The organism is Nocardioides sp. W7 (assembly GCF_022919075.1).
Taxonomy (GTDB): Bacteria; Actinomycetota; Actinomycetes; order Propionibacteriales; family Nocardioidaceae; genus Nocardioides.
The window spans coordinates 56,022-110,239 of the sequence record NZ_CP095078.1 but is presented as its reverse complement, the minus strand read 5'-3'; the positions used below and the strand labels follow the sequence as shown (position 1 = coordinate 110,239).

Genomic DNA, 54,218 nt, shown 5'->3' with positions numbered 1-54,218 from the left:
AAGTAGCGGGTCCGGCGGCCGACGTTGGTGATCGTGCGTCGGACGACGTCCTGGCCCTGGTGGAGCACGGCCGACGGCGTGTTCAGCCGGAGCTGCCGGCCGTTCAGCCAGCGCCGGTAGTCGGCGGGCTCGACCTGGTAGGCCAGCCCGGGCCGCAGCGCCACCTCGGGCCGGGCGCGCCCGGCACCTGAGCGCAGCACCGAGCCGCCGGCGGCCCGGCCAGCGGTCGTGACCAGCGCGGAGCGGACGGTCGAGGCGGACCAGTCGGGGTGGCGCGCGAGCAGCAGCGCGGCCGCCCCGGCGACCCGCGCGCTCGCGACCGACGTGCCGGAGGCGAGGTCCCAGCGTGACGAGCGGACCCGGTCCGGGACGGCGCCGAGCTGGCCGGTGGCGGGCGCGACGACGTCGGGCTTGACCAGTGACGCCGTCGGGTCGCCCGACCGGGACCAGCTCACGACCCGGCTCCGGCCGGAGCTCGCGCCGAGCGGCCGGAGGGTGACCGCGCCGGTGGGATGCCGCTCGACCCAGCGGCGTACGACGCGTCCGTCGCGGGCGTCGAGGTGCACCGTCGGGACGCTGTGCAGGTCGGCGTCGCGTGAGTCGCGTCCGGTGTTGACCAGCACCATCCCGATCCCGTCGGCGCGCAGGACGGCCGCGGACTTGTCGACCCGGCCGACCTGGCCGCGCTCGCAGAGCACGATCCGGCCGGCGACCCTCCCGGCGTCGAGGCTCCCGGGCACGCAGGCCCGAGCGGCGGTCCGCGAGGCGCCGCGCGCGGGAACGTCGGCGCCGAGGACCAGCCGGGCGGGTCCGGCCGAGCGGGTGGACAGCATCGCGCCGTCGAGTCGCGGGCCGTCGGCGAGCCGGACCGTGCCCCGGGGCGCGGTGCCCGTGCTGCCCCCGACGGTCGTCACCCACGGCGACGGGTGCGCGGCGTAGCGGCTCGCTCCCTGGTTGCCGGCAGCCGCCACGACGGCCACGCCGGCCTCGGCCGCGCCGAGCAGCGCCCGCTCGACGGTGTCGATGTCGGCCGGTCCGCCCACGGAGAGGTTGAGTACGTCGACGCCGTCGGCCGTGGCCCGGTCGATCGCGGTCACCAGGTCGGCGGCCGCACAGCCGTCCGCACGCGGGTCGGGCGCGGTCCAGCAGGCCTTGTAGACCGCGAGCCGGGCGTCCGGGGCCATCCCGGAGAACCGGCCGAGGGTCCCGGACTCGGTCCGCACCCGTACGCCGGCGTTGCCGGCGGCGATCGAGGCGAGCAGGGTCCCGTGGCCGTCGTCGTCGCGGGCCGACAGCTGTTCGGAGCTGCGGGTCCGGTCGACACCGAAGCCCTCCACGAACCAGCGCGCGCCCACCACCTTCTCCGTGCAGGCCGAGGCGGCCCAGCCCTCGCCGGTCTGGCAGGTGCCGGCGAAGCCCGTCGGTGCCCGGTCCAGGCGGGGCGTGCTCGCGAACAGCGGGTGGTCGGCGTCGAGGCCGGTGTCGACCATCCCGATCACCACGCCGGAGCCGCCGCGGCTGCGACCGGACCCGGCCAGGTCGGCGGCGAGCTCGGACGCGGCCGTGCCGGCCAGGGGCCGGATGTCGTTGCGCTCCACCGACACGACCCCCGGCTCGGCCTCGATCAGCCGGACCTGGTCGTCGGTGAGCTCCACGGCGAAGCCGTTCAGGGCGGTGGTCCACCGGTACACCGGCGAGCCCGCGCCCGCCACGCCCAGGAGGGTGTCCTGCTGGACCGTCAGCTGCAGGCGGTCGAGCGCGGCGGGGAGCCCTCGCGGCCGGCCGGCGACGCCGGGGGAGTCGAGCGTGACGAGATAGAGATCGTTCGCCGGCTCAGCGGCAGCCGCAGCGGTCGCGGGCGGTGCGGCGAGGGCGAGCGGGGCGGCGACCAGGGCGGCGGCGAGCGCGCCGAGCAGCGGCGTACGACGTACGCCGATCCTGCGTCCGTGCCTGCGTCCCACCACGCTCTCCCGTCCGTCTCATGAGTGAGCAACCGTCCCAGAAACGCCCAGCGTGACAGGGCGGGGGGCACGGTGCCAAACATGTCCCTGCCGGCGGATAGCCTGCGGGTATGTCCACCCCGGTCGCCGCAGCCTCCCTGGTGGTCGGATTCGACCTCGACATGACCCTCATCGACACGGTGCCCGGGTTCGGCTCGGTGCTCCGCGCCCTGGGCGGCGAGCTGGGCGTCGAGTTCCCGGTCGAGGAGATGACGGCCAAGCTCGGGCCGCCGCTCGACCTGCTACTGGCGCCGTACCTCCCGGCCGCCGCGATCGCCGCGGCCGGCGACCGGTTCCGGGTGCTCTACCCCGACCACGCCATCGTCTCGGTGCCGGCGCTCGCCGGTGCCCACGAGGCGATCGCGGCCGTGCGCCGTCATCGTGGGCGGGTCCTCGTGGTGACCGGCAAGTTCCCCGACAACGCCCGCCTGCACCTCGACCACGTCGGCTTCGACGTCGACCACCTGGAGGGCTGGGTCTGGGGCGTCGGCAAGGCCGACGTGCTGGTGCGCGAGGGGGCGTCGATCTACGTCGGCGACCACGTCCACGACGTCGAGGGGGCGCTCGCCGCCGGGGCGCTGAGCGTGTCGGTGCTGACCGGCGGCTGCACCCGCGAGGAGCTGCTCGAGGCCGGCACCCACGTCGTCCTCGACTCGCTGCTGGACTTCCCGGCCTGGCTCGACGAGCACCTGCTCACCGTCCGGCTCGCCGCCTTGGAGGCCGACCTGCGCGAGCGCGGCTCGGTGCTGGTCGCCTACAGCGGCGGCGCGGACAGCGCCCTGTTGCTCGCCGCGGCGGTCCGTGCGCTCGGTGCCGACCGGGTCGCCGCCGCGACCGGCTACTCCCACTCGCTTCCCCAGGCCGAGCGCGACCCGGCCCGGGCCTTCGCCGAGTCGCTCGGGGTCCGGGTGCTCACGCCCGAGACCCGGGAGCTGGAGCGGGAGGGCTACCGCGCCAACGGCGCCGACCGCTGCTTCTTCTGCAAGGCCGAGCTGCTCGACGTGCTGGTGCCGCTCGCGGGCGAGCTGGGCCTGGCGCACGTCGCCACCGGCACCAACGCCGACGACGCGGTGGCCGGCTTCCGCCCCGGCATCCGCGCGGCCGCCGAGCGCGGCGCGATCGCCCCGCTGCGCGACGCCGGGCTGACCAAGGCCCAGGTGCGCGCGGCCTCCCGCCGCTGGGGGCTCCCGACCTGGGACAAGCCCGCGGCGGCCTGCCTGTCGTCCCGGGTGGCCTACGGCATCGAGGTGACCCCCTTCCGACTCGGGCGGGTGGAGCGGGCCGAGAGCGGCGTGCGCGCCGCGCTGGCCGGCGTATCCCTGCAGAACCTGCGGGTCCGCGACCTCGGCGAGCGGGGCTCGGTCGAGGTCGACGCCGCGCTGCTGCCGCTGCCGGCCGGCCTCGAGGAGGCGGCCCTGGCTGCGGTCCGCGACGCCGGCTTCCCCGACGCCACGCTGGACGCACGTGGATTCCGGTCGGGATCGATGAACGAGTCGCTATAGGCTCTGCCGTCCGCAGCAGGCGATTCCGATCGGAAGAGGTCATACCCGTGCCCACTGGCAAGGTGAAGTGGTTCGACGCCGACAAGGGTTTCGGCTTCCTGTCGCAGGACGGCGGAGCAGACGTCTACGTCCGCAGCGAGGCCCTGCCCGAGGGCACCACGAACCTCAAGGCCGGCACCCGCGTCGAGTTCGGGATCGCCCAGGGCCGGCGCGGGGAGCAGGCGCTGCAGGTCCGGGTCCTCGACGCGCCTGCCTCGGTCTCGCGCGCGCAGTCGCAGGCGCGGCGCAAGAAGCCCGAGGACATGGCCACCATCGTCGAGGACCTGATCCGGCTGCTCGACAACGTCGGTGAGGCCTACCGCCACGGCCGGCACCCCGACGCCAAGGCGGCCGCGCCGACGGCCAAGCTGCTGCGCGCGCTCGCCGACGAGCTGGAGATCTAGCTCCCGGCTCACTCCCGCTGAGGGGTACGACCCGGCCGGTTCTGCGCCTGCTTGACCAGCACGAACGCCGCCCACGCCGCCAGGACCGAGAACGCGACGGCCATCCCGAGCCGGGCCGGGTCGAGCGGCATCACGATGCCGACGAACCCGCCCAGCACCCAGGCCAGCTGGAGGGTGGTGTCGCTGCGCGCGAACGCGCTGGCCTGCACCCGCTCGGGGATGTCGCGCTGGATGGTCGAGTCCAGGCAGAACTTCGCGAGCGTCTGGGCGGCACCCGCCGTGAGCCCGAGCAGGGCCAGGGTCAGCACGCCGTAGAACAGCGCGGCCAGCAGCGCGGCCGCCGCGTCGAGGAGCAGCACGAGCACCACCGTCACCGACGGGTTGATCTTCTTCAGCATGGCCGCGCACGCGACGCCGATCGCGTTGCCGGCGCCGGCGGCACCCACCACCACGCCGATCAGGAGCTCGGCGGAGAGGTCGCTGGGGGGTGGGTTCTCCCGCAGCAGGAACGCCATGAACATCAGCAGGAAGCCCGACAGGAACCGCGGTCCGCAGTTGGCCCGCAGCGCGAACGCCACCGCCGGGGGGATCCGGGTGCGCGGTCGGCGACCGGGCCGGCCGTCGTCGACGGCCTCGTCGCGGAACGCGAGCGTGCCCTCGCCGACCGAGGAGTCGATGGCCTGGGGCAGCCGGATCGCGCAGACCGTCGCGACGGCGAAGAGCAGGAAGGCGTAGCGCAGCGACCACTCCGGGCCGACCAGCGAGGCCAGCCCCGCGAACGGTGCCGAGACCGAGGCTCCGGCCAGTCCGGCGACCGACACCCGCCCGTTGGCCTTGACCAGGGTGAAGTCCTTCGGCAGGAGGCGGGGTACGGCGGCCGCACGGGTCACGCCGTACGCCTTCGAGGAGACCAGGACGCCGAGCGCCGCCGCGAACAGCCACGGCGAGGTGCCCCCGCTGATGCCGCCGGCCAGCGCCCAGCACAGGAACGCCCGGATCGCCTGGGTGGCGCCGATCGCCCAGCGCCGGCCGTGGCTGAACCGGTCGAGGAACGGCCCGATCAGCGGCGCCACGATCGCGAAGGGCAACATCGTCAGGCCGAGGAAGAGTGCGACCTGGCCGCGGGCCTCGCCCGACGGGACCTGGAAGAACAGGCTCCCGGCCAGCGAGATCGCGACCGCCGCGTCGCCGGCGGTGTTGAAGAAGTGCAGGTAGATCAGTCGGTTCAGGCCGGACTGCTCGGCGCCCTGGGCGCCGGCGGCGCGTCTGGCGTTGCGGCCGACCGCACGACCCATCCGCCCGGTCATCCGACCGGCACCGGCCATCCCGCGAGCCGTGGCGCGGGCACCGGTGCCGAGCCCGCGGCCGACGGCCCGGGCCTTCTGCGGCCGGCCGGCCGGGCCGCGGGCACCGGGGTGCGGGTCTCGCCAGCGCTGCTCGTCGGCATCGGGGCGCTGCGACGTCATGCGCCCATCCTGCCCTGATGGTCCCCCCGAACTGACAGCGCCGCGGCCGATGGGTCATGATGCCGCGGTGACCACGACGCTGCGCGCCAAGCCCGACTCCGCCGCCCTGGCGGCGGTCGACGAGGCCCGAGACGCCCTGCTGCTGGAGGCGGAGCCGACCGACGTCGGCGACCATCTCGGCCACGTCGTCGAGGGCGAGCGGGTCGTCACCCACCTGTTCGCCTGCACCCGCCCCGGCTACGTCGGGTGGCGCTGGTCGGTGACCGTCGCCCGTGCGTCACGGCAGAAGCAGGTCACCGTCGACGAGGTCGTGCTGATCCCGGGCGACGAGTCGATCGTCGCGCCCGAGTGGGTGCCCTACCGCGAGCGGATCCAGCCCGGCGACATGTCGGTCGGAGACCTGCTTCCGGTCGACGACGACGACCCGCGGCTGGTCCCGACGTACTCCTTCGGCGACGACCCGCTCGACACCGACGAGAAGGCGCAGATCCGCATGGTCGCCCAGGACCTCGGCCTCGGCCGGGTCCGCACGCTGTCCCCGACGGGCCGCGACCTCGCCGCCCAGCGGTGGTACGACGGCGACGCCGGACCGGCCGCACCGATCGCCCAGTCGGCCCCCGACCACTGCCACAGCTGCGGCTTCCTGGTCCGGATCGCCGGGCCGCTGGCCGAGTCCTTCGGCGTGTGCGCCAACGGCGACGCCAACGACGACGGCCGCGTGGTCGCCTTCGAGCACGGCTGCGGCGCCCACTCCGAGGTTCGGCTGGCCAAGAAGCACGAGCCCCAGCCGCTGCCCGACCACGTCATCGACACGGTCAGCCTCGACGAGCTCGAGCGCTTCTAGGGCTGCGCCGGCGGCGAGGTCTCCGCGGCCTCGGTCCGGGTACGCCGGCGCCGCCGGCAGTACTCGTAGCCGAAGAGACCCAGCCCGAAGCCCGCCAGGCAGGTCCACAGCCACCAGGTGCGGCCGGTCTCCTCCAGCTCGCCGTAGAACGGCAGCAGGGCCACGAACGCGACGGCCCACGCGATCGAGCCGACGAGCACGGTCCGGACGCCGTCGACGTCGAGCGGCTCGACGTCGGCCACCAGGTAGGTGCGGCTGCCGATCTCGTGCTGCATCGGCTGCTCGTCGCGGAACTCCACGGGGGCAGGTTAGCCGGGCAACGGGCGGCGCTGACATGCTGGTGCATCGTGACCCGGGTTCTCGACAGCTACTTCCAGATCGGCCAGCGTGGCTCCACCGTCGGGCAGGAGGTCCGCGGCGGCGTCGTCACCTTCCTGACGATGTCCTACATCATCGTGCTGAACCCGCTGATCCTCGGCTACGTCCCCGACTCGGAGGGCAACTTCCTCGCCGGCGGCACCGGCCAGGGCACCAACCTGCCGGCCATCGCGGCCGGCACCGCGCTGGTCGCGGGCCTCCTGACGATCCTGATGGGCGCGGTCGCGAACTTCCCGCTCGCCCTGGCGACCGGCCTCGGCCTGAACGCGTTCGTCGCCGTGGCCATCGCCTCGCAGTCCACCTGGGCGGACGCGATGGGCCTGGTGGTCCTGGAGGGCATCGCGATCCTGATCCTGGTGCTGACCGGCTTCCGTACGGCGGTCTTCCACGCCGTGCCCCGCCAGCTGAAGGTCGCGATCTCGGTCGGGATCGGTCTGTTCATCGCCTTGATCGGCTTCGTCGACGCCGGCTTCGTGAGCCGCATCCCCGACGCCGCCCAGACCACCGTGCCGGTCCAGCTCGGGCAGACCGGTCAGCTCTCCGGCTGGCCCGTGCTGGTCTTCGCGTTCGGCCTGGCCCTGCTCATCGCGCTGTGGGTACGCCGCGTCCGCGGCGCCATCCTGCTCGCGATCCTGGGCACCACCGTGGTCGCCGTGGTCGTCGACGCGATCCTCGACCTGGGCCGACGCAACGCCGACAACCCGGGCGGGTGGGCGCTGAGCGTCCCGCACCTCGACGGATTCGTCGACGTGCCCGACTTCGGCACCCTGGGCGAGTTCTCGCTGTTCGGCGCCTTCGAGTCGATCGGGGTCCTGGCCGCGCTGCTGCTGGTCTTCTCGCTGATGCTCGCGGACTTCTTCGACACCATGGGCACGATGACGGCCATCGGGGCCGAGGCGGGCCTCAACGACGAGGACGGCGTACCGCCTCACGCCGAGCGGATCCTCGTCGTCGACTCGGTCGCGGCGATCGCCGGTGGCCTCGCCGGCGTCTCCTCGAACACGTCGTACGTCGAGTCCGCCTCGGGCGTCGGGGAGGGGGCCCGCACCGGGCTCGCCTCGGTCGTGACCGGCCTGCTGTTCCTGCTCGCGACGTTCTTCACGCCGATCGTGCGGATGATCCCGTCGGAGGCGGCGGTGCCCGCCCTGGTGCTGGTCGGCTTCCTGATGATGCAGCAGGTCACCGAGATCAACTGGTCCGACGTCGAGATCGCGTTGCCGGCGTTCCTCACGATCGTGCTGATGCCGTTCACCTACTCCATCAGCGTCGGCATCGGCGCCGGCTTCCTGGCCTTCCTGCTCATCAAGGTCGTGGTGGGCAAGGCCCGCGAGATCCACCCGCTGATGGCCGTGGTCGGCCTGCTGTTCGTCATCTACTTCGCGATCGACCCGATCACCGACTGGCTCACCTGATCGGCTGACCCTGGTCTAGTCGTCACCCTCGCCCGCCGGGTCCGGTAGGCCGAAATTCCGAGTATCGCCATCGCCGGGCCCCCGGACTTCCTACGATTCGCGGAGTCTGGTCGGGGGGCCGGGCGGAACGAGGCGTGAGGAGCTCGGCGATGAGCGGGCCGAAGGGGTACTCGTACACCGTCGTGTCGCAGGCCGAACTCGACCGGCGCGAGCAGGCGGCGATCCGGGCTCGCTGTCGGCGACTCCAGGAGAGCATCGGGGAGCTGACTGCGCAGGTCGCGGCGTTGGCCCACACCCAGGCGGACGAGCAGCACCGGGTCGCGGCCGAGCCGGGCGCGGACCTGGCGGCCGACCGTGACCGCGAGCGGCTGCTCCTGGCCGAGCGGGATCGGATCGCGGACGTTCTCGGGCGGGCCCGCGAGGCCCGGGTGGCCGCCCACCTGCGCGATCAGCTGTCGCGTGTCGACGTCTCGATCGACCTGGATCTCTCCGGCCTCGGCCGGTCGGAGTCCGCGGAGAGCCCGGCGGAGCTGCGCCGGAGCAGCATCGACGCGGTGTCCGCACTCGTGGCCACGGTGATGGACGACGACGCCCGCGCCGGGTTCGCCCGGCGTGCGGCGGCGCTGCTCGGCGCATCCGGGCCGCGCGCCCGGGGGCTGCTCTCGGCCCTCCAGTCCGACGTACAGCGCCAGGCCAGGGAACAGGAGCGCGACCTCGAGCGCCGGCGGCGCCACGAGGCGGTGGTGCTCTCCTCCGCCGAGCTGCCCGACGACCTCGCGGCCCGGGTCGCCTCGGCCGCGGACCGGACGCCGGCCGCCGAGGTCGACGCCCTCGAGCAGGTGCTCGTCGTGGCGCGGGCCGAGCACGCCCGGCGCCTGGACCGGGACTTCGTCCACCAGCAGACCCGCGCCGCGCTCGAGTCCTTCGGCTACCAGGTGACGGCGAGCACCGCCGACGGCCCGGCGGGGTTGACGACGCTGCTGGCGACGACGGGCCGGATCGGCACCGACCACGCGCTGCAGGTCCGGCTGCTCCCCGGGGACGGACGGTTCGTCACGAACGTCGTGGCGCTCCGAGAGGCGTCTGCCGAGGCCGACCGGGCGGCGGAGGACGCCACCTGCCACGACGTCCGGCAGCTGGAGGAGGCGCTGAGCCGAGCCGGCGCGGCCACCCGTCGAGACCACGAGCGACAGCCCGGAGAGGTGCCCGTGGCACGCCTGGACGACGCCGCGGCCCAGCGCGCGCGCCGGCGTACCCGGGCGGCGGGCCGGGAGCGGTCGACGTGACGGGCGGTACGACGGCCGGCCGCGTGGCCGGCTACCCGCTGTGGCTGCGGGATCTCGACGCGACCCTGCCGGTCACCGCGCAGTACGTCCTGCACGGCAACATCCGCGACCGCCACCTGCTGCCGCCCCGGGCCGGGAGCGACGCCCCGCACCCGCGCCTGATGGACACCGTCGGCGCGATCTGGGCCTGTCTCGAGCAGAGCGACTTCGACCTGCTCCTGCACCACTCGCCGATGACGGGCCTGACGGCGCGTCCGGCGAGCCCCGAGAGCGACGCGGCAGCCCGGCGGCTGCTCGACGGAAGCGGGGTGTCGGCAGGCGGCCCCGCGTCGTACGCACAGCTCGCCGAGGTCGTGAGACGGGTCGCCGGCTCGCGTGACGTGCGCTGCGCCCTCGTCGTCGACTACGTCGCGCAGAACCGTCCGACCGGCGAGCCGCCGGAGGACGACCTCCACCAGCTCATGCTCATCTCGCTCGGCCAGGTCCACGGAGGTGTCGGCCACGTCCGGCCCGGGGCGCGACGCGGCGCGATCTACAACCCGGTCCTGTGGCTGGTCGACCTGCCGGGCGACCTCCCGTCCTGGATGGTGTCCGGCAGCGACGGCATCCGGCAGATCGCGCTCCCGCTGCCCGACCTCGACAGCCGGCTGGCCGCGGCCCGGGCACTGGCGCCCGCGATGCCTCAGTCCCGGGCCGCGGCGGGCGCGGAGCCGGGCGACCCGGTCGCGCAGGCGGCGCTCTCCCAGCGCTTCGCGGAGACGACCGAGGGCATGACGCTGCGCGGCATGATGGAGGTCGTCAGCCTGGCCACCGACGCCGCACCGGCCGTCGGCGGTGGGCAGCCGCCCCCCATCGAGGCCTCCGTGCAGGCCTATCGGCTCGGGCTTCTGGAGAACCCCTGGCAGCGACCCGAGCTGCGCCGCCGGATCGCCGAGGGCGAGGCCCGGCTCAACGGCCGGGTCAAGGGACAGCCGCAGGCGGTGCGGCACGCCGTGGACATCCTCGTCCGGTCGTCGATGGGCCTGACCGCCGCCCACCGCACCGGACCCGGCGGCGGTCCTCGCGGCGTCCTCTTCTTCGCCGGCCCGACGGGCGTCGGCAAGACCGAGCTCGCCAAGGCCATCACCACCCTCGTCTTCGGTGACGAGCGTGCCTACATCCGCTTCGACATGAGCGAGTTCTCCGCCGAGGGCTCCGACGCCCGGCTCATCGGGTCGCCGCCCGGGTACGTCGGCCACGGCTCGGGCGGCGAGTTGACCAACGGGGTGCGCAGCCGGCCGTTCTCCCTCGTGCTGTTCGACGAGATCGAGAAGGCCCACCCGCGGATCCTCGACAAGTTCCTCCAGATCCTCAGCGACGGCCGGCTGACCGACGGCAGCGGCGGCACGGTCCACTTCTCGGAGACGATCATCGTGTTCACGAGCAACCTGGGCGTGCGCGACGTCGACCCGGCGGCGACCGGCCCCGCCTTCGAGAGCGCGGTGAAGGAGAACGTCGAGCGCGAGTTCCGCGAGCGGCTCAACCGCCCCGAGCTGCTCGGCCGCATCGGCGACAACGTCGTCGTCTTCGACTACCTCACCCGGGAGGTGGCGCACGAGATCCTCGCCAGCGTGCTCCCGCGGGTCCAGGAGCGCGTGCTCGCGCAGCACGGCGTCGTCCTCGAGCTCGCGCCGGAGGTGCGCGGACGTCTCTTCGATGTCTGCACCGAGGACCTGAGCCTGGGCGGGCGCGGGGTGCTGGACGCCCTGGAGAAGGCTCTCGTCAACCCGCTCGCGCGGGCCCTCATCGGTCGCGATGCCGTCGCCGGCTCGACGGTCGTGGCCGTCGACGTGGACGAAGCCGGCGAGGTCAGGTTCTCGTGAGCGGGTCCGGGAGGAGCTGATGGCCTACCACCGCTGCGCCGGCGAGGTCACCGGCGCCGAGATCTTCTGCCCGCACTGCTCGACCCCGATCCTCGAGGGTGACCTGAGCGACCTCCCTCCGGGCAGCGAGCCGGACGAGGCGACGGAGCCGGTGCCGACCTCGGTCGTCGAGGCCGCCCCGGAGCCGGACCCGGACCGTGGGCCGGTCGGCGCCCACGTGCCGTGCCCGACGTGCGGCAGCGTCGAGGCGGCCGTTCCGCGAGCGTGCAGCTTCTGCGGCGCCGAGGTCGCCGCGGACGTCGACACGGAGGTCACCCGCCCTCCCGCCGCCGGTGCGGTCGTGGTCGAGCTCCCGGGCGGCGCCTCGGTGACCCTGACCGGCGAGTCGCTCGAGCTCGGCCGGGCCTCGCCGGACCCACGGGTGGCGGACGCGCTCGCGGCGTACGACAACGTGTCGCGGCGGCACGCCCACGTGCGGTCCGACGGGACCGGGGTCGAGATCGAGGACCTCGGGGCGAGCAACGGCACGTACGTCGACGGGGAGCGGCTCGCGCCGCACCAGCCCCGTCGTCTCACCGGGTCCTTCGTGGTCCGTCTCGGATCGAACGTCCACCTGACCGTCCGAGTCACCCCGTGACCCCCGGCGAGGAGAGCCCATGAGCGAGCCCCAGCCCACCCGACGCGAGGACGTCCCGCCGGGGCCCGGGCCCACCCGTCAGGAACGGGGCGTCCCGCCGACCCGGCACGAGGACGCGGCGCCACCGACCCGGCACGAGGGCGGCGCGACGGCGGTCCGGAGCCGCCGTCTGCGGCTGCCCGACGTCATCGCCGAGCAGTACGAGCACCAGTGGGACCTGCCGCCCACGGGCGCCCAGGCCGACGTCGCGGTGTGTCGCGACCGGGAGACCGGGGCCGTGGTCGCCGTCAAGCTCTACCGCATCGACGCGGACCGCCTCGACCAGCGGGCCATCCTCGCCCTCCGCGACCACCCCGTGCCGCACGTGATGCCGGTGCTGGCCTTCGAGAGCCGCGCCGGGGCGACCTGGGAGGTGCAGGAGTACCTCCCCGCCGGCAGCCTCGACAACCTCGTGCAAGCACACGGCGGTCGCCTGCCGACGGCCCACGTCCACACGGTGGTCCGCCAGCTGCACGCCGCCCTGACGGGCGTCCACGCGCTCGACGTCGTCCACCGGGACCTGAAGGCCCAGAACGTCCTGCTCCGCTCGGCCGACCCGATCGAGTGCGTCCTCGCCGACTTCGGCCTGGCCAGCGGCCTGGCGCTGTCGCAGGACATCCGGTCCGTCGCCGGGACCTGGGCCTACATGCCGCCGGAGGCGCACAACAACATCGTCACCAGAGCCGGCGACTGGTGGGCGCTGGGCGTCGTGGCACACGAGATCGCCACGGGTCGGAGCCCGTTCGCCGACGAGCAGGGTCAGTGGCTGCCCGAGCACCAGCTCAAGGCGGTCATCTACGACGGCAGCTACGAGCTGACCCCCACGGGCGACGGCCGCCTCGACCTGCTGATCACGGGGCTGATGACCCACGACCGCGAGCAGCGCTGGGGCTCCGACGAGGTCGCCGAGTGGCTCGGCGGGGGTACGCCGGCGGTGGCGACCAGGACCCGGCGTGCCGGCGGGGCGGCCCGGCGGCCGTTCCCGTTCGCCGGATCGATGTACGACGCGCCCGCCGCGCTCGCCGCCGCGATGCGCGAGCACTGGCGGGAGGCCGGCGACATGCTGGCCGGCGTCAAGGCCACCGAGCTGCGGACCTGGCTCGAGCGGGCCGGGCACGAACAGGTGGCCGAGACCTACCTGACCGCGCCGATCAACCCCGACCGGTCCTCCGTGGGCCTCCAGGCCGCGCTCGACCCGGCGCAGCCGCCGGTCTTCCAGGGCCGGGCCCTCGACGGTGACGCCCTCCGGCGGGCGATCCGGGACACCCTGGACGGCGACGCCGACGCCGCGACCTGGGTGAGCCGGCTGCGCCGGTCCCGGGTGCTGTCGGTGTGGGCGGCCGAGGTCGAGGTCCCGCCCGCGCTGGCGCTCGTGGACGACCTGCTCGGGACCTGGTGGGCGGAGGCGGACCGGGTCCTCGCGGGCCTGCCCGCCCAGGCGTCCGAGGACGTCGGGAGCGCCCGGCCGGCCACCGAGGCGCGGCTGCTCCTCGCGGCCGTCGACCCGGCGCGGCGCGACGCGCTCGCCACCGACGCCCGGGCCGCCGCCGCACTCGAACCGGTCCCGGGCTGGGTCGCCGGCGTCGCGGGAGCGGTCCCCGGCGCGGGCCCGGGGACGCAGGCGGTCGCCGCCACGCTGATCCCGGCGGCACACGCCCGCGAGGTGCTGCGCCTGGAGGAGGTGCGACGACGCGAGGCGGAGGCCGACCGGGCCCGGCGCGACGCCGAGCGGGCCGAGCAGCGGGCCACCCGGCGTCGCCGGATGCGGGCCGAGGCGCGTCGTACCGGCCCCTTCGCCGTCCTCGCGATGGCGGCGGCGGCCGGCACCACCGTCGGGGTCAGCCTGGCCGGCGTGCCGGATGCTCGCGTCGACCTCGCCCTGGACGTCGTCCTGGACGCGCTGCCGCGGATCGCCACGGTCGGCGTGCTCTCCGCCCTCGTCGCCACCGCGGTCAGCATCGGGTGGCACGCCCTCTTCCCGGAGCCCCGCTCGCGGCTGACCTATGCGATCGTGCCGCTGGCGATCGTCTGGGCCCTGGTCGACGTGGCGACCGGTACGGCGGCCTCGGAGCCGTGGACGGACGAGCTGGCGAAGGTCGCGATCACGGGAGCGATGGCCGGCTGGATCGGCCGCCTGCTCGACCTCGGAGTGGATCGGGTCGTCGCGGCGCGGGTGGGCCCGGAGACCTCGACCGGCGCGGCGACGATGCCGGCCGGCGTACGGCGGGGGATGGGCCGGCGCCTGGTGGGCGTGGAGCGCGCCGGCTGGCCGATGCGGATCGGGATCGGGGCCTGGCTGAGTGCCGTCGTGATCAAGGCGGCGTACTTCAACGACGAGATCGCCGCGGCCCACCCGGCCGTGGCGGACTGGCCGACGCTGACCTCGGCCTTCGCGGACCTGCCGCCGTGGTACCAGGACGGTGTCATCGCCTACCTGGACGCGATGGAGCCGGTGCACGCCTTCCTGCGCGACTCGGCTCCCATGTCGTCGGTCGCGACGCTGTGCGCCGTGCTGCCGGCGCTGCTGCTCGCGGGCGGCCCCCAGCTCCGCGAGCTCAGCCCCCGGGCGCTCCAGTGGGCGTGGGTCGTCCTCGCGCTCGCCGGGCTGCTGTCGGCGTCGTACCACCTGGTGGAGCTCTCCGCGGTCGTCTTCGGGGCCGGGATGGCGGTCGGCGCGGTGCTCCTCGCGATCCTGGCCGTCGTCGCCGGGTTCGCCCTCCTCGTCGGTCTGCTCAACGGATGAACCTCCGGGTCACGGCCGCGACCCACCGGGGCCTCGTCCGGAGCGAGAACCAGGACGCCGTCGTCGTCGACGGCTGGGTGGCGCAGGTGTCGGGCACCCTCGCCACGCGCGACCTCACGGTCGACGCGGGACCGGCGGTCGTCGCCGTCCTGGACGGGATGGGCGGGCACGCCGGTGGCGCGCTCGCCGCCGTGGTGGGGGCGCACGCCCTGGTCTCGGCGTGCTCGTCCCTGCCCGTCCCGCCCTCGGAGGCCGACGTCGCGGCGCTCCTGGGGCGCGCGAACGAGTCCGTCTGCGCGGCCGCGCAGGGCGAGCTGGCCGACCTGGGCGCGACGGTCGCCGCCGTCGTGCTGACGCCCGAGTCCATCGACGTCGTCAACGCCGGCGACTGCCGGGTCTACCGGCTCGACCCGCCGTACCTCGGCCAGCTGACCGTCGACGACCGGGTGCCCTCGCCGCAGGATCCGTCCCGGAGCCTCGTCTCGCAGTCCCTGGGGCGCCACGGCCGGGGGAGCGTGACTCCTCACGTCGTCCGGCTCGACCCCCGGGTCCCGCAGGTCCTGCTCCTGTGCAGCGACGGGCTCCACGACGTCGTGGACCACGCCGTGGTCGCCGACCAGTTCGCCGTCGACGGTGTCGACGCGCGCGCCGTGGTACAGGTGCTGCTCCGGGCGGCCCTCACCGCGGGCGCCCCCGACAACGTGTCCGTGGTGATCGTCGAGATCGGGCCGGACCCGCGATGAGCGAGATCCTGACGGCCGTGCTCGTGCTCGTGGCGCTCGCGGGCGTCTACGCGCTCCTGCTCGGCAGGATGCCGGGGCGGGTCGGCCGCCCGCCGCGGGGGTTTCTCACCCGGCAGGGCGACCCGAGCGGCACCCCGCTGGGTACGGCGGCGCTCGCCGGCCTGGCGATCGGGGGCGCCCTGGTCCTGCTCAACCCGGCGGCCGACACCGGGACCGGCGCCCTGGTGGGCCTCGTCGTGGGGCTGCTGGTCAGCAGACCGGCCTTCCTGCCGGTGGTCCTGCCGCTGTTCGGCTGGACCGGGGTGGTCCTGGCCCTGGTCGGGCTGGTCCGGTTCGTCGTTGGCACCGACCCGGCGGGCGACGACCTGCGGGTCACCTACCGGGCCGCGCTGGCCGGGCTGCTCCTGGCGGCGTTCGCGCTGGGCCTCCTGGTCCACGGGCTCCGCGCGGCGGTGGGCAGACGGGGCCTCGCGCTCCTCGCCGTCGTCGACCTGGTCACGATGCTCGCCCACCCCGGCAACCGGGACACGCTGGCCCTCGACCCCGTCGGGCACCTCACGTACCTGGCCGTCGCCGGCGGCTTCGCCTTCCTGGTCGGGCTGCTCGCCTCCGAGTTCGTCCTCGGCGCCCTCGCGCTCGCGCTCGCCACCGTGACCCTGGCGGCCGACGCCGTGGCCGGGGACGCGCGCTCGGCGTGGGTCGGCCTGGTCGCCGCAGGCGTCGCGGTCGCCGTACTGCTGACCGTGGGCCGCCTCCTCGGCGGCCGGTTGCTCCGGACCTGAGACCGGACGTCAGGCCCGGCGACGGGGGCGTACGGCGATCCCGCGCGCCGCCAGGTCCTCCTCCAGCCGCTCCAGCGCCCCGGGCTCGGGGATCCCGACGACACTCAGACCGGTGTCGTCGACGCGGATCTCGATCCGGCCGGGAGCGCCACCCTCCGCCTCGCGGGTGCCGACCGCCCCGCTCAGGTGCAGGAGGCGCTGGTTGCGCGAGCCGCGGTAGCCCACCCCGCCGGCCCGGTCTTGGTCGAACGGCCCGTCGACGAGGACGTCGACCAGCTCCAGCATGGCGAGCACGTCGGGGTCGGCCTCGGCGACGAGGTCCTCCAGGACGCGCCCGGTGTAGACCCAGGTGGTGCGGCCCCTGCGGCGGGCCTCACCCAGGAGTACGGCGACGGCCGCCGGCTGCTCGGTCGGCTCGCCGCCGCTGACCGTCAGGTCGGCCGTGTTGTCGTCCAGTAGCTCCGCGGCGAGCCGGCGCGGATCCACCTCCCGGCCGCCGTGGCGGCCCCAGGTCTCGGGGACCATGCAGCCCGCGCACCCGATCCGGCACCCCTGCACCCACACCACGCTCCGGTGTCCGGGGCCCAGGACGTCCACGATGTCGCGGGCGGTGTCGGAGACCATCAGCAGGCCCTCGGCCGCGGCTGCGTCCGGCGTGTCGGCCACCGCGTCCCCCATCCGTCCTGCCCGGCCCGGGGCCGCTCCCCGTGCGCGGGACCAGCATCGCGCCCGGATCGGGTGGCGTCCCGGTTTTCGATCGGGTCGCGGGACCACCGCCGGAATACTTAGCAAAGGTAATGACTTATGCTAACGATATGCCCACCGTCGAGAAGGTCGTTCGCACCGACGCCGGACTCGCCTCCGAGCTTCGGATGTCCGTCATGCGTCTGCGCCGCCGACTGTCCAGCGAGGTCGACCCCACCAACGAGCTGAGCATGACCGCGATGGCCGTCCTCGCGGCGCTCCACCGCTACGGCGAGCTGTCGGTCGGCGACCTCGCCGGTCGCGAGCGGGTCAAGGCGCCGAGCATGACCCGCACCGTGAAGTGCCTCGAGGAGGGCGGGCACGTCGCGCGCCGTCCGCACGAGACCGACGGCCGGCAGGTGCTGGTCGCCCTCTCCGACAAGGGCCGCGCCGTCCTGCTCGCCAACCGTCGTCGCCGCGACGAGTGGCTCGCCCGCCGGCTGCGCGACCTGACCCCTGACGAGCGCGACGTGCTGCGCCGCGCCGCCCCGATCCTCGAACGCCTCGCCCAGGAGGACTGACACCCGTTTTGAGCCCCACCTTCCGCTCGCTCCACAACGCCAACTACCGCCGCTACGCAGCCGGCGCCGTGGTGTCGAACACCGGCACCTGGATGCAGCGCGTCGCGCAGGACTGGCTGGTCCTCCAGCTCGCCGTCAACGGCGGCACCGCGGTCGGCATCACCACCGGCCTGCAGTTCCTGCCGGCCCTGCTCCTCTCTCCCCTCGCCGGCGTCGTCGCCGACCGGGTGTCCAAGCGCAAGCTGCTGCAGGTCACCCAGGTGATGATGGCCGTCCCGGCCTTCGTGCTCGGCGTGCTCGCCGTCACCGGGGTCGCCGAGGTCTGGCACGTCTACGTGCTCGCCTTCGTCTTCGGCGTCGGCACCGCTTTCGACGCCCCCGCGCGCCAGTCCTTCGTCAGCGAGATCGTCTCGCCCGAGGACCTCACCAACGCGGTGGGCCTCAACTCCGCGTCGTTCAACGCCGCCCGGATCGTCGGCCCGGCCATCGCGGGCGTGCTGATCGCCGCCCTGGGCGGCGGTGCCCAGGCCACCGGCTGGGTGATCGTCGTCAACGCGATCAGCTACCTCGCCCCGATTCTCGCCCTGCGGGGCATGGACGCCTCCCGGCTCGCGTCGGTCGAGCCGACCCGACCGGCCCGCGGCATGGTGCGCGAGGGGCTGCGCTACGTCCGCAGTCGCCGTGACCTGGTGCTCGTGCTGGTCATCGTGTTCATCGTCGGCACGTTCGGGCTGAACTTCCAGATGACCTCCGCGCTGATGGCGACCGAGGTCTTCGACAAGGGCGCGACCGAGTACGGCCTGCTCGGCACCTTCATGGCGGTCGGCTCGCTGACCGGCGCCCTGCTCGCCGCCCGGCGTCCCACGATCCGGCTCCGGCTGGTCGTCGCGGCGGCGCTCGCGTTCGGGGCCGCCGAGGTGGTCGCGGGCCTGCTGCCGACGTACGTCTCGTTCGCCCTCTGGATGCCCGTGCTCGGGCTCTCCGCGCTGACCATGATCACCGCGGCCAACACCTTGATGCAGGTCTCGACCGCACCCGCGCTGCGCGGTCGGGTGATGGCGCTCTACCTGATGATCTTCATGGGCGGCACGCCCGTGGGAGCGCCGGTCGTCGGCTGGGTGGGGGAGACGTTCGGGGCCCGCTGGACCCTGGTCGGCGGTGGCCTGATCACCCTGGTCGGCGTCGCCCTGGCGACGATCGTCTTCCTCGCCCGCGAACGGGGACGTCAGCGCGTTTTGACCCCTGTCGGGGCGGCCGGTAGCCTCTTTCCTCGTGTCTGGGACGACCAGGCTGTTGTGCGTGCTCGGAGGTAGTCGCGGGACCTGACCGCGACTTCGCAGCACGCGAAGCCGGTGCCACTGAACCATGGTGGCAGCCGAGCGCCGGGCGACACGCCCGACCTCGGGGGCGAGCACGGCCGGTTGGTTCGCACCACCCGGACACAGAGCAGTTCGATCGTGTGCGGCACCGTGCCGGGCACTGAGAGTCACAAAGAAGGGGAACCGCCAGGTGCCCACGATTAACCAGCTGGTCCGCAAGGGCCGCCAGGACAAGGTGTCCAAGAACAAGACGCCTGCCCTTAAGGGTTCGCCCCAGCGCCGCGGGGTCTGCACCCGCGTCTACACCACCACCCCGAAGAAGCCGAACTCCGCCCTCCGCAAGGTCGCCCGCGTGCGCCTGAGCAGCGGCGTCGAGGTCACGGCCTACATCCCGGGTGTCGGTCACAACCTTCAGGAGCACTCCATCGTGCTCGTTCGCGGCGGCCGGGTGAAGGACCTCCCCGGTGTCCGCTACAAGATCATCCGCGGCACGCTCGACACCCAGGGTGTCAAGAACCGCAAGCAGGCGCGCAGCCTGTACGGCGCCAAGAAGGAGAAGAGCTGATATGCCTCGCAAGGGCCCCGCTCCGAAGCGACCGATCGACATGGACCCCGTCTACGGGTCCCAGCTCGTCAGCCAGCTCGTCTCCAAGGTGCTGCAGGACGGCAAGAAGCAGGTTGCTCAGCGCATCGTCTACACCGCGCTCGAGGGCTGCCGCGAGAAGACCGGCACCGACCCGGTCGTCACGCTGAAGCGTGCGCTCGACAACGTGAAGCCGGCCATCGAGGTCAAGTCCCGCCGCGTCGGCGGTGCGACCTACCAGGTCCCGATCGAGGTCAAGGGCACGCGCGGCACCACGCTCGCGCTGCGCTGGCTCGTCGGCTACGCGGCCGACCGTCGTGAGAAGACCATGCACGAGCGCCTGATGAACGAGATCCTCGACGCCTCCAACGGCCTCGGTGCCGCTGTGAAGAAGCGCGAGGACACCCACAAGATGGCCGAGTCCAACAAGGCCTTCGCGCACTACCGCTGGTGACCCCGGTGGGAGCTGGTCACCAGCTCCCACCTGCACCGGACTTCCTACTTTCTAAGGAACCCACAGACAGTGGCTGTCGACATCACCACGGACCTCAACAAGGTCCGCAACATCGGCATCATGGCGCACATCGACGCCGGCAAGACCACCACCACCGAGCGCATCCTCTTCTACACCGGCATCACCTACAAGATCGGTGAGGTCCACGAGGGCGCGGCCACGATGGACTGGATGGAGCAGGAGCAGGAGCGCGGCATCACCATCACGTCCGCCGCGACGACCTGCTGGTGGAAGGACCACCAGATCAACATCATCGACACCCCGGGACACGTGGACTTCACGGCCGAGGTCGAGCGCTCGCTGCGCGTCCTCGACGGTGCCGTCGCGGTGTTCGACGGTGTCGCCGGCGTCGAGCCGCAGACGATGACGGTGTGGCGACAGGCCAACAAGTACTCCGTGCCCCGGATGTGCTTCGTCAACAAGCTCGACCGCACGGGTGCCGACTTCTTCCGTTGCGTCGACATGATGGTCGATCGCCTCAACAGCACCCCGCTGGTGCTGCAGCTCCCGATCGGTGCCGAGAGCGACTTCATCGGCGTCGTCGACCTGGTCGGCATGCGCGCGCTGGTCTGGCGCGGCGAGACCACCATCGGCGAGGACTACGTCGTCGAGGAGATCCCGGCCGAGCTGGCCGAGCAGGCCGCCGAGTACCGCGAGAAGCTGCTCGAGACGCTGTCGGACGCCGACGACGTCATCATGGAGAAGTTCCTCGACGAGGGCGAGTTCACCGTCGAGGAGCTGGAGGCCGCGATCCGTCGCGCCACCCTCGCCGACAAGCTCAACCCGGTCCTGTGCGGCACCGCGTTCAAGAACAAGGGCGTCCAGCCCCTGCTCGACGCGGTCGTCAAGTACCTGCCCTCGCCGCTCGACATCGACGCGATCATCGGTCACTCGGTCAAGGACGAGACGGTGGAGATCAAGCGCCTCCCGTCCGACGACGAGCCGTTCTCCGGTCTGGCCTACAAGATCGCCACGGACCCGCACCTCGGCAAGCTGATCTACGTCCGCGTCTACTCCGGCAAGCTGGAGGCCGGCTCGACCGTGGTCAACTCGGTCAACGGCCGCAAAGAGCGGATCGGCAAGGTCTACCAGATGCACGCGAACAAGCGTGAGGAGATCGCGTCGGTCGGCGCCGGCCAGATCGTGGCCGTCATGGGTCTGAAGGACACCAAGACGGGTCACACGCTGAGCGACCCGCAGAACCAGGTGATCCTGGAGTCGATGACGTTCCCGGCCCCGGTGATCGAGGTCGCGATCGAGCCCAAGACGAAGAGCGACCAGGAGAAGCTCGGCACCGCGATCCAGCGGCTCTCCGACGAGGACCCGACCTTCACGGTGAAGGCTGACGAGGAGACTGGTCAGACCATCATCGCGGGCATGGGCGAGCTCCACCTGGAGATCCTCGTGGACCGGATGAAGCGCGAGTTCCGGGTCGAGGCGACCGTCGGCAAGCCGCAGGTCGCCTACCGCGAGACCCTCCGCAAGGAGGTCACCAAGCACAGCTACACCCACAAGAAGCAGACCGGTGGGTCGGGCCAGTTCGCGAAGGTCGTCGTCTCGCTCGGCCCCAACATCGACCCGGAGACCGGCGTCGGTGCGGGCTACGAGTTCGTCAACGCCGTGTCCGGTGGTCGCGTGCCGAAGGAGTACATCCCCTCGGTCGACCAGGGTGGCCAGGACGCCATGGAGTTCGGCGTGCTCGCCGGCTACCCGATGGTCGACGTGAAGTTCACGCTCGAGGACGGCGCCTACCACGACGTCGACTCGTCCGAGCTCGCGTTCAAGATCGCCGGCAACCAGGCCTTCAAGGAGGCCGCACGCATGGCCAAGCCGGTGCTGCTGGAGCCGATGTTCGCCGTGGAGGTGACGACCCCCGAGTCGTTCCTCGGCACGGTCATCGGCGACATCAACAGCCGTCGCGGCCAGATCCGCGCGCAGGAGGAGCGGCACGGCGACATCGTCGTCAACGCCCTCGTGCCGCTGTCCGAGATGTTCGGGTACGTTGGCGACCTGAGGTCCAAGACCTCCGGTCAGGCGTCGTACTCGATGGAGTTCGACTCGTACGCCGAGGTTCCCACGAACATCGCCGACGAGATCATCAAGAAGGTTCGCGGCGAGTAGCCCACCCGGGCCTACCCAGCACGAACCCTCGGCACCACCCAGTCAGTACGAGTCAGCAACACACCAACCAGGAGGAGCCCCAGTGGCTAAGGCGAAGTTCGAGCGGACCAAGCCGCACGTCAACATCGGCACCATCGGTCACATCGACCACGGTAAGACGACGCTCACCGCGGCGATCACCAAGGTGCTGCACGACAAGTACCCGAATCTCAACGCCGCGTCGGCGTTCGATGAGATCGACAAGGCTCCCGAGGAGCGTCAGCGCGGCATCACGATCTCGATCGCGCACGTCGAGTACCAGACCGAGGCGCGCCACTACGCGCACGTCGACTGCCCGGGTCACGCCGACTACATCAAGAACATGATCACCGGTGCGGCGCAGATGGACGGCGCGATCCTGGTCGTGGCGGCCACCGACGGTCCGATGCCGCAGACGCGTGAGCACGTGCTGCTCGCCCGCCAGGTCGGCGTGCCCGCCCTGGTCGTGGCGCTCAACAAGTGCGACATGGTCGACGACGAGGAGCTCATCGAGCTCGTCGAGATGGAGGTGCGCGAGCTCCTCTCCGAGTACGAGTTCGATGGCGACGACATCCCGGTCGTGCGCGTTGCCGCCTTCCCGGCGCTGCAGGGCGACGCCAAGTGGGGCGAGTCGATCATCGAGCTGATGAACGCGGTCGACGAGTCGATCCCGACCCCCGAGCGTGAGACGGACAAGCCGTTCCTCATGCCCGTCGAGGACGTCTTCACGATCACCGGTCGTGGCACCGTCATCACCGGTCGCATCGAGCGCGGCATCGTCAAGGTGAACGAGGAGGTCGAGATCATCGGCATCCGCGAGAAGTCGCAGAAGTCGACGGTCACCGGCGTCGAGATGTTCCGCAAGCTCCTCGACGAGGGCCAGGCCGGCGAGAACGTCGGGCTGCTCCTGCGTGGCACCAAGCGCGAGGACATCGAGCGCGGCATGGTCGTCATCAAGCCGGGCACGTCCACCCCGCACACCAACTTCGAGGCCTCGGTCTACATCCTCTCGAAGGAGGAGGGCGGCCGCCACACGCCGTTCTTCAACAACTACCGCCCGCAGTTCTACTTCCGTACCACGGACGTGACGGGCGTCGTGACCCTTCCCGAGGGCACCGAGATGGTCATGCCCGGTGACAACACCGAGATGTCCGTCGAGCTGATCCAGCCCATCGCCATGGACGACGGCCTGCGGTTCGCGATCCGTGAAGGTGGCCGCACCGTCGGCGCCGGTCGGGTCACCAAGATCACCAAGTGATCTAGCAGCACTCAGCCGAGAGGCCCCGCTCCCGTTGGGAGCGGGGCCTCTTGCATTTCCTCCTCGGCGTGCAGACGGGCCGGGCGGTCGCGGTCGATCATGGTGGAAACGGAGCTGTGAGGAAGGATGGACGTCATGCACGAGCACGGCGTCCGTCCCGCCCGACCGCACCACCGCCTGACCGAGGACGGTCGTCGGGTACGAGAGGTGCTGAGCTACTCGCGGCGTGGTGCCCGGTTCACGCCCAACCAGGCGGAGTCGTGGGCTGCGCACCAGGAGAAGTGGGTCATCCCCGACGCGGCCGTCGATGCGTCCGACTTCGCGTGGGCCGACTGGTTCGGCCGCGAGGCGCCGCTGATCGTCGAGATCGGCTCCGGGATCGGCGAGGCCACGGCGGCGCTGGCGGCCACCCGGCCGTCGTACGACGTGCTCGCCTTCGAGGTGTGGCTGCCCGGCGTCGCCGACACCCTGTGGCGGCTCGACGAGACCGGGGCCGGCAACGTGCGGCTCTGTGGCGTGGACGCCGTCTGGTCGCTGGAGCACCTGATGGGGGAGCGGAGCGTCAGCGAGCTGTGGACGTTCTTCCCCGACCCCTGGCACAAGAAGAAGCACCGCAAGCGACGCCTCGTCGACGCCGACTTCGCCCGGCTGGTCGCGAGCCGGCTGGTGCCCGGCGGAGCCTGGCGGCTCGCGACGGACTGGGCCGACTACGCCGAGCAGATGCGCGAGGTCCTCGACGCCGAGCCCGGTCTCGAGGGCGGCGTGGTCGAGCGCTGGGCCGAGCGGCCGGTCACGAGGTTCGAGCGCAAGGGCGTCGACGCCGGCCGCGCGATCACCGACCTGGTCTACCGGGCCGTCGAGGGCTGATCCCCGGCGTACCGCGTCGGGAGCCTCTCAACCATTCGGCCGGCAGAGGTGTCTTCTCCTCTCGTGAGCACCAGGGAGGTCCGATGAGCGAGCTCGGGTTCGACGAGTTCATGGCGGCGCGCTGGGCGCCGCTCTACCGCACGGCGTACCTGCTGACCGGCGATCGTCACCAGGCGGAGGATCTGCTCCAGGACGTGCTCGCACGCACCTGCGTGCGCTGGTCCTCGATCCGTGACAAGGCCGCGGCCGACGCCTACGTCCGCCAGGGGATGGTCCGGCAGATGACGCGGCAGTGGCCGAAGCGTCGCCGGGAGGTGCCGACCGAGGAGCTGCCCGAGGTCCCGTACGCCGGCGGGCTCGATGTCCGCGCCGAGCACCTGGACCTGTGGGCCGAGGTACGTCGGCTGCCGCCGCGGATGCGGGCCACGCTCGTGCTCCGCTACGTCGAGGACCTGACCGCCGAGGCCACCGCCCGCGAGCTCGGCTGCTCCGTCGGGTCGGTGAAGAGCCAGACCCACCACGCACTCAAGCGGCTGCGCGCCGCGCTGCCCGACCACCAGCCCGTCTTCCTGTCCACCGAGGAGTTGTCATGAGCGAGATCGACACCGAGATCCGGACCGCCCTGACCGAGGTCCGCGACGCCGTCGAGGCGCCGCCCGTCGACCGGGTCGCACTCCAGGTCCGGGTGCGCGCCGAGCGTCGCCGTCGTACGACGGGCCGCGCCGCGGCCGGTCTGCTCGGCGTCGCGGCGGCGAGCGTCGCGGTCGTCGGCCTGGCCGCCGTGCTCCGGGACACGTCCCCGCCGACCACCGACGTCGCCGCCCGGCCGCTCGCGAACCCCCAGCACCTGGTCGGAATGGTCGTCGAGGGCAAGCTCGTGGTGGGCGGACCCGACGGCTTCGACGCGACGGAGGTGCCGGCGCGCAACGTGCTCGGCGACCTCACTGATCTCATCGTGCTCACCGACCCGACCGGCGCCCTGGTCGGCGTCCCCGTCGACGGCGGGCGGGCCGGTGAGCCCGAGCGACTCATCCCCGGGGTGGTCGACTACGCATGGCTCGACTCCTCGGGCGTGCTGCGCGCGCAGCGCGCCGACGGTGCGGTGGTCCGCGGCACGCTGCGGGACGGCTGGGAGACCGACCTCGCGCCGACCGGCAACCTCTACCTGGTCGACGGGCGCACCCGCGTCGAGTCGGACGAGGACGGCCTGTCGCTGCGGCGCGAGCAGGAGGTGCTGCGCCGGATCCCCGGCGGGGGTGGCGTGACGGACGGGTCCCTGGCCCCGGGAACGCTGGCGGTGGAGACGGTCCGCGGAGTCCGCTTCTACGACGCCACCACCGGTCGTCGAACGGCCGCCGTCGCGAGCTCGGACGGTGGCAGCGGACGGCTGTCGCCGGACGGCAGTCGCTACGCGCGGGTGGCCGACGGCGTCCTCACGCTCGTCGACCCCCGCACCGGGGAGGTCGAGAGCGTCGAGGGGCCGTCGTCGTACAACGGCAACGTGGCCTGGACCTCGGCGGACACGTTCGTGGTGGTCTCCCGCGGACAGGGAGGCAACAGCCTGTGGGAGTGCGGGACGGGGAGCCGCGCCTGCCGTGAGCTGTACCGCGATCCGAGCGGCACCCTGAAGCTGCACTCCTGAGACATCCTGCCGGCCGTCGTCGCCCCACGGCCGAGCCCGGGCGCCCCGCCCTCGGACCGCGCCCGGTGCCTGGCCGCGATCGGGCGGACGGCGGTCGCGCGGAGCCACACGAGGCCCTCTGGTCCCACCGATGGTGCGGAACTCGCGCTGGTGTCGCGAAGCTTCATGACAGAGGAACGAGATTCTCCGCCTGGGCGGAGAATCTGTCGCCGCGCCACATCACCGACCCGCAGCCCTCACCGACGCCGCGTGAGCCGGCGGCGCAGCTCGGCCTCGCGCGCCAGCCGGGCGCTGTCGCGCTCGCGACGGGCCGCGACGACCGCGGCGAGGAAGGCCTCCGGCGGGGTGCCCGGGGGCGGGGCCGGGGCGACGTACGCCGCGACCCGGCCGGCCAGGTCGAGGCCGATCCGCTGGCGCGAGGCGGGGTCGAGCTGGGGGAGCCGGGAGAGGTACTGCCGCACCGCCAGCGCGAGCCCGGTCGGCAGCGACGCCAGGTCCGCCGTCCGGGCCCAGCCGGCCAGCGGCGGCGGCATCATCGGGGGCGCGGCGAGCTGCAGCCGGACCCGCTCGCGCACGACGTACGTGCCCGCGGCGTAGTCGCCGAGCCGCTTGCCGCGCGAGCTGACGAGGGCGGAGATGAACGCCGGGGCGCCGGTGAAGGCCCAGATCTCGACGATCCCGATCAGCGCCCGCACGAACGCGTGCTGGGCGGAGATCGGCCCGGCGTCGTCGCGGACCGTGCGCAGCCCGAGTGCGAGCTTGCCGACCGAGCGGCCGCGGGTGAGGGTCTCGATCGCCGTCGGCCAGACCAGGAAGGTCACCACCAGGGTGCCGATCACGGCGATGTGGAAGATCGCGCCGTCCGTCTGCAGGGCGGCCACCAGGAACAGCAGCAGGACCACGACCAGCAGCACCAGCGTGAGGCAGACGTCGATGAAACCCGACAGCATCCGCACCCCGAGACCGGCCGGTGGCAGGTCGAGCGCGACGGCCTCGCCGGTGACGAGGTCGTCGGTGGTGAGGGTCGCGAACTCCGGGGCGGACATCGCGGTCAGTCTAGGGTTCAGGCGTGGACCTCGACGCGTACGTGCTCGCGCACTCCGCGGACTGGCTGCGCCTGGAGGCCCTCGTTCGTCGGGGCCGGCTGTCGGGGGCCGAGAGTGACGAGCTGGTCGAGCTCTACCAGCGGGTCGCGACCCACCTGTCCGTGGTGCGTACCTCGGCGCCGGACGGCGCGCTGATCGCCTACCTCTCCTCGATCCTCGCGAAGGCCCGGTACCGCACGGTCGGCACCCGGGTGGGGTCCTGGCGCGGGGTCGCGCGGTTCTTCACCGACCGCTTCCCGGCCGCGCTGTACCGGTTGCGGTGGTGGTGGCTGGGCTGCCTGGCCGCCAACGTCGTGGTCATCGCGGTGATGATGCTGTGGCTGCTCGAGCACCCCGCCGTCGAGCAGAGCCTGCTGTCGCCGAGCGAGGTCGACCAGCTCGTCAACGAGGACTTCGAGGGCTACTACAGCGAGTACGCCGCCAGCCACTTCGCCGCCCAGGTGTGGATCAACAACGCCTGGGTGACCGCTCTGTGCCTGGCCCTGGGGATCCTCGGGCTCCCGGTCGTCTACCTGCTGTTCAACAACATCGCCAACCTCGCCATCATCGGCTCGGTCATGCACCGCCACGACCACGGCCAGCATTTCTGGGGTCTGCTGCTGCCGCACGGGCTGCTGGAGCTGACGGCCGTGTTCGTGGCCGGCGGAGTGGGCCTGAGGTTGTTCTGGTCCTGGGTCGAGCCCGGCGGGCTCACCCGCGCCCAGTCGATCGCCCGCGAGGGGCGGACGGCCGGCACGGTGGCCCTCGGCCTGGTGGCGGTGCTGTTCGTGAGCGGGCTGATCGAGGGCTTCGTGACGCCGTCCGGGCTGCCCACCTGGGGCCGGCTGGCCATCGGCGTGCTCGCCGAGCTGCTGTTCCTCGCCTACGTCTTCGTCCTCGGCCGCCGCGCGGTCCTGCGCGGCAGCACCGGTGACGTCGACGCCGCTCTGCTCGAGGACCGGGTCGCGATGCAGAGCTGAGACGGACTTCTCGGCCCACACGTCGGACAGCAACCCCTACAACAGCCCTCGCGCCTTCAGCGACAGGTAGTGATCGGCCAGCGCGGGCGGCAGCTTGTCGGCGTCGGCGTCGACCACCTCGACGCCCAGGGTGCGGAGCAGGTCGGCGGTGGCGCGCCGGCGGCGCAGGGCCTGCTCGGCCGCGGCGGCGCCGTACACCTCGTCGAGAGAGGTATGACGACCCGCGAGCTCCTCCAGCTCGGGGTCGCGCACCGAGGCGACCACCACCCGGTGGTGGCGGGTCAGGGTGGGCAGCACGGGCAGCAGCCCCTCCTCGACGGCGGCGGGCTCGAGCGGGGTGAGCAGCACGACCAGGGCGCGCTGGCGTCCGAGGGCGGTCACGGCGCCCGCGAGCGAGGCCCAGTCCGCCTCGGCGATCACCGGGTCGAGGTCGGCCATCACGTCCTGGAGGCGGGCGGCGACGTCGCGGGAGCCGGTCGAGCGGAGCCGCGCGCGCACCCGCCGGTCCCCGGCGACGAAGTCGACCCGGTCGCCCGCGCGGGCCGCGAGCGCGGCGAGCAGCAGGGTGGCGTCCATGGCGGAGTCGAGACGGGGCACGTCGGCGACCCGGCCGGCCGAGGTCCGCGAGGTGTCGAGGACCAGCACGACCCGGCGGTCCCGCTCGGGCTGCCAGGTGCGGACGACGACGTTGCGGTTGCGGGCCGAGGCGCGCCAGTCGATGGAGCGGACGTCGTCGCCGCGGACGTACTCGCGCAGCGAGTCGAACTCGGTGCCCTGCCCGCGCACCCGGACCGAGGCGCGACCGTCCAGCTCGCGCAGCCGGGCCAGCCGCGAGGGCAGGTGTCGCCGGGAGGGGAAGGCGGGCAGGGCCCGCACGTGGCCGGGCACCTCGACGGTCGCCTGCCGCGAGGCCAGCCCGAGCGGGCCGCGGGTGCGGACGGTCACCCCGAGAGCGCGCAGGTCGCCGCGCCGGCGGGGGAGCAGCGGGGTGCGCAGCACGGTGCTCTCGCCCGGGCCGAGCGTGACCCGGTGCCGGTTGCCGCTCGCCCCGGCCGTCGGCTGCCAGGCGTCGCGGACCAGGGCCCGGACCCGGCGGGTTGCCGCCGAGGTGACCCGCAGCTGTGACTCCGCGGGCTCGCCCGTGCGTACGGCGCCCGTGGGACGGCGCTCGAACCGCAGCCGAGCCGGTGACGGGGCGAGCAGCACGTCGAGGGCGGCGACCAGGGCGACCGCGGCGAACCAGAGCCACACCGTGCTGGTGGCGGGTCGCAGCACCACCGGGACCAGGCCCAGCAGCAGGAGCAGCGGCACGCGGCCGGAGATGGCCACGCGCTAGCGGGGGACCGGGACGGAGCCGAGCGCGGAGGCCAGGACCTGGGCGACGTCGACCCCTTCGAGCTCCGCCTCGGGGCGCAGCGCGAGCCGGTGCACGAGGGTGGCGTGCGCGAGCGCCTTGACGTCGTCGGGGGTCACGAAGTCGCGGCCGGTCAGCCAGGCCCAGGCCCGGGCGGCGCGCAGTAGCGCCGTCGCACCGCGCGGGCTCACGCCGAGGCTGAGCGACGGCGACGCGCGGGTCGCGCGGGCGATGTCGACGATGTAGCCGGCGACCTCCGGCGAGACCTGCACGCGGCGTACGGCGGCTTGGCCCGCGGCGATGTCGTCCGGGCCCGCGACGGCCGTGACCCCGGCCGCCGCGACGTCGCGCGGATCGAAGCCCTCCGCGTGCCGGCGCAGGATCTCCAGCTCCTCGGACCGCTGCGGGATCGGCAGCACGACCTTCAGCAGGAACCGGTCCAGCTGCGCCTCGGGCAGCGGGTAGGTGCCTTCGTACTCGACCGGGTTCTGGGTGGCCGCGACCAGGAACGGGCGCGGGAGCCGGTGGGAGACGCCGTCGACGGAGACCTGGCCCTCCTCCATCGCCTCCAGCAGCGCCGACTGGGTCTTCGGCGGGGTCCGGTTGATCTCGTCGGCGATCAGCAGGTTGGTGAAGACCGGGCCGCCCCGGAAGCTGAGCTCGCCGGCGTGGGAGTCGATGACCATCGACCCGGTGATGTCGCCGGGCATCAGGTCGGGGGTGAACTGCACCCGCCGGGTGTCGACGTCGAGCGAGCTCGCCAGGCTGCGCACCAGCAGCGTCTTGGCGGTGCCCGGGACGCCCTCCATCAGCACGTGGCCACCGCACAGCAGCGCGACGAGCAGCCCCGACACCGCCGCGTCCTGGCCCACGACGGCCTTCGCGACCTCGGTCCGGACGGCGACGAGCCGCTCGCGGACCCGGGCGTCGTCGATCGGACCGGCGGGGGTCTCGGTCATGTGCTCGGTCATTGCAGAGGCACCTCTTCTTCGAGTGCGGCCAGCGTCGTGGCCAGGGTGATCAGGTCCTTGTCGTGCGCCGGCGCCGCGGCGGCGGGGGAGAGCAGGGCGTGCACCTCGTGCTCGGGTCTGCCGGTGCGGGCCGAGACGGCGCGCACCAGCTCCTCGAGAGGTACGCCGGCCCCGAGGGCCAGCCGCTCGGCCAGCCGGTCCTGCGACGCGGCCCGCAGCGCTGCCGCGGCGTGCCCCCGGTCGCCGCTGCGGCGGTAGAGGCGGCCCTGGCTGCGGGTGGTCTCGGCCGCGGTGACGACGACCGGCAGCGGTTCGACGGAGAGCGGGCCGAGCCGACGGCCGCGCCACAGCATCATGGCCCCGAGGACGAGGACCAGCAGCACCAGCCCGGGCCGGATCCAGCGGGGGACCAGCGTCGCGGCGCTGACGCCGTCGTCGCCGGTCAGGTCGGTGAGGTCGGGGACGTACCAGACCAGCCGCTCGTCCTGCCCGAGCAGCCGCAGCGCGAGCGCGGCGTTGTCGCCCCGGAGCACCTGGTCGTTGGTCAGCGCCTCGTCGGCGCCCAGCAGCACCAGGTTGCGCGGGCCGTCGACCAGCAGCGCACCGCCCGGTCCGGCGAAGCAACCCTTGCCGGGGTACTCCAGCGCGCGGTCGACGACGATCCTCAGGTCCTGCACCAGCGGATCGGAGCAGCCTGCGTCCCGGCCGTCCCCGAGGTCCACCGACGAAGGCGGCGCGGTGATCCCGAACGCCTCGGCCGTGCCCGGCGACCCGCCGGCGACGACGATCCGGGTCGCGGCCGAGCCGTGGTCGAGGAGTCGGGCGACGGTCGAGGTGCCGAGCAGTTCGGGCCGGGCGACGAGCACCGTGGCCCCGGCGACCACCACGTCCTCCAGGGCGTCGGCCCCACGCGCGACGCTGAGCTCGACCCCCTCGTCGGCCAGCACCCGCGCCACGGCCCGGGCGCCCTCCGGCCCGGGGTTGTCGGGGTCCAGCGGCTCGACCGTCCGGGCCCGCCCCTGGAGCAGGACCACGAGGGCGACGGCGATCAGCAGGCCGACGGCGATCACCAGGGTCGACCGGTGTCGTCGACCGGCCGCGAGGAGGGTGCTCACCGGACGCCCACCAGCTCGTCGTCGAGGGCGAGTACGCCGGCCGCCTGCTCGCGGGTGGCCGCTCGCTCGCCGTACCGGACGAGATCGAAGAGGAGCGCGCACGCAGCGACCCGGTCGCGCAGCCCGGGGTGGTCGGCCGCCAGCGCGGCGGCGACCTCGTGCGCGGTCGCGCCGGGCCGGTCCTCGAGGCGGCCACGCTCGACCTGCGCGACGGTGAGGGCCCGGAAGCCCTCGACGACAGCGTCCTCGTAGCGCTCCTCGGCCAGGGCGGCCCGGGCCCGCTGCCGGAGCTCGGCCGCGGTGACGACCTCCTCGGTGAGGACGCCGCCCGCCTCCGGAGCCCGCGGCACGGACCGGAACCGCGAGAGCAGCATCCCGATGCCGACCACGAGTACCACCGCGACGAGGATCGCGGCGGCGGCGCTGAGCGGCGCGATGCCCTCGGCGGCGCCGAGGGTGCGGTCCAGCCACCGCCCGACCCAGGTGGCGAAGCGCCCGAGCACGTCCTGGTCGTGGTACTCCGGTTTCAGCAGCTCCCGGCGCACCCGGGAGCGGGCGTCGTCGGGGGAGGGGACCAGGGGCGGGTCCGCGAGCCATGCCGGGAGCAGCGGGCTCACGACTCGATGATCCCTGCCCTCGTCAGCAGCTCGACGTCGAAGGCCTCCTTGCGCATCCGCAGGTCGATGTACTGCAGGGCCGTGACCGCGGCCACGAACGGGGTGACGAAGGCCGACGCGACGATGGTGCCGAGACCGGTCATGGCCTCCAGCCCCAGCACCCCGGCCGACCCGTCCACGAAGGACACGAGAACCTCGCCGGCGATGGCGAAGGGCACGCTCAACAGCGACGCCGCCACCAACTGCAGCAGCAGGGTGAGCAGCGCGATCCCGAAGGTGCGCCAGAAGGCCCGGCGGGTCAGCCCGTAGCCGCGACGGATCGCGCCGAGGACGCCGACGTCCTCCAGCATCAGGACGGGCACCGGCAGGTAGTACACCCGCACCCAGAACCAGCACAGTCCGGCCACGAACAGCGGCACCGTCACCAGGCCGAAGACGACGCCGACGAGCAGGTCGTCGATCACCACGATGACGACCGCGAACAGGACGACGTACGCCGCGACCAGCAGCATGGTGAGCAGCCCGAGCAGCAGGGTGAGGCCGATCAGCCGCCAGCGCTTCCCGTGCGTGGCCCGCCACGCCTCCCCGATCGCGAGCCGCCGTCCGACCGCCGCGGCCATCACGACGTGGACGACCATCCCGGAGACCAGCAGGGTGCCGAGGAACTGCAGCAGCGTGGGCAGGACGAGGGTGGAGAACAGCGCGGCCCCGCCGCCGAAGACGTCGCTCACCGAGAGGCTGTCGCTCTCGGAGAAGTCGGCGGTCTGGGTGAACTCCGCGCCGAGCGCCAGCAGCCCGGCGACCGTCAGCAGGGTCAGCACCGTGCTGGCCGCCGTGACCAGCACGGCCACGCCCGCGGTGGCCTTCGGGTTGTAGCGGATGATCCGGAACGCGCCGTCGTACAGGTCGCCGAGGCCGAGCGGGCGCAGCGGGATCGCGCCCGGTTTGTGCGCCGCGCCGAGCATGCCGGGCGCCGGCCCGGGGAAGGGCTGGTACGCCGGCGGCTGCTGCCACCCGGGCGGCGGCTGCTGCCACCCCGGTGGCGGCGGTGACGGCGACGGCGGCGGAGACCCCGGCGGGGGATAGCCCTCGTAGCCCGACATCTGCTCTCCCGTCCCGCTCAGATCCCGCCCCGGCGCGCCCATCCTGTCAGGCGGGCCCGATCCCGGGGTCAGCGCCGCGACAGGTGGTCGGGCAGCACGCAGGCCTCATCGAGACCGAGCACCCGGTTGAGCCGGCCGAAGGCGATCCACGACCCGAGGCACATCGACAGCTCGACGATCTCGGGGTCGGTGTAGGCGGCCTTCATCCGGGTCCAGAAGTCGTCATCGAGTCCGTGGTGGTCGAGCGCGTACCGCTCGGCGTACTCGGCGGCGAGCCGGGCCCGTTCGTCGAGGGCGGGGCTGGTGCGCCAGGCGCTGACCGCGTCGGCGAAGCCGTCCTCGACCTTGACGCCGTCGCGCTCGGTGCGCCAGTCCTGGCAGAACAGGCAGCCGTTGATCTGGGCGATGCGGAGCCGGGCGGCCTCGAAGGCCGTCAGCTCGAGGGTGCCGTGCTCGTAGACGCTCTGCGAGAACGCCGCCGCGGCCGGTCCGATGCCGGGGACCATCCGGCCCCACACGTGCATGATCGGGTCCGCGCCCTCGGGAATGTCGATGATCATCGGGTCACTTTCGTCGTCGTGTGGGCCGTGGTCAGCGACGTGCGCCGCTGGATTTGGCGCTGCCTGCGATGTCTGCCAAGATAGTCCGGTTGCTCCGGTGGGTCACCGGGGTGCGGCACATCTTGACTCCTGAATCGCGTCTCCCTCTCCATTTTGGAGATCTTCGGTGGTCAGGTGTGCGTCCGCACCGGCTCTGCAGTGATGCAGAGGGGAGACCCGATATCTCGACGAACCGTCGGGAGCCACACGAACCAAGCTCAGGATCCTGGTCCTGTGTTGCGCCTCCGGGCCGCGACACGCCCGACCGCGGGGGTCGGAGTGAGGGTGGTGAGCAACAGGGCGGGACCTACTCAGCCGGAGGACGTCCTGGACACGCACGCGGCAGCTGAGAAGTAAGGACGAGAGAGACCTATGGCGGGACAGAAGATCCGCATCAGGCTCAAGGCCTATGACCACGAGGTGATCGACACCTCGGCGCGCAAGATCGTGGACACGGTCACCCGCACGGGTGCCAAGGTCGCCGGCCCGGTGCCGCTGCCGACCGAGAAGAACGTGTACTGCGTCATCCGCTCGCCCCACAAGTACAAGGACTCCCGCGAGCACTTCGAGATGCGCACCCACAAGCGCCTCATCGACATCATCGACCCCACGCCGAAGACCGTCGACTCGCTCATGCGGCTCGACCTGCCTGCCGGCGTCGACATCGAGATCAAGCTCTGAGGTCTGAGGACATGACTTTCGAACGCAACGTGAAGGGGCTGCTGGGCACCAAGCTCGGCATGACCCAACTGTGGGACGAGAACAACCGCATCGTCCCGGTGACCGTGATCGCCGCCGCCACCAATGTCGTGACCCAGGTCCGCACCCCCGAGGTGGACGGCTACAACGCCATCCAGGTCGGCTTCGGTGAGATCGAGGGCCGCAAGGTGAACAAGCCGCGGGCCGGTCACTTCGAGAAGGCCGGCACCACTCCGCGCCGCCACGTCGTCGAGATCCGCACGACGTCGGCGACCGAGTTCACCGTGGGCCAGGAGCTGCCCGTCGACACCTTCGCCGCTGGCGAGGAGATCGACGTGACCGGCACCAGCAAGGGCAAGGGCTTCGCCGGCGTCATGAAGCTGCACGGCTTCCATGGCGTCTCCGCCTCCCACGGCGCCCACCGCAACCACCGCAAGCCCGGGTCGATCGGCGCCTGCGCCACGCCGGGCCGTGTTTTCAAGGGCACTCGCATGGCCGGTCGGATGGGTAGCGACACCGTCACCACCCAGAACATCACCGTGCACGCCGTCGACGTCGAGAAGGGCCTGATCCTCCTCAAGGGTGCCGTTCCCGGCCCTAAGGGTGGTCTCGTGGTCCTGCGCTCGGCCGCCAAGAAGACTCAGGAGGCCTGAGCATGGCTACCAAGAGCACCGCGAAGACCGTCAAGGTCGAACTGCCCGCCGAGATCTTCGACGTGGCCGTCAACGTGCCGCTGATCCACCAGGTCGTCGTGGCCCAGCAGGCCGCTGCTCGTCAGGGCACGCACTCCACCAAGACGCGCGCCGAGGTGCGCGGTGGTGGACGCAAGCCTTACAAGCAGAAGGGCACCGGCCGCGCCCGTCAGGGCTCGACCCGCGCGCCGCAGTTCGCCGGCGGTGGCGTCGTCCACGGCCCGCAGCCGCGCAACTACGACCAGCGCACCCCCAAGAAGATGAAGGCCGCCGCCCTGCGCGGTGCCCTCTCCGACCGGGCCCGCAACGAGCGCATCCACGTCGTGGACGGCCTCGTCGCAGGTGAGTCGCCGTCGACGAAGGCCGCCCTGGCCTCGCTGGCCGCTCTCGCCGACCGGACGAACTTCCTGATCGTTCTGGAGCGCGCCGACACCGTCGCCTGGCTCTCGCTGCGCAACGCGCAGGAGGTTCACCTGGTGGCTGTCGACCAGCTGAACACGTACGACGTGCTCGCGGCTGACGACATCGTCTTCAGCAAGGGCGCGTACGACGCGTTCGTGAGCGGCACCGCCAAGGAGGCCTCCAAGTGAGCACCCTGCACAAGGACCACCGCGACATCCTGATCGCGCCGGTCGTGTCCGAGAAGAGCTACAGCCTCCTCGACGCCAACAAGTACACGTTCATCGTGCGTCCGGACGCCAACAAGACCGAGATCAAGATCGCGGTCGAGAAGGTCTTCGGGGTCAAGGTCACCTCGGTCAACACGATCAACCGCAAGGGCAAGACGCGGCGGACCAAGAACGGCCTGGGCAAGCGCAAGGACACCAAGCGCGCGATCGTCTCTCTCTCCGAGGGCCACCGCATCGACATCTTCGGAGGTCCGGTCTCCTGACCGGGCCTGGATAACGAGGAAATACAGATATGGCTATCCGCAAGTACAAGCCGACCACCCCGGGCCGTCGTGGCTCCTCGGTGGCCGACTTCGTCGAGATCACCCGGACCACGCCGGAGAAGTCGCTGACGCGTCCGCTGCCCAAGAAGGGCGGCCGCAACAACCAGGGCCGGATCACCACCCGGCACCAGGGCGGCGGTCACAAGCGTGCCTACCGCATCATCGACTTCCGTCGCTACGACAAGGACGGCGTTCCGGCCAAGGTCGCTCACATCGAGTACGACCCCAACCGCACTGCGCGCATCGCGCTCCTGCACTACGCCGACGGCGAGAAGCGCTACATCGTCGCGCCGAAGGGCCTGGAGCAGGGCACGCCGGTCGAGTCGGGCCCCAACGCCGACATCAAGCCGGGCAACAACCTGCCGCTGCGCAACATCCCCGTCGGTTCGACGATCCACTGCGTGGAGCTGCGTCCGGGCGGCGGGGCCAAGATGGCCCGCTCGGCCGGCAACAGCGCCCAGCTGGTCGCCCGTGAGGGCAGCCGCGCGACGCTGCGTCTGCCCTCGGGCGAGATGCGCTTCGTCGACGTGCGCTGCCGCGCCACGATCGGCGAGGTCGGCAACGCCGAGCAGTCGAACATCAACTGGGGCAAGGCCGGCCGGATGCGCTGGAAGGGCAAGCGCCCGACCGTCCGCGGTGTCGTCATGAACCCGGTCGACCACCCGCACGGTGGTGGCGAGGGCAAGACCTCGGGTGGTCGTCACCCGGTGTCCCCCTGGGGCAAGCCCGAGGGCCGTACGCGCAAGCGCAAGGCCAGCGACTCCCAGATCATTCGCCGTCGCAAGTCCGGCAAGAACAAGCGCTGATAGGGAAGACAGACAGATGCCTCGCAGCCTGAAGAAGGGCCCGTTCGTCGACGACCACCTCCAGAAGAAGGTGGACGCGGAGAACGCCAAGGGCTCCCACAACGTCATCAAGACCTGGTCGCGCCGTTCGATGATCGTGCCGGACATGATCGGTCACACCATCGCCGTGCACGACGGCCGCAAGCACGTCCCGGTCTTCGTGAGCGACTCGATGGTCGGCCACAAGCTGGGCGAGTTCGCCCCCACCCGCACGTACCGCGGGCACGTGAAGGAAGACCGGAAGGGACGTCGCCGATGAGCACCACTGAGCGCCAGCGCACCAGCGCCCGCCGCGAGTCGCTGCTCGGTGACGAGCCGGGTTCCTTCGCGACCGCCCGCTTCGTGCGGATCACCCCCATGAAGGCCCGTCGCGTCGTCGACATGGTCCGCGGCATGCCCGTGGACCAGGCCCTCTCGCTCCTGCAGTTCGCGCCGCAGGCGGCCTCCGAGACCGTCTACAAGGTCCTGGAGAGCGCCGTCGCCAACGCGACGACGACCGAGGGCCTCGACGGCGGCGACCTGGTCGTCTCCGTCGCCCGGGTCGACGAGGGTCCGACGATGAAGCGCTGGCGCCCCCGGGCCCAGGGCCGCGCGACCCGCATCAACAAGCGCACCAGCCACATCACGCTGGTGGTGCAGCCGGCGACCGTGGTCGCTGAGAAGAAGGGACGGAAGGCCTGATGGGCCAGAAGATCAACCCGAACGGGTTCCGCCTCGGCATCTCCACCGATCACAAGTCGCGGTGGTACGCCGACAAGCTCTACAAGGCCTACGTCGGCGAGGACGTCGCGATCCGCAAGCTTCTCGGCAAGGGCATGGAGCGGGCCGGCATCTCGAAGGTGGAGATCGAGCGCACCCGCGAGCGGGTCCGCGTCGACATCCACACCGCGCGTCCCGGCATCGTCATCGGTCGCCGCGGCGCCGAGGCCGACCGGATCCGCACCGAGCTGGAGAAGCTCACCGGCAAGCAGGTGCAGCTGAACATCCTCGAGGTCAAGAACCCCGAGATCGACGCGCAGCTGGTCGCCCAGGGTGTCGCCGAGCAGCTCGCCGGCCGGGTTCAGTTCCGCCGCGCGATGCGCAAGGCCATGCAGACCTCGATGCGCTCCGGTGCCAAGGGCATCCGGATCCAGTGCTCCGGCCGCCTCAACGGCGCCGAGATGTCGCGTACCGAGTTCTACCGCGAGGGTCGCGTGCCGCTGCACACCCTGCGTGCGGACATCGACTACGGCTTCTACGAGGCCAAGACGACCTTCGGCCGCATCGGCGTGAAGGTCTGGATCTACAAGGGCGAGGTCGCCGGCACCCGTGCCGAGCGTCAGGCCCAGGCCGCTGCGCGCGCCGGTGTCCCCGGTCGCGGCGGCAGCCGCCCGCAGCGCGGGAGCGACCGACCGACCCGCGGGACCCGCGGCGACCGGCCGACGCGCTCGGACCGCGACGGCGCCCCCGCCGCCGACGCACCGGCCGAAGCCGCTGCTGCTCCGGCCGAGACCCCCCAGGAGGGCTGACCCATGCTGATGCCCCGTCGTGTCAAGCACCGCAAGCAGCACCACCCCAAGCGGACCGGTGCTGCCAAGGGTGGCACGAAGCTCGCCTTCGGCGACTTCGGCATCCAGGCGCTCGAGGGTCACTACGTGACCAACCGCCAGATCGAGTCGGCGCGTATCGCGATGACCCGCCACATCAAGCGTGGCGGCAAGGTGTGGATCAACATCTACCCCGACCGCCCGCTGACCAAGAAGCCCGCCGAGACCCGGATGGGTTCCGGTAAGGGCTCGCCCGAGTGGTGGGTCGCGAACGTCAAGCCCGGCCGTGTCATGTTCGAACTTTCCGGCGTGGACGAGGTCACTGCCCGCGAGGCCATGCGCCGCGCGATGCACAAGCTCCCCATGAAGTGCCGGTTCATCACCCGTGAGGCAGGTGAATTCTGATGGCTACCACCGCTCACGAGCTCGATGAGATGAACGACATCGACCTCGAGTCCAAGCTGCGCGAGGCCAAGGAGGAGCTCTTCAACCTCCGCTTCCAGGCGGCCACCGGCCAGCTGGAGAGCCACGGCCGGCTCCGCACGGTCAAGAAGGACATCGCCCGGATCTACACCGTGGTGCGTGAGCGCGAGCTCGGCATCCGGACCGCGCCGGGCTCGAACGACGAGGATGGTGCCGCATGAGCGAGCAGACCCCGACCACCGAGCGCAACGCGCGGAAGGTCCGTGAGGGCCTGGTCGTCAGCGACAAGATGGACAAGACCGTCGTCGTGTCCGTCGAGGACCGTGTGAAGCACGCGCTGTACGGCAAGGTCCTGCGCCGCACGAGCAAGCTCAAGGCGCACGACGAGGCCAACGAGTGCGGCATCGGCGACCGGGTCCTCCTGATGGAGACCCGCCCGCTGTCGGCCACCAAGCGCTGGCGCGTCGTCCAGGTCATCGAGAAGGCCAAGTAACAACCCCACCCGTTCGGCCAGGCTCCGCGTCCACGAGTCGCTGAGAACCGGCACGACAACCAGGAGAGAAACTCATGATCCAGCAGGAGTCGCGACTCAAGGTCGCCGACAACACCGGTGCGAAGGAGATCCTTTGCATCCGTGTTCTCGGAGGCTCGGGTCGTCGCTACGCCGGTATCGGCGACGTCATCGTCGCCACCGTGAAGGACGCGATCCCCGGTGGCAACGTCAAGAAGGGTGACGTCGTCAAGGCCGTCATCGTGCGCACCGTCAAGGAGCGCCGCCGCGCCGACGGTTCGTACATCCGTTTCGACGAGAACGCCGCCGTCATCCTCAAGAACGACGGCGAGCCGCGAGGCACCCGCATCTTCGGCCCGGTGGGCCGCGAGCTGCGCGAGAAGAAGTTCATGAAGATCATCTCGCTCGCCCCGGAGGTGCTGTGATGACCAAGTCGCTGAACATCAAGAAGGGCGACACCGTCAAGGTGATCGCGGGCAAGGACAAGGGCGCCGAGGGCAAGGTCATCCAGGTGCTCCGCGAGGACAACCGGGTGATCGTCGAGGGTGTCAACCGCGTCAAGCGGCACACCAAGGTCGTCAACCAGGGCGGTCGCGCCGGCACCACCGGTGGCATCATCACCGCCGAGGCGCCGATCCACGTGTCCAACGTGATGCTCGTCGAGGGCGACGGCGTGACCCGGATCGGCTTCCGCCGTGACGAGGTCACCAAGCGGCGCCCCGACGGCTCGACGTACTCCGCGACGCGCAGCGTCCGCATCTCGCGCAAGACCGGCAAGGAAATCTGATGACCGAGACCCAGACCACCGCCTCCGCGGCCGTCACCCCGCGTCTGAAGACCCGCTACCGCGAGGAGATCCTCCCCGCGCTGAAGTCCGAGTTCGACATCCCCAACGTCATGCAGGTCCCCGGTCTGGTGAAGATCGTGGTCAACATGGGCGTCGGCGAGGCGGCTCGCGACTCGAAGCTGATCGACGGTGCGGTCAAGGACCTCACCGCGATCACCGGCCAGAAGCCGCTGGTGACCAAGGCCCGCAAGTCCATCGCGCAGTTCAAGCTCCGCGAGGGCATGCCGATCGGTGCGCACACCACGCTGCGCGGCGACCGGATGTGGGAGTTCCTGGACCGCCTGCTGTCCCTGGCCCTGCCCCGGATCCGTGACTTCCGCGGTCTGAACCCGGGTCAGTTCGACGGCCGTGGCAACTACACCTTCGGTCTGACCGAGCAGGTGATGTTCCACGAGATCGACCAGGACAAGATCGACCGGTCGCGCGGCATGGACATCACCATCGTGACCACGGCCACCAACGACGACCAGGGCCGCGCGCTGCTCAAGCAGCTCGGCTTCCCGTTCAAGGAGAACTGACATGGCGAAGACCGCTCTGAGGGTCAAGGCCGCGAAGAAGCCGAAGTTCGCGGTGCGTGGTTACACCCGCTGCCAGCGCTGCGGCCGGCCCAAGGCCGTTTACCGCAAGTTCGGCCTGTGCCGCATCTGCCTGCGCGAGATGGCGCACCGCGGCGAGCTGCCCGGCGTCACCAAGTCCTCCTGGTGAGTTCCAGGACCCACGACCGCTGAAGGTCGCACGTCCAGCGAGACGCGCGAAACCACAGAAGAGAGAGAACGACCTTCCATGACGATGACTGACCCGATCGCAGACATGCTCACTCGTCTGCGCAACGCCAACCAGGCGTACCACGACGCGGTTTCCATGCCGTACAGCAAGCTCAAGCAGGGTGTCGCCGACATCCTGAAGCAGGAGGGCTACATCACGTCGTACGACGTGGCGGAGCCTTCCGAGGGCGAGGTCGGCAAGACGCTGACCATCACCTTGAAGTACGGCCGCAACCGCGAGCGTTCCATCGCCGGTGTGCGCCGCATCAGCAAGCCGGGCCTGCGGGTCTACGCCAAGCACACGGGTCTCCCGAAGGTGCTCGGCGGGCTGGGGGTCGCGATCATCTCGACCAGCCAGGGCCTGCTGACCGACCGACAGGCCAACCAGAAGGGCGTGGGTGGGGAAGTCCTCGCCTACGTCTGGTGACGACGAGAACTGCGAAGGAGTAACAACAGCATGTCGCGTATTGGCAAGCTCCCCGTCGCGGTGCCCTCGGGCGTCGACGTGGCGATCGACGGCCAGCTGGTGACGGTCAAGGGCCCGAAGGGCACCCTGTCCCACACCGTGGCCTCCCCGATCACCGTCGAGAAGTCCGATGGCGTCCTCGACGTCAAGCGTCCCGACGAAGAGCGCATCAGCAAGTCGCTTCACGGCCTGACCCGCACGCTGGTCAACAACATGGTCGTGGGCGTGACCGACGGTTACGAGAAGAAGCTCGAGATCGTCGGCGTCGGCTACCGCGTCCTGTCCAAGGGTCCCACCCAGCTGGAGTTCCAGCTCGGCTACTCCCACTCGATCATCTTCGACGCGCCCGAGGGCATCACCTTCGCCGTCGAGAGCCCCACGAAGCTCGGTGTCATCGGCATCGACAAGCAGCTGGTCGGCGAGGTTGCCGCCAAGATCCGCAAGCTGCGCAAGCCGGAGCCCTACAAGGGCAAGGGCGTGCGTTACTCCGGCGAGCACATCCGCCGCAAGGTCGGAAAGGCCGGTAAGTAACATGGCGATCTCGCTGAAGAACAACAAGCACACCGCGTCCCGCGTCCGTGCGCGCCTGCGCCGTCAGGTGCGGGGCCGCAAGAAGGTCAACGGCACCGCCGAGCGTCCGCGTCTCGTCGTGACCCGGAGCTCGAAGCACATCACCGTCCAGGTCGTTGACGACCTGGTCGGGAAGACGCTGGCCTACGCCTCCACCATGGAGGCCGACCTGCGCTCCACCGATGGCGACAAGACCGCCAAGGCGAAGCGCGTCGGCGAGCTCGTGGCCGAGCGCGCCAAGGCTGCCGGGATCGACGGCGTGGTCTTCGACCGTGCCGGGAACAAGTACCACGGTCGCGTCGCGGCCCTGGCGGACGGCGCCCGCTCGGGCGGCCTGACCTTCTGATCGCAAGAGCCAGAAAGAGAAGAGGAACAGTCTCATGAGCGGAGCCCAGCGCGGACAGCGCGGCGGCGGGCGCCAGGGGGGTCGCGATGACCGTCGCGGCGGCCAGGGTGCTGACAAGACCGCCTACATCGAGCGCGTCGTTGCGATCAACCGTGTCGCCAAGGTCGTGAAGGGTGGTCGACGCTTCAGCTTCACCGCCCTCGTCGTCGTCGGTGACGGTGACGGCATGGTCGGTGTCGGCTACGGCAAGGCCAAGGAAGTCCCGGCGGCGATCGCCAAGGGCGTCGAGGAGGCGAAGAAGAGCTTCTTCCGCGTTCCCCGCGTCCAGGGCACGATCCCGCACCCGGTCCAGGGTGAGAAGGCCGCCGGCGTGGTCATGCTGCGCCCGGCCGCTCCTGGTACCGGTGTGATCGCCGGTGGTCCGGTGCGCGCGGTTCTCGAGTGCGCCGGCATCCACGACATCCTGAGCAAGTCCCTCGGGTCGTCGAACCAGATCAACATCGTGCACGCGACCGTCGAGGCGCTGCGCATGCTGGAGGAGCCCGAGGCCGTTGCGGCCCGTCGCGGCCTGCCCGTCGAGGACGTCGCCCCGGCCGCCCTGCTCAGGGCGCGCGCCGAGGTCGTCGCCCCTGCGGGGGGTGCCTCCTGATGGCCCAGCTGAAGGTGCGTCAGGACCGCGGTCTCGTCGGCCTGAAGAAGAACCAGCGCGAGACCCTGCGCACGCTCGGTCTCAAGCGCATCGGCGACGTCGTCGTCAAGGAGGACCGGCCGGAGATCCGCGGCATGGTCAACACCGTCCGTCACCTGGTGACGGTCGAGGAGGTGGAGTGACATGACGCTCAAGCTGCACCACCTGCGCCCGGCGCCCGGAGCCAAGACCGCGAAGACCCGTGTGGGTCGCGGTGAGGGCTCGAAGGGCAAGACGTCCGGTCGCGGTACCAAGGGAACCAAGGCCCGTTACCAGGTTCCGGTCGCCTTCGAGGGTGGCCAGATGCCGATTCACATGCGGCTCCCCAAGCTGAAGGGGTTCAAGAACCCCTTCAAGGTGGAGTTCCAGGTCGTCAACCTCGACAAGATCAGCGCACTGTTCCCCGAGGGTGGCAACGTCACCGTCGAGGAGCTCGTGGCGCGTGGCGCGGTCCGCAAGGGCCAGCCGGTCAAGATCCTCGGCCAGGGCGACCTGTCCGTGAAGGTCGACGTCAGCGTCCAGGCGGTCTCGGGCTCCGCCAAGGAGAAGATCGAGGCCGCGGGTGGAACCACCACCCTCGTCTGAGTCGTTGTCATGAAGGGCGCGGCACGGCTGCACTGCGCAGCCGGGCCGCGCCTTTTGCCGTCATCCGGTGCCTCTTTGGTACCAAATCCGTGACGGTGCCCGTGCCCTGTTAGGCTCTCCGGGGTTTCTGGACGCCGTCTGCGGAGACCCCTGATTTTCTGCTGGGAGAAAGAGGATCGTCTCGTGCTAGGCGCGTTCGCCAACGCTTTCCGGACCCCGGACCTGCGGCGCAAGCTGCTGTTCGTCCTGCTGATCATTGTGATCTTCCGTGCCGGTTCCCAGATCCCCGCTCCTGGAGTGCACGTCGCCAATGTCGACACGTGCCTCAATCAGCTGGAGGACTCGAGCCTCTACAGCCTGATCAATCTCTTCTCGGGTGGAGCACTGCTCCAGCTGACGATCTTCGCGCTCGGCATCATGCCGTACATCACCGCCAGCATCATTCTGCAGCTGCTCGTCGTGGTCATCCCACGGCTCGAAGCGCTGAAGAAGGAGGGCCAGGCGGGCCAGACGAAGATCACCCAGTACACCCGCTACCTCACGCTCGGCCTCGCGCTGCTGCAGGCGACGGGCATCGTGGCGCTGGCCCGCTCGGGCAACCTGCTCCAGAACTGCAACCAGCCACTGCTGCACGACGACGGCACGGCGACCTTCCTGGTCCTGGTGATCACCATGACCGCCGGCACCGCCGTGATCATGTGGCTCGGTGAGCTGATCACGGACCGCGGCGTCGGCAACGGGATGTCGATCCTGATCTTCACCCAGGTCGTCGCGACCTTCCCGACGGCGCTCTGGGCCGTGCAGAAGTCGCAGGGCTGGTGGACCTTCGGCGTCGTGATGGCCATCGGTCTGGTCATCGTCGCCGCGGTCATCTTCATCGAGCAGGCGCAGCGCCGGATCCCGGTCCAGTACGCCCGCCGGATGGTCGGCCGCAAGATGTTCGGCGGCAGCTCGACCTACATCCCGCTGAAGGTGAACCAGGCCGGCATCATCCCGGTCATCTTCGCCTCGTCGCTGCTCTACCTGCCGGCCATGGCCGTGCAGTTCAACAACACGAGCAGCTCGGGCTGGGTCGGCTTCCTCAACGACTACTTCGTCGACGGATCGCACCCGCTGTACATGGCGGTGTTCTTCCTGATGATCATCTTCTTCACCTACTTCTACGTGTCGATCACCTTCAACCCGCAAGAGGTGGCCGACAACATGAAGAAGTACGGCGGCTTCATCCCCGGAATCCGGGCGGGCAAGCCGACCGAGGACTACCTGTCCTACGTCCTGTCCCGCATTACTCTGCCGGGCGCGCTCTATCTCGGGCTCATCTCGCTGATCCCGTTGATCGCCCTGGTTCTCATCGACGCGAACCAGAACTTCCCCTTCGGCGGCACGTCCATCCTGATCATGGTGGGCGTCGCGCTCGACACGGTGAAGCAGATCGAGAGCCAACTCCAGCAGCGCAACTACGAAGGATTCCTCGGCTAAATGCGACTGATCATCATGGGCCCCCCGGGAGCGGGTAAGGGCACCCAGGCCAAGTTCATTGCGGACCACTTCGGGATCCCCGCGGTCTCGACCGGCGACATCTTCCGTTCCAACGTGTCCGAGGGCACCCCGCTGGGCCTGGAGGCCAAGCGGTTCATGGACGCCGGTGAGTACGTCCCCGACGAGGTCACCAACCACATGGTCCGTAACCGGATCGACGAGAAGGACGCCGAGCCCGGCTTCCTGCTGGACGGCTACCCCCGCACCCTCGCGCAGGTCGAGGAGCTGGACGGGATGATCAAGTTCACCGGCCACGCCCTCGACGCCGTCGTGGTGCTGACCGTGGACCAGGACGAGATCGTCAGCCGGCTGCTGCAGCGGGCCCAGGTCGAGGGCCGCACCGATGACACCGAGGACGTCATCCGGCGCCGTCAGGAGCTCTACGTCGAGCAGACGGAGCCGCTGATCGAGGTCTACCGGGAGCGTGGGCTGCTCGTCGAGATCGACGGGATGGGCGAGGTCGACGACGTCACCAAGCGCATCTTCGACGCTCTCGACGTACTCCCTGAGAGCTGATGGGTTTTCTGGACCGCGGCCTGGAGATCAAGACCCCGGCCCAGGTCGACGACATGCGCCGAGCCGGCCTGGTCGTCGGTCGCACCCTGGAGCTGTTGCGCGGCGCCGTACGCCCCGGGATCAGCACCGGCGAGCTCGACGCGATCGCCGAGGAGAGCATCCGCTCCTCGGGTGCCACCCCGTCGTTCCTCGGCTACCACGGCTTCCCCGCGTCGATCTGCGCCTCGGTCAACGACGAGGTCGTGCACGGCATCCCCGGCGACCGGGTCCTGCAGCCCGGCGACGTGATCTCGATCGACTGCGGCGCGATCGTCGCGGACGATGCTGGGCAGGGTTGGCACGGCGACGCCGCGATCACGGTCGCGGTCGGTGAGGTGCCGGCCGAGGTCAGCGACCTGATGCGGGCCACCGAGGCGGCGATGTGGCGCGGTATCGGCGCCGCCCGGGTGGGTGGCCGGGTCACCGACATCTCCCACGCGGTCGAGACTCAGGTCCGCGGAGCCGGCTCCTACGGCATCCTCGAGGACTACGTCGGGCACGGCATCGGCACCCAGATGCACCTGCCGCCGAACGTCCCGAACTTCGGCAAGGCCGGACGTGGCCCCCGACTGGTGCAGGGTCTGGCCCTCGCCGTCGAGCCGATGATCACCCTCGGCGGGAAGCAGACCGACGTCCTCGACGACGACTGGACCGTCGTGACCACCGACGGCAGCTGGGCCGCGCACTTCGAGCACACCTTCGTGCTGACCGACACCGGCACCTGGGTGCTCACCGCCCTCGACGGTGGCGAGGAGATGCTGACCTCGCTGGGCGTTCCCTTCGGGGGCCGGACGGGTACCAAGGACTGACCGCTTCGTCGGGACGGTGGTCGGCGTGCAAGGATGTGCGCCGCAGGAGGGGAGTATTCCTTCGCCGCGGCCTCGTCAGCACGTCCGGCTCAGCAGCCGGTCCGGGGTCGTGGGCCGCATCGGCGGTGGAAGAGACCTCAGGCGCATCGCCGTTTCCTGACCCAGGAGGAACCCTGTGGACGTATCCGCCCTCGAATGGGGCATCACGATCGCCGTCACCGTGGCCGTGCTGCTGTTCGACGTCGTCATGATCGCTCGCGACCCGCACGAGCCCTCGCTGCGCGAGTGCGCGACCGCGCTGAGCGTGTACGTCGGTGCCGCGGTCGCGTTCGGCGTCTGGGTGCTGCTGTTCCACGGCCATGACTACGGCATCGAGTTCTATGCCGGCTGGCTGACCGAGTACAGCCTCTCGATCGACAACCTGTTCGTGTTCATCATCTTGATGGCCGCGCTGAAGGTGCCCCGCGAGTACCAGCAGGAGGCCCTGATGGTGGGCATCATCCTGGCCCTGGTCTTCCGCGGGATCTTCATCGCCCTCGGCTACCAGTTGATCAACAACTTCAGCTGGGTCTTCTACATCTTCGGCGCGTTCCTGGTCTACACCGCGGCCACCCTCGTGAAGTCCTACCGCAGCCACGAGGAGGAGCACCCCGAGGACAACAAGATCGTGCAGTTCGCCCAGCGGCACCTCAACGTGGGGGAGCGGTTCGACGGCCTGAAGCTCTGGTACACGGAGAACGGATCGCGGGTCGTCTCGCCGATGCTGATCGTGATCATCGCGCTCGGCACCACGGACCTGCTGTTCGCGCTGGACTCGATCCCGGCCATCTTCGGCATCACCCAGGAGCCGTACCTCGTCTTCACGGCCAACGTCTTCGCGCTGATGGGGCTGCGGCAGCTCTACTTCCTGCTCGGTGGGCTGCTGGAGCGCCTGGTCTACCTGTCGCTGGGTCTGGCCTTCATCCTGGCGTTCATCGGCGTGAAGCTGGTCCTGCACGCGATGCACCTGAACGAGCTGGAGTTCCTCAACGGCGGCGAGCACTTCGACGTACCGGACATCACCTCGCTGTTCAGTCTCGGCGTCATCATCGTGACCCTGGTCATCACCACGGTGGCGAGCCTGGCCAAGGACAAGAAGGACCGCGAGAACGACCCGGCCTCGGCCTGAGCGCCCCGGAATAGCCCTGGACCGGAGGGGGTTGGGGGAGTCGATGAGTGACTTCCCGACCCTCTCCGTCCTGGACCTCGTGCCGGTCCGTCACGACCAGAGCACCGGCGACGCGCTCGCGGCGACGCTGGCGCTCGCGCGGGTCGCCGACGAGCAGGGCTACCGCAGGTACTGGGTGGCCGAGCACCACAACATGCCGGCTGTCGCGGCCACCAACCCGCCCGTGCTGATCGCGATGATCGCCGGCGCGACCCGTCACGTGAGGGTCGGCTCCGGCGGGGTGATGCTGCCCAACCACGCGCCGCTGGTGGTGGCCGAGCAGTTCGCGCTGCTGGAGGCGGCCTTCCCCGGGCGCATCGACCTCGGGATCGGTCGGGCACCCGGCACCGACCCGGTGACGGGCTGGGCGCTGCGGCACGGCGCCGGCGGGGTCACCGACGAGGCGGTCAGTCGCTTCCCGGAGTACGTCGAGAACGTGCTGGCGATGATGGACGCCGACGGTGTCGGGCTGGCCGTGCAGGGCCGGACCCACGTGCTGCGGGCGACGCCGGTCGCTACCTCGGTGCCCCAGATCTGGCTGCTCGGCTCCTCGGACTACTCCGCGCGGCTGGCGGCCGAGAAGGGGATGCCGTACGTCTTCGCGCACCACTTCTCCGGCAGCGGCACCGCCGAGGCGCTCGAGCTCTACCGCGCGACCTTCCGGCCCTCGCCCGAGCTGGCGGAGCCGCGGACCTTCCTGACGGTCAACGCCTCGGTCGCCGCGGACGCCGACGAGGCGCGGCGCCGATCGCTGCCCCAGCTGCTGATGATGCTGGCGCTGCGCACCGGCCAGCCGCTCGGGCCGCAGCTGTCGGTCGAGGAGGCCGAGAAGGTCGAGCTCGCCGAACCCCAGCGCGACCTGGTCGAGAAGATGGCGGGCCGCTGGGTGGTCGGCGGGGCCGAGGAGGCTCGCGCGCAGGTGGCCGTGCTCGCGGCGACGTACGGCGTCGACGAGGTGATGGTCAACCCGGTCGCCGGTGCGTCGGTCGGGACGGAGCCCGCCAACAGCCCGGCGCGCGAGGAGACCCTGCGCCTGCTGGCCGGGTAGGCTCGGTCAATTCGTGTTTCTCGTCAGGGTTTGACTAAACTGGCGTGTCGGCCCAACGTGGGTCTGCCCTGTGGTGCCTCGCGGCTGCCCGGAACACCAGCGATCGGCTCGGAAGAGCGGCTCGCTGCGTGCCTGGGAAGAGGCTCAGGGGGTGGCTGCACGAGGTCCACCGTCCGCTTGCGGACGGAGGTTCCCGGGCCAGCCGAGACCGGTCCGTGCCGGTTCCGGTGCAGCAAACGGTAGACATCGATGCGACAGATTGTGGAGGACATGCCGAAGAAAGAAGGCGTGATCGAGCTCGAGGGCACCATTACGGAAGCCCTTCCGAATGCCATGTTCCGCGTCGAGCTGAGCAATGGCCACAAGGTGCTCGCCCACATCAGCGGCAAGATGCGCCAGCACTACATCCGGATCCTCCCCGAGGACCGCGTGGTGGTGGAGCTTTCGCCGTACGACCTCACACGAGGTCGGATCGTCTACCGCTACAAGTAGCCAGCCGAGCATCTGAAAGGACCTCCTCGTGAAGGTCAAGCCCAGCGTCAAGGCCATCTGTGACAAGTGCAAGGTGATCCGTCGCCACGGCCGCGTCATGGTGATCTGCGAGAACCCGCGCCACAAGCAGCGCCAGGGCTGAGCAGAGTGCAGCACCCGCTCCACCACAACTGAACACACCTCAACGTGATCGCTTAGCCGGGCCCTGGAGACAGGACCGGCGAATCACCTCCGGAGCAGCGGCCGGAGCCTGCACCCCAGGACGCGACACGAACGAAACCGTTGTGAACATCAGAAGGCTGAAGCCTTCGCGAAAGGGCCAACATGGCACGCCTCGTTGGTGTGGACCTCCCGCGCGACAAGCGCATCGAGATTGCACTTACTTACATCTACGGCATCGGCCGTACCCGCGCCCAGCAGCTGCTGGAGGCCACCGGGGTCAGCCCCGACCTCCGCGTCCACCAGCTGGGCGACGAGGAGCTGGTCAAGCTCCGTGACGAGATCGAAGCCAACTTCAAGATCGAGGGTGACCTCCGTCGCGAGGTTCAGGCTGACATCCGCCGCAAGATCGAGATCGGCAGCTACCAGGGTCGCCGCCACCGCATGGGCCTCCCGGTCCGCGGTCAGCGCACCAAGACCAACGCGCGCACCCGCAAGGGTCCCAAGCGCACGGTTGCCGGCAAGAAGAAGGCGAAGTGATCCTGCGCTGATGCGCGGATCCTCGTCCACCGAGCTTTCAGACCAGAACCTCAGGAGATAACTGCATGCCTCCCAAGAGCCGCACTGCGGCCGGCGCCAAGAAGGTGCGTCGCAAGGAGAAGAAGAACGTCGCTCAGGGCGAAGCCCACATCAAGAGCACGTTCAACAACACGATCGTCACGATCACCGACCCCACCGGGGCGGTCATCTCGTGGGCCTCGGCCGGCACCGTCGGTTTCAAGGGCTCGCGCAAGTCCACCCCGTTCGCCGCGCAGATGGCCGCCGAGGCCGCCGGACGCCGGGCGATGGAGCACGGCATGAAGAAGATCGACGTCTTCGTCAAGGGCCCGGGTTCGGGTCGCGAGACGGCGATCCGGTCCCTGGGTGCGATCGGCCTCGAGGTCGGCACCATCCAGGACGTCACGCCCACGCCCCACAACGGCTGCCGCCCGCCCAAGCGCCGCCGCGTCTGATCGCCCGAACGGAATAGGAGACTTACGTAATGGCCCGTTACACCGGCCCCATGACCCGCAAGTCGCGCCGCCTGGGCGTCGACCTCGTCGGTGGTGACGCCGCGTTCGAGCGTCGTCCCTACGCCCCCGGCCAGCACGGCCGCGCGCGCATCAAGGAGAGCGAGTACCGCTCGCAGCTGCAGGAGAAGCAGAAGGCTCGCTTCACCTACGGCATCCTCGAGAAGCAGTTCCACAACTACTACGTCGAGGCATCGCGTCGTACCGGCAAGACCGGTGACAACCTGCTGCAGCTCCTCGAGTGCCGTCTCGACAACGTGGTGTACCGCGCCGGCTTCGCCCGGACTCGGCGCCACGCCCGCCAGCTCGTGTCCCACGGACACTTCCTGGTCAACGGCAAGAAGGTCGACATCCCGTCGTTCCAGGTCACCGCGCACGACATCATCGACGTGCGCGAGAAGTCCCTGGAGATGACCCCGTTCATCGTGGCTCGCGAGACCCACGGCGAGCGGATCGTCCCGGCTTGGCTGGAGTCGCTCCCGAACCGGATGCGCGTGCTCGTGCACCAGGTCCCGACCCGGGCGCAGATCGACCTCCCGGTCCAGGAGCAGCTCATCGTCGAGTTCTACTCGAAGAAGTAACCGCACGGGGGCTCCGCCCCCGTGTACCCCCGCTGGGGGCTCCGCCCCCAGACCCCCAGTCCTCGGTGGAGCCACCAGCGAGGACCCCCACTGGGGGCTCCGCCCCCAGACCTCCGGGTCCGTGGGTGGGCCCGCAGGCGGGGCCGGTTGGCACAGCAGCACCGTCCCTCGTCAACCCGAGGACCACGTCCTCGTATGTTCGGGCCCGTCAAATAGCGGGTGGGCCCGGAAAGGAAAGAATCAGTGCTCATCGCACAGCGCCCCACCCTGTCGGAAGAGTCCGTCGACGAGTTCCGCTCGCGGTTCGTCATCGAGCCGCTGGAGCCCGGTTTCGGCTACACGCTCGGCAACTCGCTGCGTCGTACCCTCCTGTCGTCGATCCCCGGTGCCTCGGTCACGAGCATCAAGGTCGACGGTGTCCTCCACGAGTTCTCGACGATCGAGGGGGTCAAGGAGGACATCACCGAGGTCATCCTCAACCTGAAGGGCCTCGTCGTCTCCTCCGAGCACGACGAGCCCGTGACGATGTACCTGCGCAAGTCGGGTGCCGGTGACGTCACCGGCGCCGACATCACGCCGCCTGCCGGCGTGGAGGTGCACAACCCCGAGCTGAAGCTCGCCACCCTGTCCGACAAGGGCAAGCTGGAGATGGAGCTCGTCGTCGAGCGCGGCCGCGGCTACGTCTCGGCCGTGCAGAACAAGGGCGCGGACAACGAGATCGGCCGGATGCCGGTCGACTCGATCTACAGCCCGGTCCTCAAGGTCACCTACAAGGTCGAGGCCACCCGTGTCGAGCAGCGCACGGACTTCGACAAGCTGGTCATCGACGTCGAGACCAAGCCGTCGATCCGTCCCCGCGACGCGATCGCCTCGGCCGGCAAGACCCTGGTCGAGCTGTTCGGTCTCGCACGCGAGCTGAACGTCGAGGCCGAGGGCATCGACATCGGCCCGTCGCCCGTCGACGAGCAGCTGGCTGCCGACCTCGCCCTCCCGGTCGAGGACCTGCAGCTGACCGTCCGCTCCTACAACTGCCTCAAGCGCGAGGGCATCCACACCGTGGGTGAGCTCATCAGCCGCTCGGAGCAGGACCTGCTCGACATCCGCAACTTCGGTGCGAAGTCGATCGACGAGGTCAAGGCCAAGCTGGTCGAGATGGGTCTGTCCCTCAAGGACAGCGCGCCCGGCTTCGACCCGCACGCGGCCCTGGCGGCGTACGGCGACGACGACGACGACGCGTTCGTCGAGGACGAGCAGTACTGAGTTGAATGGCGCGAGCGCGTCGCTCCTTCGTCGCGCCCGCGCTGCCGCGCTCGCGGTTGACGTCCGCTCGGGCTGAGGTTCGCTGGCGGCCTTCGGGCCGTACCTCGTGGATCCGGCCCGGGCGGGCGTGTATCACCTGAAGCATCATCATCATTGACCGGCGGGATCGCCCGCCGGCCTACTACCTCGGTACCTGACACGGCCGGGGAGGAACGAGAGAGACATGCCTAAGCCCACCAAGGGTCCCCGCCTCGGCGGCAGCCCGGCGCACCAGCGCCTCATCCTGGCGAACCTGGCCACCCAGCTCTTCGAGCACGGCCGGATCACCACGACCGAGGCGAAGGCGCGCGCGCTGCGTCCGCACGCGGAGAAGCTGATCACCAAGGCCAAGAAGGGCGACCTGCACAACCGTCGCGAGGTCCTCAAGACCATCCGCGACAAGGGCGTCGTGCACGTGCTCTTCACCGAGATCGCACCGACCTTCTCGGAGCGTCCGGGCGGCTACACCCGGATCACCAAGATCGGCCCCCGCAAGGGCGACAACGCCCCCATGGCGGTCATCGAGCTGGTGACCGAGGCGTACAGCCCGAAGGCCCCCCAGACGAAGACGGCCGCCCCGGCGCCCGCCGCCGTCGAGGAGGCTCCGGCCGAGGAGACCGTGGCCGAGGACGCCCCCACCGCGTTGACCGAGGAGGCGTCGCCCGAGGAGAGCGTCATCGCCGAGGAGACTCCGGTCGAGGGCACCGAGGTCGAGGCCCCCGAGGCCGAGGACGACCCTAAGGCCTGATCCGCCCGCACTGCCGCACACCGGCCCGCCACCCGTCAGGGTGGCGGGCCGGTGTCGTCTCCGGACCGCGCCGGCATCACGCCGGCGCGGTCACCACGCCTCGTCGAGCAGCCGGCCCGCCTCGGCCCGGGTGAGGCCGAGCCGGCGGGCGACGGCGGCGTACTCCCGTGCGGCCGCGTGCGCGTCGGCCGAGGCGGCCGCCCGGGTCGCGGCCACGAACGTCCCGCGGCGCCCCTCCGTCACCACGACTCCGTCGGCCTCGAGCTCGCGGTAGGCGCGCGCCACGGTGCCGGCGGCGACCCCGAGCTCGGCGGCGAGGCCCCGCACCGTGGGCAGCCGGGTGCCGGCCGGCAGGTCACCGGACGCGGCCCGGGTGGCGAGCTGGCTGCGCAGCTGCTCGTACGGCGGGGTCGCGTCGTCGGCGTCGAGCGGGTGCACCTGCATGGGCCTAGTGTGCAGGGGTGGCGGAGCGTGACGTGCTGGTGGTGGGGGAGTCCCTGGTCGACGTCGTCCGACGGGCCGACGGCTCGGTCGCCGAGCACGCGGGCGGGAGCGCGGCCAACGTGGCCGTCGCGCTGGCCCGCCTCGGGCGGCCGGTGCGGTTCGCGACGGCGCTGGCCGACGACAGGTACGGCGGGCTGGTGGCGGCCCACATCGGGCGGGACGGCGTGCGGCTGGCCTCCGAGCCGGAGGTGATCGCGCGGACCGCGACGGCGCTGGCGACGCTGGCCGACGACGGGTCGGCGAGCTACGAGTTCGACCTGGAGTGGCGGATCGGTGAGGTGCCCGACGAGCCGCGACCGCTGGTGGTGCACGCCTGCTCGATCGGTGCCGTGCTGCAGCCGGGAGCCGCGCAGGTGGTCGAGCTGCTGGCGCGGATGCGCCCGCACGCGACGGTGACGTACGACGTCAACGCCCGCCCGGCGATCACCGGCACCGGCCCGGACCTGCTGGCCGCGGTCGAGGCGGTCGCCGCGCACGCCGACCTGGTCAAGGCCAGCGACGAGGACCTGGCGGCGCTGCACCCGGACGCCGACCCGGTGACCGCCGCCCGGCGCCTCCTCGCCCTCGGCCCGAGCGCCGTGGTGATCACCCGCGGGGCCGACGGGGCGACCTGGGTGGCCGCCGATGGAACCATCGACGTGCCGGCCCAGGTCAGTGTCGTGGTCGACACGATCGGTGCCGGAGACACCTTCGGGGCGGCGCTCGTCGACGGACTGTGGACCCGCGGGCTGCTGGGCGCGGAGGC

66 protein-coding genes (2 of these 66 cut by a window edge) are annotated in these 54,218 nt (G+C 71.2%); 54 read left to right on the top strand and 12 right to left on the bottom strand.

Annotated features, from left to right (window positions below; all coding sequences use genetic code 11):
• Window positions 1-1,961 carry the 5' portion of a S8 family serine peptidase gene (locus tag MUB56_RS00595; RefSeq protein ID WP_280637340.1) on the bottom strand. It extends 196 nt beyond the left edge of the window, so 1,961 of the gene's 2,157 nt are visible here — the first part of the coding sequence; the start codon lies at window positions 1,959-1,961; its stop codon lies off the left edge, out of view.
• 110 nt (window positions 1,962-2,071) lie between these two features.
• Here MUB56_RS00595 and MUB56_RS00590 point away from each other — a divergent pair, with 110 nt between their 5' ends.
• Complete coding sequence (locus tag MUB56_RS00590) at window positions 2,072-3,502, top strand: HAD hydrolase-like protein (RefSeq protein ID WP_244929981.1); 1,431 nt, start codon at window positions 2,072-2,074, stop codon at window positions 3,500-3,502.
• 47 nt (window positions 3,503-3,549) lie between these two features.
• Window positions 3,550-3,945, top strand: a complete 396-nt coding sequence (locus tag MUB56_RS00585; RefSeq protein ID WP_244929980.1) for a cold-shock protein — start codon at window positions 3,550-3,552, stop codon at window positions 3,943-3,945.
• An 8-nt stretch (window positions 3,946-3,953) separates the two neighbouring features.
• Here the strand turns inward: MUB56_RS00585 and MUB56_RS00580 are convergent, their stop codons facing one another.
• The gene (locus MUB56_RS00580; protein ID WP_244929979.1) at window positions 3,954-5,411 is read right to left on the bottom strand and encodes an MFS transporter; all 1,458 of its coding nucleotides are present in this window, start codon (window positions 5,409-5,411) and stop codon (window positions 3,954-3,956) included.
• A 67-nt stretch (window positions 5,412-5,478) separates the two neighbouring features.
• Between MUB56_RS00580 and MUB56_RS00575 the strand changes: the two genes are divergently transcribed.
• Window positions 5,479-6,255: a DUF3027 domain-containing protein gene (locus MUB56_RS00575; protein ID WP_244929978.1), complete on the top strand. Its 777-nt coding sequence runs from the start codon at window positions 5,479-5,481 to the stop codon at window positions 6,253-6,255.
• Here MUB56_RS00575 and MUB56_RS00570 read toward each other — a convergent pair.
• A complete protein-coding gene (locus tag MUB56_RS00570; RefSeq protein ID WP_244929977.1) occupies window positions 6,252-6,554 on the bottom strand; it encodes a DUF2530 domain-containing protein in 303 nt (100 codons plus the stop codon). The genes MUB56_RS00575 and MUB56_RS00570 overlap by 4 nt on opposite strands.
• A 48-nt stretch (window positions 6,555-6,602) precedes the next feature.
• On the opposite strand from MUB56_RS00570, the gene MUB56_RS00565 reads away from it, so the two are divergent.
• The 7 genes from MUB56_RS00565 to MUB56_RS00535 all read left to right on the top strand — a co-directional run bounded on the left by MUB56_RS00565 (window position 6,603) and on the right by MUB56_RS00535 (window position 16,137).
• Window positions 6,603-8,045, top strand: a complete 1,443-nt coding sequence (locus tag MUB56_RS00565) for an NCS2 family permease (protein ID WP_244929976.1) — start codon at window positions 6,603-6,605, stop codon at window positions 8,043-8,045.
• 149 nt (window positions 8,046-8,194) lie between these two features.
• A complete protein-coding gene (locus MUB56_RS00560; protein ID WP_244929975.1) occupies window positions 8,195-9,331 on the top strand; it encodes a hypothetical protein in 1,137 nt (378 codons plus the stop codon).
• Window positions 9,328-11,193: an AAA family ATPase gene (locus MUB56_RS00555; RefSeq protein ID WP_244929974.1), complete on the top strand. Its 1,866-nt coding sequence runs from the start codon at window positions 9,328-9,330 to the stop codon at window positions 11,191-11,193. The genes MUB56_RS00560 and MUB56_RS00555 overlap by 4 nt, the downstream gene beginning before the upstream one ends.
• Window positions 11,194-11,212: 19 nt before the next feature.
• Window positions 11,213-11,830, top strand: coding sequence for an FHA domain-containing protein (locus MUB56_RS00550; protein ID WP_244929973.1), 618 nt, complete (start codon window positions 11,213-11,215; stop codon window positions 11,828-11,830).
• Between the two features lie 19 nt (window positions 11,831-11,849).
• Window positions 11,850-14,612 (top strand): protein kinase, encoded by a 2,763-nt coding sequence (locus MUB56_RS25810; protein WP_280637339.1) that lies wholly within the window; start codon window positions 11,850-11,852, stop codon window positions 14,610-14,612.
• Window positions 14,609-15,355 (top strand): protein phosphatase 2C domain-containing protein, encoded by a 747-nt coding sequence (locus tag MUB56_RS00540; RefSeq protein WP_244929972.1) that lies wholly within the window; start codon window positions 14,609-14,611, stop codon window positions 15,353-15,355. Before MUB56_RS25810 ends, MUB56_RS00540 begins: the two co-directional genes overlap by 4 nt.
• Window positions 15,352-16,137 carry a hypothetical protein gene (locus MUB56_RS00535; RefSeq protein ID WP_244929971.1) on the top strand — a complete coding sequence of 262 codons (786 nt, stop codon included), beginning with the start codon at window positions 15,352-15,354 and terminating at the stop codon, window positions 16,135-16,137. The genes MUB56_RS00540 and MUB56_RS00535 overlap by 4 nt, the downstream gene beginning before the upstream one ends.
• Before the next feature lie 9 nt (window positions 16,138-16,146).
• On the opposite strand, the gene MUB56_RS00530 is transcribed toward MUB56_RS00535, so the two are convergent.
• Entirely contained in the window at window positions 16,147-16,803 is a 657-nt protein-coding gene (locus tag MUB56_RS00530) for a 4Fe-4S single cluster domain-containing protein (RefSeq protein WP_244929970.1), read from the bottom strand.
• Window positions 16,804-16,952: 149 nt separating this feature from the next.
• Here MUB56_RS00530 and MUB56_RS00525 point away from each other — a divergent pair, with 149 nt between their 5' ends.
• The 9 genes from MUB56_RS00525 to MUB56_RS00485 all read left to right on the top strand — a co-directional run bounded on the left by MUB56_RS00525 (window position 16,953) and on the right by MUB56_RS00485 (window position 25,724).
• Window positions 16,953-17,402 carry a MarR family transcriptional regulator gene (locus MUB56_RS00525; protein WP_244929969.1) on the top strand — a complete coding sequence of 150 codons (450 nt, stop codon included), beginning with the start codon at window positions 16,953-16,955 and terminating at the stop codon, window positions 17,400-17,402.
• Window positions 17,403-17,410: 8 nt separating this feature from the next.
• Entirely contained in the window at window positions 17,411-18,715 is a 1,305-nt protein-coding gene (locus MUB56_RS00520; protein WP_244929968.1) for an MFS transporter, read from the top strand.
• A gap of 196 nt (window positions 18,716-18,911) precedes the next feature.
• Window positions 18,912-19,286: a 30S ribosomal protein S12 gene (rpsL, locus tag MUB56_RS00515; protein WP_134738134.1), complete on the top strand. Its 375-nt coding sequence runs from the start codon at window positions 18,912-18,914 to the stop codon at window positions 19,284-19,286.
• 1 nt (window position 19,287) lies between these two features.
• Window positions 19,288-19,758: a 30S ribosomal protein S7 gene (rpsG, locus tag MUB56_RS00510; RefSeq protein WP_244929967.1), complete on the top strand. Its 471-nt coding sequence runs from the start codon at window positions 19,288-19,290 to the stop codon at window positions 19,756-19,758.
• A 69-nt stretch (window positions 19,759-19,827) separates the two neighbouring features.
• Complete coding sequence (gene fusA / locus MUB56_RS00505; RefSeq protein ID WP_280637338.1) at window positions 19,828-21,939, top strand: elongation factor G; 2,112 nt, start codon at window positions 19,828-19,830, stop codon at window positions 21,937-21,939.
• A gap of 82 nt (window positions 21,940-22,021) precedes the next feature.
• Entirely contained in the window at window positions 22,022-23,215 is a 1,194-nt protein-coding gene (tuf, locus tag MUB56_RS00500; RefSeq protein WP_244929966.1) for an elongation factor Tu, read from the top strand.
• A gap of 135 nt (window positions 23,216-23,350) precedes the next feature.
• On the top strand, window positions 23,351-24,082 hold the full coding sequence (gene trmB, locus MUB56_RS00495) for a tRNA (guanosine(46)-N7)-methyltransferase TrmB (RefSeq protein ID WP_244929965.1): 732 nt from the start codon (window positions 23,351-23,353) through the stop codon (window positions 24,080-24,082).
• Between the two features lie 83 nt (window positions 24,083-24,165).
• Window positions 24,166-24,675 (top strand): SigE family RNA polymerase sigma factor, encoded by a 510-nt coding sequence (locus MUB56_RS00490; protein WP_244929964.1) that lies wholly within the window; start codon window positions 24,166-24,168, stop codon window positions 24,673-24,675.
• Complete coding sequence (locus MUB56_RS00485) at window positions 24,672-25,724, top strand: hypothetical protein (protein ID WP_244929963.1); 1,053 nt, start codon at window positions 24,672-24,674, stop codon at window positions 25,722-25,724. The genes MUB56_RS00490 and MUB56_RS00485 overlap by 4 nt, the downstream gene beginning before the upstream one ends.
• A 236-nt stretch (window positions 25,725-25,960) precedes the next feature.
• Here the strand turns inward: MUB56_RS00485 and MUB56_RS00480 are convergent, their stop codons facing one another.
• A complete protein-coding gene (locus MUB56_RS00480; protein ID WP_244929962.1) occupies window positions 25,961-26,770 on the bottom strand; it encodes an RDD family protein in 810 nt (269 codons plus the stop codon).
• Between the two features lie 23 nt (window positions 26,771-26,793).
• Between MUB56_RS00480 and MUB56_RS00475 the strand changes: the two genes are divergently transcribed.
• Window positions 26,794-27,789, top strand: coding sequence for a stage II sporulation protein M (locus MUB56_RS00475; protein WP_244929961.1), 996 nt, complete (start codon window positions 26,794-26,796; stop codon window positions 27,787-27,789).
• Window positions 27,790-27,825: 36 nt separating this feature from the next.
• Here MUB56_RS00475 and MUB56_RS00470 read toward each other — a convergent pair whose 3' ends face one another.
• From MUB56_RS00470 to MUB56_RS00445, 6 genes are all read right to left on the bottom strand, one after another.
• The gene (locus MUB56_RS00470) at window positions 27,826-29,118 is read right to left on the bottom strand and encodes a DUF58 domain-containing protein (protein WP_244929960.1); all 1,293 of its coding nucleotides are present in this window, start codon (window positions 29,116-29,118) and stop codon (window positions 27,826-27,828) included.
• A gap of 3 nt (window positions 29,119-29,121) precedes the next feature.
• Entirely contained in the window at window positions 29,122-30,102 is a 981-nt protein-coding gene (locus tag MUB56_RS00465) for a MoxR family ATPase (RefSeq protein ID WP_244929959.1), read from the bottom strand.
• A gap of 8 nt (window positions 30,103-30,110) precedes the next feature.
• Window positions 30,111-31,229 (bottom strand): DUF4350 domain-containing protein, encoded by a 1,119-nt coding sequence (locus tag MUB56_RS00460; protein WP_244929958.1) that lies wholly within the window; start codon window positions 31,227-31,229, stop codon window positions 30,111-30,113.
• A complete protein-coding gene (locus MUB56_RS00455) occupies window positions 31,226-31,846 on the bottom strand; it encodes a DUF4129 domain-containing protein (protein ID WP_244929957.1) in 621 nt (206 codons plus the stop codon). Before MUB56_RS00455 ends, MUB56_RS00460 begins: the two co-directional genes overlap by 4 nt.
• Window positions 31,843-32,949 carry a hypothetical protein gene (locus MUB56_RS00450; RefSeq protein WP_244929956.1) on the bottom strand — a complete coding sequence of 369 codons (1,107 nt, stop codon included), beginning with the start codon at window positions 32,947-32,949 and terminating at the stop codon, window positions 31,843-31,845. The genes MUB56_RS00455 and MUB56_RS00450 overlap by 4 nt, the downstream gene beginning before the upstream one ends.
• Window positions 32,950-33,017: 68 nt before the next feature.
• Complete coding sequence (locus MUB56_RS00445) at window positions 33,018-33,509, bottom strand: carboxymuconolactone decarboxylase family protein (RefSeq protein WP_244929955.1); 492 nt, start codon at window positions 33,507-33,509, stop codon at window positions 33,018-33,020.
• A 411-nt stretch (window positions 33,510-33,920) separates the two neighbouring features.
• Between MUB56_RS00445 and rpsJ the strand changes: the two genes are divergently transcribed.
• From rpsJ to rplQ, 33 genes are all read left to right on the top strand, one after another.
• The gene (gene rpsJ, locus MUB56_RS00440; protein WP_008360994.1) at window positions 33,921-34,229 is read left to right on the top strand and encodes a 30S ribosomal protein S10; all 309 of its coding nucleotides are present in this window, start codon (window positions 33,921-33,923) and stop codon (window positions 34,227-34,229) included.
• An 11-nt stretch (window positions 34,230-34,240) separates the two neighbouring features.
• Complete coding sequence (gene rplC, locus MUB56_RS00435) at window positions 34,241-34,900, top strand: 50S ribosomal protein L3 (RefSeq protein ID WP_244929954.1); 660 nt, start codon at window positions 34,241-34,243, stop codon at window positions 34,898-34,900.
• Between the two features lie 2 nt (window positions 34,901-34,902).
• The gene (rplD, locus tag MUB56_RS00430; protein WP_244929953.1) at window positions 34,903-35,529 is read left to right on the top strand and encodes a 50S ribosomal protein L4; all 627 of its coding nucleotides are present in this window, start codon (window positions 34,903-34,905) and stop codon (window positions 35,527-35,529) included.
• Entirely contained in the window at window positions 35,526-35,831 is a 306-nt protein-coding gene (gene rplW / locus MUB56_RS00425) for a 50S ribosomal protein L23 (protein WP_244929952.1), read from the top strand. The genes rplD and rplW overlap by 4 nt, the downstream gene beginning before the upstream one ends.
• A gap of 29 nt (window positions 35,832-35,860) precedes the next feature.
• The gene (gene rplB, locus MUB56_RS00420; RefSeq protein WP_244929951.1) at window positions 35,861-36,697 is read left to right on the top strand and encodes a 50S ribosomal protein L2; all 837 of its coding nucleotides are present in this window, start codon (window positions 35,861-35,863) and stop codon (window positions 36,695-36,697) included.
• Window positions 36,698-36,713: 16 nt separating this feature from the next.
• The gene (gene rpsS, locus MUB56_RS00415; protein WP_244929950.1) at window positions 36,714-36,995 is read left to right on the top strand and encodes a 30S ribosomal protein S19; all 282 of its coding nucleotides are present in this window, start codon (window positions 36,714-36,716) and stop codon (window positions 36,993-36,995) included.
• Entirely contained in the window at window positions 36,992-37,417 is a 426-nt protein-coding gene (rplV, locus tag MUB56_RS00410) for a 50S ribosomal protein L22 (protein WP_244929949.1), read from the top strand. Before rpsS ends, rplV begins: the two co-directional genes overlap by 4 nt.
• Entirely contained in the window at window positions 37,417-38,244 is an 828-nt protein-coding gene (rpsC, locus tag MUB56_RS00405) for a 30S ribosomal protein S3 (RefSeq protein WP_244929948.1), read from the top strand. Before rplV ends, rpsC begins: the two co-directional genes overlap by 1 nt.
• A 3-nt stretch (window positions 38,245-38,247) precedes the next feature.
• Window positions 38,248-38,667 carry a 50S ribosomal protein L16 gene (gene rplP, locus MUB56_RS00400; RefSeq protein WP_244929947.1) on the top strand — a complete coding sequence of 140 codons (420 nt, stop codon included), beginning with the start codon at window positions 38,248-38,250 and terminating at the stop codon, window positions 38,665-38,667.
• On the top strand, window positions 38,667-38,906 hold the full coding sequence (rpmC, locus tag MUB56_RS00395) for a 50S ribosomal protein L29 (RefSeq protein WP_244929946.1): 240 nt from the start codon (window positions 38,667-38,669) through the stop codon (window positions 38,904-38,906). The genes rplP and rpmC overlap by 1 nt, the downstream gene beginning before the upstream one ends.
• Entirely contained in the window at window positions 38,903-39,178 is a 276-nt protein-coding gene (gene rpsQ / locus MUB56_RS00390) for a 30S ribosomal protein S17 (protein ID WP_090849738.1), read from the top strand. Before rpmC ends, rpsQ begins: the two co-directional genes overlap by 4 nt.
• A 74-nt stretch (window positions 39,179-39,252) precedes the next feature.
• Window positions 39,253-39,621, top strand: a complete 369-nt coding sequence (gene rplN, locus MUB56_RS00385) for a 50S ribosomal protein L14 (RefSeq protein WP_090849740.1) — start codon at window positions 39,253-39,255, stop codon at window positions 39,619-39,621.
• On the top strand, window positions 39,621-39,983 hold the full coding sequence (gene rplX / locus MUB56_RS00380; RefSeq protein WP_244929945.1) for a 50S ribosomal protein L24: 363 nt from the start codon (window positions 39,621-39,623) through the stop codon (window positions 39,981-39,983). Before rplN ends, rplX begins: the two co-directional genes overlap by 1 nt.
• Entirely contained in the window at window positions 39,983-40,561 is a 579-nt protein-coding gene (gene rplE / locus MUB56_RS00375; RefSeq protein WP_244929944.1) for a 50S ribosomal protein L5, read from the top strand. The genes rplX and rplE overlap by 1 nt, the downstream gene beginning before the upstream one ends.
• Before the next feature lies 1 nt (window position 40,562).
• The gene (locus MUB56_RS00370; protein ID WP_244929943.1) at window positions 40,563-40,748 is read left to right on the top strand and encodes a type Z 30S ribosomal protein S14; all 186 of its coding nucleotides are present in this window, start codon (window positions 40,563-40,565) and stop codon (window positions 40,746-40,748) included.
• 78 nt (window positions 40,749-40,826) lie between these two features.
• A complete protein-coding gene (gene rpsH / locus MUB56_RS00365; protein WP_244929942.1) occupies window positions 40,827-41,234 on the top strand; it encodes a 30S ribosomal protein S8 in 408 nt (135 codons plus the stop codon).
• 30 nt (window positions 41,235-41,264) lie between these two features.
• The gene (rplF, locus tag MUB56_RS00360) at window positions 41,265-41,804 is read left to right on the top strand and encodes a 50S ribosomal protein L6 (protein WP_244929941.1); all 540 of its coding nucleotides are present in this window, start codon (window positions 41,265-41,267) and stop codon (window positions 41,802-41,804) included.
• Window position 41,805: 1 nt separating this feature from the next.
• A complete protein-coding gene (gene rplR, locus MUB56_RS00355) occupies window positions 41,806-42,189 on the top strand; it encodes a 50S ribosomal protein L18 (RefSeq protein WP_244929940.1) in 384 nt (127 codons plus the stop codon).
• A 34-nt stretch (window positions 42,190-42,223) separates the two neighbouring features.
• On the top strand, window positions 42,224-42,838 hold the full coding sequence (rpsE, locus tag MUB56_RS00350) for a 30S ribosomal protein S5 (RefSeq protein WP_244929939.1): 615 nt from the start codon (window positions 42,224-42,226) through the stop codon (window positions 42,836-42,838).
• Window positions 42,838-43,020: a 50S ribosomal protein L30 gene (gene rpmD, locus MUB56_RS00345; RefSeq protein WP_182524546.1), complete on the top strand. Its 183-nt coding sequence runs from the start codon at window positions 42,838-42,840 to the stop codon at window positions 43,018-43,020. The genes rpsE and rpmD overlap by 1 nt, the downstream gene beginning before the upstream one ends.
• Before the next feature lies 1 nt (window position 43,021).
• Window positions 43,022-43,462, top strand: coding sequence for a 50S ribosomal protein L15 (gene rplO, locus MUB56_RS00340; protein WP_244929938.1), 441 nt, complete (start codon window positions 43,022-43,024; stop codon window positions 43,460-43,462).
• A 183-nt stretch (window positions 43,463-43,645) separates the two neighbouring features.
• Window positions 43,646-44,941, top strand: coding sequence for a preprotein translocase subunit SecY (secY, locus tag MUB56_RS00335; protein WP_244929937.1), 1,296 nt, complete (start codon window positions 43,646-43,648; stop codon window positions 44,939-44,941).
• On the top strand, window positions 44,942-45,517 hold the full coding sequence (locus tag MUB56_RS00330; protein ID WP_244929936.1) for an adenylate kinase: 576 nt from the start codon (window positions 44,942-44,944) through the stop codon (window positions 45,515-45,517).
• The gene (gene map / locus MUB56_RS00325) at window positions 45,517-46,365 is read left to right on the top strand and encodes a type I methionyl aminopeptidase (protein WP_244929935.1); all 849 of its coding nucleotides are present in this window, start codon (window positions 45,517-45,519) and stop codon (window positions 46,363-46,365) included. The genes MUB56_RS00330 and map overlap by 1 nt, the downstream gene beginning before the upstream one ends.
• A gap of 175 nt (window positions 46,366-46,540) precedes the next feature.
• Window positions 46,541-47,533 (top strand): TerC family protein, encoded by a 993-nt coding sequence (locus MUB56_RS00320; protein ID WP_244929934.1) that lies wholly within the window; start codon window positions 46,541-46,543, stop codon window positions 47,531-47,533.
• A 43-nt stretch (window positions 47,534-47,576) separates the two neighbouring features.
• Complete coding sequence (locus tag MUB56_RS00315) at window positions 47,577-48,620, top strand: LLM class flavin-dependent oxidoreductase (RefSeq protein WP_244929933.1); 1,044 nt, start codon at window positions 47,577-47,579, stop codon at window positions 48,618-48,620.
• Between the two features lie 270 nt (window positions 48,621-48,890).
• Window positions 48,891-49,112 carry a translation initiation factor IF-1 gene (gene infA / locus MUB56_RS00310; protein WP_026145687.1) on the top strand — a complete coding sequence of 74 codons (222 nt, stop codon included), beginning with the start codon at window positions 48,891-48,893 and terminating at the stop codon, window positions 49,110-49,112.
• Window positions 49,113-49,140: 28 nt separating this feature from the next.
• Window positions 49,141-49,254 (top strand): 50S ribosomal protein L36, encoded by a 114-nt coding sequence (gene rpmJ / locus MUB56_RS00305; RefSeq protein WP_028644817.1) that lies wholly within the window; start codon window positions 49,141-49,143, stop codon window positions 49,252-49,254.
• A gap of 182 nt (window positions 49,255-49,436) precedes the next feature.
• Complete coding sequence (rpsM, locus tag MUB56_RS00300) at window positions 49,437-49,811, top strand: 30S ribosomal protein S13 (protein ID WP_090849774.1); 375 nt, start codon at window positions 49,437-49,439, stop codon at window positions 49,809-49,811.
• A 65-nt stretch (window positions 49,812-49,876) separates the two neighbouring features.
• Window positions 49,877-50,284: a 30S ribosomal protein S11 gene (gene rpsK, locus MUB56_RS00295; RefSeq protein WP_090849777.1), complete on the top strand. Its 408-nt coding sequence runs from the start codon at window positions 49,877-49,879 to the stop codon at window positions 50,282-50,284.
• Window positions 50,285-50,313: 29 nt separating this feature from the next.
• On the top strand, window positions 50,314-50,922 hold the full coding sequence (rpsD, locus tag MUB56_RS00290) for a 30S ribosomal protein S4 (RefSeq protein ID WP_244929932.1): 609 nt from the start codon (window positions 50,314-50,316) through the stop codon (window positions 50,920-50,922).
• 243 nt (window positions 50,923-51,165) lie between these two features.
• Window positions 51,166-52,182, top strand: coding sequence for a DNA-directed RNA polymerase subunit alpha (locus tag MUB56_RS00285; protein WP_244929931.1), 1,017 nt, complete (start codon window positions 51,166-51,168; stop codon window positions 52,180-52,182).
• Window positions 52,183-52,405: 223 nt separating this feature from the next.
• Complete coding sequence (gene rplQ, locus MUB56_RS00280) at window positions 52,406-52,969, top strand: 50S ribosomal protein L17 (protein WP_244929930.1); 564 nt, start codon at window positions 52,406-52,408, stop codon at window positions 52,967-52,969.
• A gap of 90 nt (window positions 52,970-53,059) precedes the next feature.
• Here the strand turns inward: rplQ and MUB56_RS00275 are convergent, their stop codons facing one another.
• Complete coding sequence (locus MUB56_RS00275) at window positions 53,060-53,413, bottom strand: GntR family transcriptional regulator (protein WP_244929929.1); 354 nt, start codon at window positions 53,411-53,413, stop codon at window positions 53,060-53,062.
• A gap of 17 nt (window positions 53,414-53,430) precedes the next feature.
• Between MUB56_RS00275 and MUB56_RS00270 the strand changes: the two genes are divergently transcribed.
• Window positions 53,431-54,218, top strand: the 5' portion of a protein-coding gene (locus tag MUB56_RS00270) for a PfkB family carbohydrate kinase (protein ID WP_244929928.1). It continues 127 nt past the right edge of the window; the window shows 788 of its 915 coding nt (coding positions 1-788); the start codon lies at window positions 53,431-53,433; the stop codon falls past the right edge of the window.

What these genes read in the sequence shown, in the direction of transcription:
- MUB56_RS00560 (WP_244929975.1), top strand. Translation starts at nt 8,195, where the DNA reads ATGAGCGGGCCGAAGGGGTACTCGTACACCGTCGTGTCGCAGGCCGAA.
- rpsE (WP_244929939.1), top strand. Translation starts at nt 42,224, where the DNA reads ATGAGCGGAGCCCAGCGCGGACAGCGCGGCGGCGGGCGCCAGGGGGGT.
- rplO (WP_244929938.1), top strand. Translation starts at nt 43,022, where the DNA reads ATGACGCTCAAGCTGCACCACCTGCGCCCGGCGCCCGGAGCCAAGACC.
- MUB56_RS00550 (WP_244929973.1), top strand. Translation starts at nt 11,213, where the DNA reads ATGGCCTACCACCGCTGCGCCGGCGAGGTCACCGGCGCCGAGATCTTC.
- rpsG (WP_244929967.1), top strand. Translation starts at nt 19,288, where the DNA reads ATGCCTCGCAAGGGCCCCGCTCCGAAGCGACCGATCGACATGGACCCC.
- rpsD (WP_244929932.1), top strand. Translation starts at nt 50,314, where the DNA reads ATGGCCCGTTACACCGGCCCCATGACCCGCAAGTCGCGCCGCCTGGGC.
- MUB56_RS00275 (WP_244929929.1), bottom strand. Translation starts at nt 53,413, where the DNA reads ATGCAGGTGCACCCGCTCGACGCCGACGACGCGACCCCGCCGTACGAG.
- trmB (WP_244929965.1), top strand. Translation starts at nt 23,351, where the DNA reads ATGCACGAGCACGGCGTCCGTCCCGCCCGACCGCACCACCGCCTGACC.
- MUB56_RS00315 (WP_244929933.1), top strand. Translation starts at nt 47,577, where the DNA reads ATGAGTGACTTCCCGACCCTCTCCGTCCTGGACCTCGTGCCGGTCCGT.
- rplV (WP_244929949.1), top strand. Translation starts at nt 36,992, where the DNA reads ATGAGCACCACTGAGCGCCAGCGCACCAGCGCCCGCCGCGAGTCGCTG.
- infA (WP_026145687.1), top strand. Translation starts at nt 48,891, where the DNA reads ATGCCGAAGAAAGAAGGCGTGATCGAGCTCGAGGGCACCATTACGGAA.
- rpsQ (WP_090849738.1), top strand. Translation starts at nt 38,903, where the DNA reads ATGAGCGAGCAGACCCCGACCACCGAGCGCAACGCGCGGAAGGTCCGT.
- rplX (WP_244929945.1), top strand. Translation starts at nt 39,621, where the DNA reads ATGACCAAGTCGCTGAACATCAAGAAGGGCGACACCGTCAAGGTGATC.
- rplB (WP_244929951.1), top strand. Translation starts at nt 35,861, where the DNA reads ATGGCTATCCGCAAGTACAAGCCGACCACCCCGGGCCGTCGTGGCTCC.
- MUB56_RS00490 (WP_244929964.1), top strand. Translation starts at nt 24,166, where the DNA reads ATGAGCGAGCTCGGGTTCGACGAGTTCATGGCGGCGCGCTGGGCGCCG.
- rplC (WP_244929954.1), top strand. Translation starts at nt 34,241, where the DNA reads ATGACTTTCGAACGCAACGTGAAGGGGCTGCTGGGCACCAAGCTCGGC.
- MUB56_RS00540 (WP_244929972.1), top strand. Translation starts at nt 14,609, where the DNA reads ATGAACCTCCGGGTCACGGCCGCGACCCACCGGGGCCTCGTCCGGAGC.
- rpsS (WP_244929950.1), top strand. Translation starts at nt 36,714, where the DNA reads ATGCCTCGCAGCCTGAAGAAGGGCCCGTTCGTCGACGACCACCTCCAG.
- MUB56_RS00480 (WP_244929962.1), bottom strand. Translation starts at nt 26,770, where the DNA reads ATGTCCGCCCCGGAGTTCGCGACCCTCACCACCGACGACCTCGTCACC.
- rplE (WP_244929944.1), top strand. Translation starts at nt 39,983, where the DNA reads ATGACCGAGACCCAGACCACCGCCTCCGCGGCCGTCACCCCGCGTCTG.
- MUB56_RS00450 (WP_244929956.1), bottom strand. Translation starts at nt 32,949, where the DNA reads ATGTCGGGCTACGAGGGCTATCCCCCGCCGGGGTCTCCGCCGCCGTCG.
- MUB56_RS00330 (WP_244929936.1), top strand. Translation starts at nt 44,942, where the DNA reads ATGCGACTGATCATCATGGGCCCCCCGGGAGCGGGTAAGGGCACCCAG.
- MUB56_RS00370 (WP_244929943.1), top strand. Translation starts at nt 40,563, where the DNA reads ATGGCGAAGACCGCTCTGAGGGTCAAGGCCGCGAAGAAGCCGAAGTTC.
- rplD (WP_244929953.1), top strand. Translation starts at nt 34,903, where the DNA reads ATGGCTACCAAGAGCACCGCGAAGACCGTCAAGGTCGAACTGCCCGCC.
- MUB56_RS25810 (WP_280637339.1), top strand. Translation starts at nt 11,850, where the DNA reads ATGAGCGAGCCCCAGCCCACCCGACGCGAGGACGTCCCGCCGGGGCCC.
- rplQ (WP_244929930.1), top strand. Translation starts at nt 52,406, where the DNA reads ATGCCTAAGCCCACCAAGGGTCCCCGCCTCGGCGGCAGCCCGGCGCAC.
- MUB56_RS00485 (WP_244929963.1), top strand. Translation starts at nt 24,672, where the DNA reads ATGAGCGAGATCGACACCGAGATCCGGACCGCCCTGACCGAGGTCCGC.
- rpsJ (WP_008360994.1), top strand. Translation starts at nt 33,921, where the DNA reads ATGGCGGGACAGAAGATCCGCATCAGGCTCAAGGCCTATGACCACGAG.
- rplF (WP_244929941.1), top strand. Translation starts at nt 41,265, where the DNA reads ATGTCGCGTATTGGCAAGCTCCCCGTCGCGGTGCCCTCGGGCGTCGAC.
- rpmC (WP_244929946.1), top strand. Translation starts at nt 38,667, where the DNA reads ATGGCTACCACCGCTCACGAGCTCGATGAGATGAACGACATCGACCTC.
- MUB56_RS00465 (WP_244929959.1), bottom strand. Translation starts at nt 30,102, where the DNA reads ATGACCGAGACCCCCGCCGGTCCGATCGACGACGCCCGGGTCCGCGAG.
- rpmD (WP_182524546.1), top strand. Translation starts at nt 42,838, where the DNA reads ATGGCCCAGCTGAAGGTGCGTCAGGACCGCGGTCTCGTCGGCCTGAAG.
- rplR (WP_244929940.1), top strand. Translation starts at nt 41,806, where the DNA reads ATGGCGATCTCGCTGAAGAACAACAAGCACACCGCGTCCCGCGTCCGT.
- rpsK (WP_090849777.1), top strand. Translation starts at nt 49,877, where the DNA reads ATGCCTCCCAAGAGCCGCACTGCGGCCGGCGCCAAGAAGGTGCGTCGC.
- rplN (WP_090849740.1), top strand. Translation starts at nt 39,253, where the DNA reads ATGATCCAGCAGGAGTCGCGACTCAAGGTCGCCGACAACACCGGTGCG.
- MUB56_RS00525 (WP_244929969.1), top strand. Translation starts at nt 16,953, where the DNA reads ATGCCCACCGTCGAGAAGGTCGTTCGCACCGACGCCGGACTCGCCTCC.
- rpsM (WP_090849774.1), top strand. Translation starts at nt 49,437, where the DNA reads ATGGCACGCCTCGTTGGTGTGGACCTCCCGCGCGACAAGCGCATCGAG.
- rplP (WP_244929947.1), top strand. Translation starts at nt 38,248, where the DNA reads ATGCTGATGCCCCGTCGTGTCAAGCACCGCAAGCAGCACCACCCCAAG.
- MUB56_RS00580 (WP_244929979.1), bottom strand. Translation starts at nt 5,411, where the DNA reads ATGACGTCGCAGCGCCCCGATGCCGACGAGCAGCGCTGGCGAGACCCG.
- rpsC (WP_244929948.1), top strand. Translation starts at nt 37,417, where the DNA reads ATGGGCCAGAAGATCAACCCGAACGGGTTCCGCCTCGGCATCTCCACC.
- map (WP_244929935.1), top strand. Translation starts at nt 45,517, where the DNA reads ATGGGTTTTCTGGACCGCGGCCTGGAGATCAAGACCCCGGCCCAGGTC.
- rpsH (WP_244929942.1), top strand. Translation starts at nt 40,827, where the DNA reads ATGACGATGACTGACCCGATCGCAGACATGCTCACTCGTCTGCGCAAC.
- MUB56_RS00445 (WP_244929955.1), bottom strand. Translation starts at nt 33,509, where the DNA reads ATGATCATCGACATTCCCGAGGGCGCGGACCCGATCATGCACGTGTGG.
- MUB56_RS00535 (WP_244929971.1), top strand. Translation starts at nt 15,352, where the DNA reads ATGAGCGAGATCCTGACGGCCGTGCTCGTGCTCGTGGCGCTCGCGGGC.
- MUB56_RS00590 (WP_244929981.1), top strand. Translation starts at nt 2,072, where the DNA reads ATGTCCACCCCGGTCGCCGCAGCCTCCCTGGTGGTCGGATTCGACCTC.